The 55,038-nt window shown below is 70.8% G+C and carries 57 protein-coding genes (2 of these 57 running past the window's edge); 39 read left to right on the forward strand and 18 right to left on the reverse strand.

Annotation, left to right across the window (positions count from 1 at the left end; all coding sequences use genetic code 11):
- Positions 1-628 carry the 5' portion of a trypsin-like peptidase domain-containing protein gene (locus ABIA38_RS25480; RefSeq protein WP_424641141.1) on the reverse strand. Its footprint begins 1,394 nt before the window's first position, so 628 of the gene's 2,022 nt are visible here — the first part of the coding sequence; its start codon is at positions 626-628; the stop codon falls past the left edge of the window.
- Positions 629-774: 146 nt separating this feature from the next.
- Between ABIA38_RS25480 and ABIA38_RS25485 the strand changes: the two genes are divergently transcribed.
- The 6 genes from ABIA38_RS25485 (at position 775) to ABIA38_RS25510 (ending at position 5,308) form a co-directional block, all read left to right on the forward strand.
- Positions 775-1,902: an aminopeptidase P family protein gene (locus ABIA38_RS25485; RefSeq protein WP_424641142.1), complete on the forward strand. Its 1,128-nt coding sequence runs from the start codon at positions 775-777 to the stop codon at positions 1,900-1,902.
- A gap of 73 nt (positions 1,903-1,975) precedes the next feature.
- Positions 1,976-2,542, forward strand: coding sequence for an elongation factor P (gene efp, locus ABIA38_RS25490; protein ID WP_424641143.1), 567 nt, complete (start codon positions 1,976-1,978; stop codon positions 2,540-2,542).
- Positions 2,542-2,970, forward strand: a complete 429-nt coding sequence (gene nusB, locus ABIA38_RS25495; RefSeq protein ID WP_424641144.1) for a transcription antitermination factor NusB — start codon at positions 2,542-2,544, stop codon at positions 2,968-2,970. The genes efp and nusB overlap by 1 nt, the downstream gene beginning before the upstream one ends.
- A gap of 812 nt (positions 2,971-3,782) precedes the next feature.
- The gene (locus ABIA38_RS25500) at positions 3,783-4,157 is read left to right on the forward strand and encodes a YidH family protein (protein WP_424641145.1); all 375 of its coding nucleotides are present in this window, start codon (positions 3,783-3,785) and stop codon (positions 4,155-4,157) included.
- Between the two features lie 65 nt (positions 4,158-4,222).
- Positions 4,223-4,501, forward strand: coding sequence for a DUF202 domain-containing protein (locus ABIA38_RS25505; protein ID WP_424641146.1), 279 nt, complete (start codon positions 4,223-4,225; stop codon positions 4,499-4,501).
- A 45-nt stretch (positions 4,502-4,546) separates the two neighbouring features.
- Complete coding sequence (locus ABIA38_RS25510) at positions 4,547-5,308, forward strand: class I SAM-dependent methyltransferase (RefSeq protein WP_424641147.1); 762 nt, start codon at positions 4,547-4,549, stop codon at positions 5,306-5,308.
- 131 nt (positions 5,309-5,439) lie between these two features.
- Here the strand turns inward: ABIA38_RS25510 and ABIA38_RS25515 are convergent, their stop codons facing one another.
- A complete protein-coding gene (locus ABIA38_RS25515; RefSeq protein ID WP_424641148.1) occupies positions 5,440-5,931 on the reverse strand; it encodes a MarR family winged helix-turn-helix transcriptional regulator in 492 nt (163 codons plus the stop codon).
- Positions 5,932-6,065: 134 nt separating this feature from the next.
- Positions 6,066-7,697 (reverse strand): MFS transporter, encoded by a 1,632-nt coding sequence (locus tag ABIA38_RS25520; protein ID WP_424641149.1) that lies wholly within the window; start codon positions 7,695-7,697, stop codon positions 6,066-6,068.
- Positions 7,698-7,839: 142 nt separating this feature from the next.
- Here ABIA38_RS25520 and ABIA38_RS25525 point away from each other — a divergent pair, with 142 nt between their 5' ends.
- A complete protein-coding gene (locus ABIA38_RS25525; RefSeq protein WP_424641150.1) occupies positions 7,840-8,499 on the forward strand; it encodes a TetR family transcriptional regulator in 660 nt (219 codons plus the stop codon).
- 91 nt (positions 8,500-8,590) lie between these two features.
- Here ABIA38_RS25525 and ABIA38_RS25530 read toward each other — a convergent pair whose 3' ends face one another.
- Complete coding sequence (locus tag ABIA38_RS25530) at positions 8,591-9,943, reverse strand: MFS transporter (RefSeq protein WP_424641151.1); 1,353 nt, start codon at positions 9,941-9,943, stop codon at positions 8,591-8,593.
- A 409-nt stretch (positions 9,944-10,352) separates the two neighbouring features.
- On the opposite strand from ABIA38_RS25530, the gene ABIA38_RS25535 reads away from it, so the two are divergent.
- Positions 10,353-11,369 (forward strand): LacI family DNA-binding transcriptional regulator, encoded by a 1,017-nt coding sequence (locus ABIA38_RS25535; RefSeq protein ID WP_424641152.1) that lies wholly within the window; start codon positions 10,353-10,355, stop codon positions 11,367-11,369.
- A gap of 112 nt (positions 11,370-11,481) precedes the next feature.
- On the opposite strand, the gene ABIA38_RS25540 is transcribed toward ABIA38_RS25535, so the two are convergent.
- A complete protein-coding gene (locus tag ABIA38_RS25540) occupies positions 11,482-11,985 on the reverse strand; it encodes a transcriptional regulator (protein WP_355535963.1) in 504 nt (167 codons plus the stop codon).
- 376 nt (positions 11,986-12,361) lie between these two features.
- On the opposite strand from ABIA38_RS25540, the gene pyrR reads away from it, so the two are divergent.
- From pyrR to metK, 15 genes are all read left to right on the forward strand, one after another.
- Positions 12,362-12,997 (forward strand): bifunctional pyr operon transcriptional regulator/uracil phosphoribosyltransferase PyrR, encoded by a 636-nt coding sequence (gene pyrR / locus ABIA38_RS25545; RefSeq protein ID WP_424641153.1) that lies wholly within the window; start codon positions 12,362-12,364, stop codon positions 12,995-12,997.
- A 3-nt stretch (positions 12,998-13,000) separates the two neighbouring features.
- The gene (locus tag ABIA38_RS25550; protein WP_424641154.1) at positions 13,001-13,987 is read left to right on the forward strand and encodes an aspartate carbamoyltransferase catalytic subunit; all 987 of its coding nucleotides are present in this window, start codon (positions 13,001-13,003) and stop codon (positions 13,985-13,987) included.
- Positions 13,984-15,270 (forward strand): dihydroorotase, encoded by a 1,287-nt coding sequence (locus ABIA38_RS25555; RefSeq protein WP_424641155.1) that lies wholly within the window; start codon positions 13,984-13,986, stop codon positions 15,268-15,270. Before ABIA38_RS25550 ends, ABIA38_RS25555 begins: the two co-directional genes overlap by 4 nt.
- Positions 15,267-15,890: a hypothetical protein gene (locus ABIA38_RS25560; RefSeq protein ID WP_424641156.1), complete on the forward strand. Its 624-nt coding sequence runs from the start codon at positions 15,267-15,269 to the stop codon at positions 15,888-15,890. The genes ABIA38_RS25555 and ABIA38_RS25560 overlap by 4 nt, the downstream gene beginning before the upstream one ends.
- Before the next feature lie 5 nt (positions 15,891-15,895).
- Positions 15,896-17,029: a glutamine-hydrolyzing carbamoyl-phosphate synthase small subunit gene (gene carA / locus ABIA38_RS25565; protein ID WP_424641260.1), complete on the forward strand. Its 1,134-nt coding sequence runs from the start codon at positions 15,896-15,898 to the stop codon at positions 17,027-17,029.
- Positions 17,022-20,333 carry a carbamoyl-phosphate synthase large subunit gene (gene carB / locus ABIA38_RS25570; protein WP_424641157.1) on the forward strand — a complete coding sequence of 1,104 codons (3,312 nt, stop codon included), beginning with the start codon at positions 17,022-17,024 and terminating at the stop codon, positions 20,331-20,333. The genes carA and carB overlap by 8 nt, the downstream gene beginning before the upstream one ends.
- Before the next feature lie 8 nt (positions 20,334-20,341).
- The gene (locus tag ABIA38_RS25575; protein ID WP_424641158.1) at positions 20,342-21,193 is read left to right on the forward strand and encodes a dihydroorotate dehydrogenase electron transfer subunit; all 852 of its coding nucleotides are present in this window, start codon (positions 20,342-20,344) and stop codon (positions 21,191-21,193) included.
- Positions 21,193-22,218 carry a dihydroorotate dehydrogenase gene (locus tag ABIA38_RS25580; RefSeq protein WP_424641159.1) on the forward strand — a complete coding sequence of 342 codons (1,026 nt, stop codon included), beginning with the start codon at positions 21,193-21,195 and terminating at the stop codon, positions 22,216-22,218. The genes ABIA38_RS25575 and ABIA38_RS25580 overlap by 1 nt, the downstream gene beginning before the upstream one ends.
- A 117-nt stretch (positions 22,219-22,335) precedes the next feature.
- A complete protein-coding gene (gene pyrF / locus ABIA38_RS25585) occupies positions 22,336-23,031 on the forward strand; it encodes an orotidine-5'-phosphate decarboxylase (RefSeq protein WP_424641160.1) in 696 nt (231 codons plus the stop codon).
- Between the two features lie 858 nt (positions 23,032-23,889).
- Positions 23,890-24,213 (forward strand): integration host factor, actinobacterial type, encoded by a 324-nt coding sequence (gene mihF, locus ABIA38_RS25590; protein WP_026218483.1) that lies wholly within the window; start codon positions 23,890-23,892, stop codon positions 24,211-24,213.
- A gap of 28 nt (positions 24,214-24,241) precedes the next feature.
- The gene (gmk, locus tag ABIA38_RS25595) at positions 24,242-24,799 is read left to right on the forward strand and encodes a guanylate kinase (RefSeq protein WP_424641161.1); all 558 of its coding nucleotides are present in this window, start codon (positions 24,242-24,244) and stop codon (positions 24,797-24,799) included.
- 79 nt (positions 24,800-24,878) lie between these two features.
- Positions 24,879-25,142: a DNA-directed RNA polymerase subunit omega gene (rpoZ, locus tag ABIA38_RS25600; RefSeq protein WP_020551792.1), complete on the forward strand. Its 264-nt coding sequence runs from the start codon at positions 24,879-24,881 to the stop codon at positions 25,140-25,142.
- Positions 25,143-25,275: 133 nt separating this feature from the next.
- The gene (locus ABIA38_RS25605) at positions 25,276-26,331 is read left to right on the forward strand and encodes a TIGR03617 family F420-dependent LLM class oxidoreductase (RefSeq protein WP_424641162.1); all 1,056 of its coding nucleotides are present in this window, start codon (positions 25,276-25,278) and stop codon (positions 26,329-26,331) included.
- Between the two features lie 204 nt (positions 26,332-26,535).
- Positions 26,536-27,744: a bifunctional phosphopantothenoylcysteine decarboxylase/phosphopantothenate--cysteine ligase CoaBC gene (gene coaBC / locus ABIA38_RS25610; RefSeq protein ID WP_424641163.1), complete on the forward strand. Its 1,209-nt coding sequence runs from the start codon at positions 26,536-26,538 to the stop codon at positions 27,742-27,744.
- Positions 27,745-27,960: 216 nt separating this feature from the next.
- Positions 27,961-29,154 carry a methionine adenosyltransferase gene (metK, locus tag ABIA38_RS25615; protein ID WP_424641164.1) on the forward strand — a complete coding sequence of 398 codons (1,194 nt, stop codon included), beginning with the start codon at positions 27,961-27,963 and terminating at the stop codon, positions 29,152-29,154.
- Positions 29,155-29,364: 210 nt separating this feature from the next.
- Here metK and ABIA38_RS25620 read toward each other — a convergent pair whose 3' ends face one another.
- From ABIA38_RS25620 to ABIA38_RS25635, 4 genes are all read right to left on the reverse strand, one after another.
- Entirely contained in the window at positions 29,365-29,595 is a 231-nt protein-coding gene (locus ABIA38_RS25620; RefSeq protein WP_424641165.1) for a hypothetical protein, read from the reverse strand.
- Between the two features lie 75 nt (positions 29,596-29,670).
- Positions 29,671-30,201, reverse strand: a complete 531-nt coding sequence (locus tag ABIA38_RS25625; RefSeq protein WP_424641166.1) for a hypothetical protein — start codon at positions 30,199-30,201, stop codon at positions 29,671-29,673.
- A gap of 193 nt (positions 30,202-30,394) precedes the next feature.
- A complete protein-coding gene (locus tag ABIA38_RS25630) occupies positions 30,395-31,057 on the reverse strand; it encodes a nitroreductase family protein (RefSeq protein WP_424641167.1) in 663 nt (220 codons plus the stop codon).
- Between the two features lie 90 nt (positions 31,058-31,147).
- Positions 31,148-31,483, reverse strand: coding sequence for a hypothetical protein (locus ABIA38_RS25635; RefSeq protein ID WP_424641168.1), 336 nt, complete (start codon positions 31,481-31,483; stop codon positions 31,148-31,150).
- Between the two features lie 325 nt (positions 31,484-31,808).
- On the opposite strand from ABIA38_RS25635, the gene ABIA38_RS25640 reads away from it, so the two are divergent.
- Complete coding sequence (locus ABIA38_RS25640; RefSeq protein WP_424641169.1) at positions 31,809-32,237, forward strand: DUF5709 domain-containing protein; 429 nt, start codon at positions 31,809-31,811, stop codon at positions 32,235-32,237.
- A 336-nt stretch (positions 32,238-32,573) separates the two neighbouring features.
- Here the strand turns inward: ABIA38_RS25640 and ABIA38_RS25645 are convergent, their stop codons facing one another.
- Positions 32,574-35,063 (reverse strand): hypothetical protein, encoded by a 2,490-nt coding sequence (locus tag ABIA38_RS25645; protein WP_424641170.1) that lies wholly within the window; start codon positions 35,061-35,063, stop codon positions 32,574-32,576.
- Between the two features lie 210 nt (positions 35,064-35,273).
- On the opposite strand from ABIA38_RS25645, the gene ABIA38_RS25650 reads away from it, so the two are divergent.
- A complete protein-coding gene (locus ABIA38_RS25650) occupies positions 35,274-37,307 on the forward strand; it encodes a heavy metal translocating P-type ATPase (protein ID WP_424641171.1) in 2,034 nt (677 codons plus the stop codon).
- A 31-nt stretch (positions 37,308-37,338) separates the two neighbouring features.
- Positions 37,339-38,310 carry a phosphotransferase family protein gene (locus ABIA38_RS25655; RefSeq protein WP_424641172.1) on the forward strand — a complete coding sequence of 324 codons (972 nt, stop codon included), beginning with the start codon at positions 37,339-37,341 and terminating at the stop codon, positions 38,308-38,310.
- 19 nt (positions 38,311-38,329) lie between these two features.
- Here ABIA38_RS25655 and ABIA38_RS25660 read toward each other — a convergent pair whose 3' ends face one another.
- Complete coding sequence (locus tag ABIA38_RS25660; protein ID WP_424641173.1) at positions 38,330-39,430, reverse strand: Gfo/Idh/MocA family protein; 1,101 nt, start codon at positions 39,428-39,430, stop codon at positions 38,330-38,332.
- Between the two features lie 303 nt (positions 39,431-39,733).
- Between ABIA38_RS25660 and ABIA38_RS25665 the strand changes: the two genes are divergently transcribed.
- The 3 genes from ABIA38_RS25665 (at position 39,734) to ABIA38_RS25675 (ending at position 41,423) form a co-directional block, all read left to right on the forward strand.
- Complete coding sequence (locus ABIA38_RS25665; RefSeq protein ID WP_424641174.1) at positions 39,734-40,177, forward strand: PaaI family thioesterase; 444 nt, start codon at positions 39,734-39,736, stop codon at positions 40,175-40,177.
- Between the two features lie 72 nt (positions 40,178-40,249).
- A complete protein-coding gene (locus ABIA38_RS25670; RefSeq protein ID WP_424641175.1) occupies positions 40,250-40,549 on the forward strand; it encodes an AMP-binding enzyme in 300 nt (99 codons plus the stop codon).
- A gap of 37 nt (positions 40,550-40,586) precedes the next feature.
- Positions 40,587-41,423 (forward strand): PaaX family transcriptional regulator C-terminal domain-containing protein, encoded by an 837-nt coding sequence (locus ABIA38_RS25675; RefSeq protein ID WP_424641176.1) that lies wholly within the window; start codon positions 40,587-40,589, stop codon positions 41,421-41,423.
- Positions 41,424-41,928: 505 nt separating this feature from the next.
- On the opposite strand, the gene ABIA38_RS25680 is transcribed toward ABIA38_RS25675, so the two are convergent.
- Both ABIA38_RS25680 and ABIA38_RS25685 read right to left on the reverse strand, forming a co-directional pair.
- A complete protein-coding gene (locus tag ABIA38_RS25680) occupies positions 41,929-43,023 on the reverse strand; it encodes an alpha/beta hydrolase (protein WP_424641177.1) in 1,095 nt (364 codons plus the stop codon).
- 40 nt (positions 43,024-43,063) lie between these two features.
- Positions 43,064-44,086 carry an alpha/beta hydrolase gene (locus tag ABIA38_RS25685; protein WP_424641178.1) on the reverse strand — a complete coding sequence of 341 codons (1,023 nt, stop codon included), beginning with the start codon at positions 44,084-44,086 and terminating at the stop codon, positions 43,064-43,066.
- A gap of 300 nt (positions 44,087-44,386) precedes the next feature.
- Between ABIA38_RS25685 and ABIA38_RS25690 the strand changes: the two genes are divergently transcribed.
- Positions 44,387-44,995: a hypothetical protein gene (locus ABIA38_RS25690; RefSeq protein WP_424641179.1), complete on the forward strand. Its 609-nt coding sequence runs from the start codon at positions 44,387-44,389 to the stop codon at positions 44,993-44,995.
- The gene (locus ABIA38_RS25695; protein ID WP_424641180.1) at positions 44,992-46,398 is read left to right on the forward strand and encodes a PrsW family intramembrane metalloprotease; all 1,407 of its coding nucleotides are present in this window, start codon (positions 44,992-44,994) and stop codon (positions 46,396-46,398) included. Before ABIA38_RS25690 ends, ABIA38_RS25695 begins: the two co-directional genes overlap by 4 nt.
- 151 nt (positions 46,399-46,549) lie before the next feature.
- On the opposite strand, the gene ABIA38_RS25700 is transcribed toward ABIA38_RS25695, so the two are convergent.
- Positions 46,550-46,765 carry a hypothetical protein gene (locus ABIA38_RS25700; RefSeq protein ID WP_424641181.1) on the reverse strand — a complete coding sequence of 72 codons (216 nt, stop codon included), beginning with the start codon at positions 46,763-46,765 and terminating at the stop codon, positions 46,550-46,552.
- Positions 46,766-46,932: 167 nt separating this feature from the next.
- Complete coding sequence (locus tag ABIA38_RS25705) at positions 46,933-47,310, reverse strand: hypothetical protein (protein ID WP_424641182.1); 378 nt, start codon at positions 47,308-47,310, stop codon at positions 46,933-46,935.
- Between the two features lie 181 nt (positions 47,311-47,491).
- On the opposite strand from ABIA38_RS25705, the gene ABIA38_RS25710 reads away from it, so the two are divergent.
- Complete coding sequence (locus ABIA38_RS25710) at positions 47,492-48,331, forward strand: GNAT family N-acetyltransferase (RefSeq protein WP_424641261.1); 840 nt, start codon at positions 47,492-47,494, stop codon at positions 48,329-48,331.
- Here the strand turns inward: ABIA38_RS25710 and ABIA38_RS25715 are convergent.
- Positions 48,328-49,242 (reverse strand): NAD-dependent epimerase/dehydratase family protein, encoded by a 915-nt coding sequence (locus ABIA38_RS25715; protein WP_424641183.1) that lies wholly within the window; start codon positions 49,240-49,242, stop codon positions 48,328-48,330. The two genes, ABIA38_RS25710 and ABIA38_RS25715, sit on opposite strands and share 4 nt — an antisense overlap.
- A gap of 535 nt (positions 49,243-49,777) precedes the next feature.
- Between ABIA38_RS25715 and ABIA38_RS25720 the strand changes: the two genes are divergently transcribed.
- From ABIA38_RS25720 to ABIA38_RS25730, 3 genes are all read left to right on the forward strand, one after another.
- Positions 49,778-50,119 (forward strand): hypothetical protein, encoded by a 342-nt coding sequence (locus ABIA38_RS25720; protein ID WP_424641184.1) that lies wholly within the window; start codon positions 49,778-49,780, stop codon positions 50,117-50,119.
- A 59-nt stretch (positions 50,120-50,178) separates the two neighbouring features.
- A complete protein-coding gene (locus tag ABIA38_RS25725) occupies positions 50,179-50,655 on the forward strand; it encodes a hypothetical protein (RefSeq protein ID WP_424641185.1) in 477 nt (158 codons plus the stop codon).
- Positions 50,656-50,790: 135 nt separating this feature from the next.
- On the forward strand, positions 50,791-51,078 hold the full coding sequence (locus tag ABIA38_RS25730; RefSeq protein WP_424641186.1) for a hypothetical protein: 288 nt from the start codon (positions 50,791-50,793) through the stop codon (positions 51,076-51,078).
- 336 nt (positions 51,079-51,414) lie between these two features.
- On the opposite strand, the gene ABIA38_RS25735 is transcribed toward ABIA38_RS25730, so the two are convergent.
- Entirely contained in the window at positions 51,415-51,570 is a 156-nt protein-coding gene (locus ABIA38_RS25735) for a hypothetical protein (RefSeq protein WP_424641187.1), read from the reverse strand.
- A 234-nt stretch (positions 51,571-51,804) separates the two neighbouring features.
- On the opposite strand from ABIA38_RS25735, the gene ABIA38_RS25740 reads away from it, so the two are divergent.
- Positions 51,805-52,092 (forward strand): VOC family protein, encoded by a 288-nt coding sequence (locus tag ABIA38_RS25740; RefSeq protein WP_424641188.1) that lies wholly within the window; start codon positions 51,805-51,807, stop codon positions 52,090-52,092.
- Between the two features lie 4 nt (positions 52,093-52,096).
- On the opposite strand, the gene ABIA38_RS25745 is transcribed toward ABIA38_RS25740, so the two are convergent.
- On the reverse strand, positions 52,097-52,531 hold the full coding sequence (locus ABIA38_RS25745) for an SRPBCC family protein (protein WP_424641189.1): 435 nt from the start codon (positions 52,529-52,531) through the stop codon (positions 52,097-52,099).
- A 394-nt stretch (positions 52,532-52,925) separates the two neighbouring features.
- On the opposite strand from ABIA38_RS25745, the gene ABIA38_RS25750 reads away from it, so the two are divergent.
- The 3 genes from ABIA38_RS25750 to ABIA38_RS25760 all read left to right on the forward strand — a co-directional run.
- Complete coding sequence (locus ABIA38_RS25750) at positions 52,926-53,333, forward strand: hypothetical protein (RefSeq protein WP_424641190.1); 408 nt, start codon at positions 52,926-52,928, stop codon at positions 53,331-53,333.
- Positions 53,334-53,595: 262 nt separating this feature from the next.
- Positions 53,596-54,060 carry an ATP-binding protein gene (locus tag ABIA38_RS25755; protein ID WP_424641191.1) on the forward strand — a complete coding sequence of 155 codons (465 nt, stop codon included), beginning with the start codon at positions 53,596-53,598 and terminating at the stop codon, positions 54,058-54,060.
- A 145-nt stretch (positions 54,061-54,205) separates the two neighbouring features.
- Positions 54,206-55,038, forward strand: the 5' portion of a protein-coding gene (locus ABIA38_RS25760) for an FAD-dependent monooxygenase (protein WP_424641192.1). Its footprint extends 316 nt past the window's final position; the window shows 833 of its 1,149 coding nt (coding positions 1-833); the start codon lies at positions 54,206-54,208; the stop codon falls past the right edge of the window.

Here is a 55,038-nt window from a genome sequence, read left to right on the forward strand (position 1 = left end):
CGAAGATCTGCCCCGCCGGTCGACCGTCGCCGCCCGGCGTCAGGGCGACCAGGGAGAAGTCGAGCCGCTCGTCGGTCAGGAACAAGGTGTCGGGATCCGCCGTATAGCGCGTGGTGTGCGTCGGCAGGTCGTTGTCGATGCCCATCTCCGCGCCGAACTCGGCGAACGCGCCGCGCGCGGTCGCCGCGTCCGGGAACACGTGGTGGTTGGTCAGCAGCAGGCTCGGCGACACCAGGAAGCCGGTGGCCTGCGGTTGGATCGGCCCGCCCGTCGAGAACCAGATCCGCGCCACACACGCGGCGGCCCGCATGCCCCGGGCGAGGAAGTTCAGGCTCTGCAGGTCGTCGGTCGCGCCGATGATGCGCTCGGCCAGTCGGGGACCGGTCTCGTCCGGCGAGGTGGCCAGCAACACCTGGCCGGGCACCTCGTGCTGCTCCACCAACCGGGCCGCGCGCAGTTGCAGCAGGTTGTCGTCGTCGGGGTAGCGGCTGCCCGCGGCGCGCCGCCGTTCGATCTCCGACCGATCCGCCCCGGCCGCCCGGTAGCGCGCCGCCGCCGCCCGGATCTGGGCCAGCAGTCGTGCGCCCACCGGGGTGGTGCGGGCTCCGTCATTTCCGCTGATTTCCACTCAAGAACACCCCCTCGCAGGCAGCGTAGGACCGGCCGTCGGCCGCTGTCCGGCCATCGGGTGATTGCCCTGGTAGGCGAGCCCGAACGATGCAGTCCGCCGAGTCACACCGGGCTCCGCACATCCCACGGGACTACGCTGTTCCCATGCCCGAGGCCCATGCTCACCGCCGTGATCGGCTGCGTTCCCGCCTGGCCGGCGCCGGCGCGGATGTCGCCCTGATCACCAATCTCGTCAATGTGCGCTATCTGACCGGTTTCACCGGTTCGAACGCCGCCTTGCTGGTGTACACCCCGGGCGCCGCCGGCGAAGGCTCCGACGCGGGTGCGGTGTTGTGCACCGACGGTCGGTACGCGGCGCAGGCCACGGAGGAGTCGCCGGGCGTCGAGCTGGTCGTCGATCGGGCCTGCGCGCAGACGTTGACCAGGCGCGCCGCCTCCACCGGTGCGGTGCGGCTGGCCATCGAGGAGCAACACGTCACCGTCGAGCTGCACCGGGCGCTGGGCGGCGTGCTGGCCGAGACCAACGCCGCCGCGCAACTGGTCGCGCTCGGCCGGGTGGTCGAGGACCTGCGGCGGATCAAGGACGTCGAGGAGATCGCCGCGCTGCGGATCGCCTGCGAGATCGGCGATCGGGCGCTCGGCGAGATGATCGAGTCGATCCTGGTCGGGCGAACCGAGCGGCACATCGCGATGGAGCTGGAACGGCGGATGGCCGACCACGGCGCGGACGCGGTGGCCTTTCCCACCGTGGTCGCGACCGGGCCGAACTCGGCGATCCCGCACCACGACCCCGGGGACCGGCGGGTCGAGGACGGCGACTTCCTCAAGATCGACTTCGGTGCGCGCTATCACGGCTACCACGGCGACATGACCCGTACCTTCGTGATCGGCACCGAGCCCGCCGGCTGGCAGCAGGAGATCTACCACGTCGTGTTCGCCGCGCAGAAGGCGGGCCGCGAGGCGCTGGTGCCCGGTGTCGAGGCGGTCGCGGTGGACCGGGCCGCGCGCGAGGTGATCGAGCAGGCCGGCTACCTGGAATTCTTCCCGCACGGCCTCGGCCACGGCGTCGGTCTGGAGATCCACGAGGACCCGCGTCTGGGTCCGACGGCGACCGGTAAGCTGGACGCTTGCATGCCGGTCACCGTCGAGCCGGGGATCTATCTCCCGGGCCGCGGCGGTGTCCGCATCGAGGACACCCTTGTGGTTCGTCCGCTCGAAGACGGCGGGCCCGAGCTACTCACCATCACGACCAAGGAGTTGCTCGTCCTGTAGCGGGCCGGCTTTCGGCGGCCCCTTCCGACGCGCGATCATCCGGTCCCGGAAGCACGCAGGAGACACCACACTCGTGGCCACGACCAACGACCTGAAGAACGGCATGGTGCTCAAGCTCGACAATGGCCAGCTCTGGTCCGTCGTCGAGTTCCAGCACGTCAAGCCCGGCAAGGGTGGCGCGTTCGTTCGTACGAAGCTCAAGCATGTCCTCTCCGGCAAGGTCGTGGACAAGACCTTCAACGCCGGCACCAAGGTCGAGACGGCCACCGTGGACAAGCGCGGCATGCAGTTCTCGTACAAGGACGGCGCCGACTTCGTGTTCATGGACACGGACACCTACGAGCAGCTGCCGATCTCGCCCGAGACCGTCGGCGATGCCGCCAACTACCTCCTCGAGGGCTTCGAGGCGACGGTCGCGATCTACGAGGGCTCCGCGCTCTACGTCGAGCTGCCGGCCTCCGTCGAACTGCTCATCGAGTACACCGAGCCGGGTGTCCAGGGCGACCGGTCCACCGGTGGCACCAAGCCCGCGAAGCTGGAGACCGGCTTCGAGATCGCGGTTCCGCTCTTCATCACGACGGGCGAGAAGGTCAAGGTCGACACCCGTTCCGGTGACTACCTGGGCCGCGTGAACAGCTAGTGGCCGGTGCCCGCAGCAAGACCCGGAAGCGCGCGCTCCAGATCCTGTTCGAGGCCGACCAGCGCGGCGTCGACCCGGTGACCATCCTCGCGGACTGGGTCGGCCGGTTCCAGGCCGACCGGGCGGAGCCGCAGGTCGCCGACTACACGATGCAACTGGTCGAGGGCGTCCAGGAGCACCGCAAGCGGATCGACGACCTGATCGGCACGTATGCCGTGGGCTGGACGCTGGACCGGATGCCGGGCGTGGACCGCAACGTCCTGCGCCTGGGCATCTACGAACTGCTCTGGGAAAACGACGTCCCCGACGTCGTGGCCATCGACGAGGCGGTCGAACTCGCCAAGGAATACTCCACGGACGAGTCACCGGCCTTCGTGAACGGCCTGCTGGCGCGGATAAAGGACCTCAAGCCGACGCTGCTCCGCTAAGCGCGCCCGCTGCCGGCCCCCACGAGCCGCCTGCCCCGAAGGGGCAGGCGGCTCGTCCCGCGCCGGGGCCGGGGCCTCCGCTCCGCCTTCGGGTCGGCGCCCGCTCTCGGCTCGGTGCCCGTTCTTGCTTCGGAGCGCTGCTCTCGTTCCCGAGATTCGCTCCCGGTTCGGAGCATTGCTCTCGTCTCGAGGTGTCGCTCCCGGTTCGGAGCATTGCTCTCGTCTCGAGGTGTCGCTCCCGGTTCGGAGCATTGCTCTCGTCTCGGGGTATCGCTCCTGCTTCGGAGCGGTGCTCTCGCTCGTGAGCACCGCTCTTTCCTCGCTCTCGCTTTCGGAGCGCTGCTCTTGTTTCTGGGTTCCGCTCCCGCTTCGGAGCGTCGCTCGCGTTTGTGAGCACTGCTCTTGCCTCACTCCCGCTTCGGGGCGCTGCTCTCGTTCCGGAATCTCGCTCTTGTTGCAGGACGGCGTTCCCGTTCCGGAGCACTGCTCTCGTTTCGGGGCACCACTCTCCCTCTGGGTCTTGCTCTCGCTTCAGAGCATCATCCCCGAGCCGGAGCACCGCTCTCGTTCCAGGGCACTGCTCGCACCACAGAGCACCGCTCGCGCCCCGACTCCCCGCCCTCGGGCCAGCCGCCGCCCCCCGGCCCGCCCCCGCCCCCGGCTCCGCCGCCCCCGGCCCGGCCCTCGGCCCGCCCCCCGGCCCCGCCCACGGGCCCGCCGCCACCCACCGGCCGGGCCCTGCCCTCGGCCCCACCGCCCCCTGCCCGCCCCCGCCCCCGCCCCGACGGTCGGGCGTGGTTTGTTCGCAGATAATGAAGATCATGAAATCGGACCGGAAGAGTTCCCGGCTGCGTGACATAGGCGACGAGCCCGACTACCGCTTCACGCTCGCCAACGAGCGGACCTTCCTGGCCTGGATCCGTACCGCGCTCTCCCTGCTCGCGGGCGGCGTCGCGGTGGTCCAACTGGTTCCGGACCTGGCCCCGCACGCCCAGCGGCTGGTACTCGGCCTGGCGCTGGTCGGCCTGGCGCTGACCCTGTCGGCCACCGCCTACCTGCGTTGGTATCAGGTCGAACGGGCGATGCGGCTCGGGCGCGCGCTGCCGTTCTCCGCGCTGCCGCTGGTGCTCTCGATCGGACTGGTGATCGTGATCGTGGTGAGCGTCGTGCTCATGCTCGCGGCCTGATGGCGCGCTCCGTGCCGCGGCCGGGTGTACCACTCGACCCGGGACTGCAACCTGAACGCACCAGGATGGCCTGGTCGCGCACCGCGCTGGCGTTCGTCGCCAACGGAGCGCTGCTCGTGCGGGCCGGTCACGTGCCCGATCGCTGGTGGTTCATGCTGCCCGGCTGCGCGGTGATGGCGGCGGGCTTCGCGGTCTACGTGGTGGGCCTGCTGCGCCACCGCCGGGTACACCACGCGGTGCGGGTCGGCGCCTCGACCGTGGGTGAGCGGGCGATCCACGGCACGCTGCTGACCGTGCTCGTGACCTGCGTGCTCGCCGCCGCAGTGCTCCTGGGCCGACCCTGACGAGGGCACTTGTCCCGGCCCGCACGCGCGGCGAGAATGCCCGACATGACGACCGATGATCTCGGCACTCTCGGCTTCTCCCGTGACACCGATCGGTACGAGCGGGCCCGACCGTCCTACGCGCTCGACGCGATGGACCACCTGTGCGCCGGCGCGGGTCTCGGCCCGGGCACCCGGGTGCTCGATCTGGCCGCCGGTACCGGCAAGTTGACCCGCCTGCTGGTCGAGCGCGGGGCGCGCGTGGTCGCGGTCGAGCCGTCGGCGGCGATGCGCGAGACCTTCGCCCGGGTGCTGCCCGACGTACCGGTCCACGACGGCACCGCGGAGCGGATCCCGGCCCCGGACGGCGCGTTCGACGTGGTCACCGTCGCGCAGGCGTTCCATTGGTTCGAACCGCGGCCGGCGCTGCGCGAGATCGCGCGCGTATTGCGCCCGGGCGGCGTGCTGGCGCTGCTGTGGAACGAGCGGGACGAGGCCGACGAGTTCGTCACCGGGCTGCACGCGGTGGCCGAGTGGCCGTTCCCGTTCCTACACGACTACGCGGTGGACGTGGCGGACAGCGGCCGATTCGAGCCCGCCGAGCGTGCGCAGTTCCGTTGGCAGGACACGCTGACCCACGATCAGGTCCTGGAGCGGGTCGCCACGTTCAGCTACATCACCACGATGGCGGACCGTCCCCGCGCGGAACTCCTGGACCGGGTACTGACATTCGTCGCCGGCCACGCGGAACCGGTGGAACTCGCCTACGTCACGGACCTCTACCTGGCCCGGCGTACGGAGAACCCCGTCGCCGAGGAGAGGGACTAGGGCTTGACGACCCGCCCTAGGGCGTGTCTTCAAGCCCCCGCCGAGCACCACGACGCCCGGCACCGCATCCGCCCTTCGGGCTCCTCGCTGCGCTCACGCCGCGGAGCCCGACGGGGGCTTGAAGACACGCCCTAACCCTCCCGCCACCACCACGCCTGGCTCAGGTTGTCGGAGAGTTCGCCGGACGCGCCGAGTTGGCGCATGCCCGCGCGCAGACCCTCCTTGAGCACCTCGACTCCGTCGTCGCCGACCGCCTTCGTCCACGCGCCCTGGATCCAGGACAGCTCGGCCCAGATCACCCGCAGACACTCGCGCCCGCGCTCGGTCAGCGTGATCCGGCGCGCGCGGCGGTCGGCGGGGTCGGGCTTGCGTTCGACGTAGCCGTGTCGGGCCAGGTGCGAGACCACCTCTCCGGCGGACTGCTTGGTCATCCCGAGCCGGCGGCCGAGTTCGGTGGCGGTGGTGCCGCCCTCGCCGACCAGGGTGAGGGCGAAGCCGTGCGTCGGCCGGATCTCGTCGAAGCCCGCGGCCGTCATGCGGTCGGAGAACAGTTGGCTGATCCCGCGCACGGCGCCGACCAGCAACGTCACCAGTTCGGGCCCGGAGGAGGTGTCTTGCTGCACGAGGTAAGAATACCTGTCTAATTTGGTGGGGAAACCCGAGACGCCGCCCCCGACGTCGGTCGGGGGCGGCGTGACGATCCTACGGACGATCAGTGCCTGTCGATCATGGTCTGCCTACTGCCCCGGACCATGCCCTACACGTGGACGGCGACCGCGCCTTCCCGCTTTTCGCCCGGTCGGACGAACAGGGCGAGTACGATCCCGACCGCCATGGTGATCGCCGCGATGGTGAAGGCGAGCTGCATGCCGTCCAGGAACGTGCTGTTCGAGGCGTGCCGGACGGCTTCCATCGCCGGTCCGTCCAGTGTCTTCCCGTTCAGCAACTCCGGCTTCAGCGGCGGGAAGCCCTGCGCGACCGAGCCCTCGATGCCCTCGCGCTGCCCGCGCGGCATCGTGGCGTAGTCGCCCGCCACCGCCGGCCACCGGTCCGGCAGCGCCGAGGAGACCTCGGCCGCCACCACCGCGCCGAGCACGGCGGTCCCCAGCGCGCCGCCGACCTGCATCGCGGCCTGCTGGATGCCGGAGGCGACGCCGGACAACTCGAGCGAGGCGTTGCCGACGATGATGTCCGTCGCGCCGACCATGATCGGGCTGAGCCCGAAGCCGAGCAGGACGAACGGCACCATCGTTGCGCCGAAGCTCGCGTCCTCGCCCAGTCGGGCCAGCAGTGCCATCGCGGTCGCGGACAACGCGAGGCCGGCGATGATCGGAATGCGCGGCCCGAGCTTGGTGATTGCGAAGCCGCCGATCGGCGAGCCGATCATCATCACCACCGACATCGGCAACATCCGTACACCGGTCTCGGTCGGGCTGAGCCCGTTGACGCCCTGGAGGTAGAAGGTGATGAAGAACATCGCGCCGAACATCGCGAACGCCATGAAGATCATCAGCACGATACCGATCGAGAACGACCGGTTGCGGAACATCACCAGCGGCATCAACGGCTCGGGCGCCCGGGTCTGCCACAGCGCGAACAGTGCGAGCAGGATCAGCGTGCCGGCCATGAAGCTCAGCGTGTAGGCGCTGCCCCAGCCCTTCTCGCCGCTCTTGATCACGCCCCACACCAGGCAGAACATGGCCACCGACAACAACCCGACACCGAGGTAGTCGATCCGGTTGCTCGCGCCCGCCACCCGGCTGTTGGCCAGCGCCCAGGCGCCCACCACCAGGGTCAGCACGCCGATCGGCACGTTGATGTAGAACACCGACTGCCAGCTGACGTGTTCGACCAGGAGTCCGCCGACGATCGGACCGGCGGCGGTCGCGGTGGAGATCGCCGCGCCCCAGATGCCGATCGCCATATTGAGCTTGTTGCCGGGGAAACTGTTGCGCAGCAGGCCGAGCGCGGTGGGCTGGAGCAGCGCGCCGAACACGCCCTGGAGCACCCGGAACGCGATCAGCATGGTGACCGACTGGGAGAAGGCGATCAGCAGCGATGTGGTCGCGAAGCCCGCCGCGCCGATCAGGAAGATCGTCTTGTGGCCGTAGCGGTCGCCGAGCTTGCCCGCCGGGATCAGACACACCGCGAGCGCGAGCAGATAGCCGTTGGTCACCCACTGGAGATCGGCCAGCGAGGCGTCCAGGTCCTTGGAGATGGCCGGGTTGGCGATGCCGACCACGGTTCCGTCGAGCGCCACCATCATCACGCCGAACGCGACGGCCAACAGGGTCAGCCAGGGATGCCCCTGCATGCCCTTGCGCACGGTGGTTTCCGAGGGGGTCGGCGAGGGTGCGTCCGGTGTCGCCGCCGTCGAGGTCTGACTCATGCGTCCCCTACATCCGTCCATGTCCAGCGTCGTATCGAAGCATCGAACGATATGGCACCGTGTGCCATATAGCCAAATCACTCAAGTTGCACGCAGTGACAAGTGCCATACTGTGCAGGGACGAATGAGAGGACCACGCAACGTGCGGGACACAGCCGGCGCCGCGACGGGACTGCGGGAGCGCAAGAAGGAGCGCACGCGCGAGGCGCTCGTGGAGGCCGCGCAGGAGCTGTTCCTGCGCAAGGGCTACGACGCCACCACCATCGACGAGATCGTGGCCGCCGTGGAGGTCTCCCGGCGCACCTTCTTCCGCTACTTCGCGGGCAAGGAGGAGGTGGCGCTGGCCCGGGCGATGGAGTTCGAGGGCCTGTTCCTGACCGCGCTGGCCACCCGTCCGGCGGACGAGGCGCCGCTGACCGCGCTGCGCCGCGCGGGCAGCGAGGTGCTGCTCGCGGTCGGCGACGAGCCGGCCGACGGCACCGGTCACGAGTTCCTGCGGATGCGCCGACTGATCGAGGACACCCCGGTACTGCTCGCCGCGTCGCTGCGCAACGCGATGGAACTGGAGCGGCGGATGGCCAAGGAGATCGCCCGCCGCGAGGGCCTGGACCCGGCGCGGGACCGACGCCCGGCGCTGTTGGTGACCCTGTACCACTCGGTGATGCGCGTGTCGATGGACGAGTGGGGCGACGGCGAGGTGCTGGACGCCGCCCGCCTGGGCCGGATCGTCGACGCGGCCTGGGAGGACATGGGCACGCTGCTGGGCGATCGCTGGACGGCGGGCGAACTGCGGCGCGCGTGACCTCGACGTACGGCGGAGGTGCCGCCACGTACCGCTGGGGCGGATCGGTGATCCGGTCCGCCCCAGCGGCGTGTGGGTCGCGCGGTGCGTACTACCTCACGCGCTTGACGAGCAGCGCGAGCAGGGCGCCGAGCAGGGAGATCACCGCGGCGAAGGCGAACAGGCCCTTGTAGCCCAGGTCCAGGTCGTCGACCAGGAACGGTGCCAGGAACGGAGCGGCGATCTGCGGGCCGGCGTTGGCGATGTTGATCAGCCCCATGTCCTTGCCGACGTCCTGCGGCCGGGGGAGCACCTGGGTGATCAGCGCCATGTCGACGGCCATGTACATCCCGAAGAACAGGCCGTTGGTGATCTGGAAGGCGATCATGCCGTCCTCGGTGGCCCAGATCAGCGGAATCATCAGGGAGAGCGCGGCACCGGCGCCCGCGGCGATCACGAACGGCTTGACCCGCCCGACCCGGTCCACGATCGGGCCGATCACCAACGCCGCGACGATGGTCACCACGGCGTTGATCACGGTGAGCGTGCCCAGCTTGGACAGCACCTCGCCCTGCGGGATCTTGATGTACATCAGCAGGATGAAGAAGTTGAACTGCAGGACCACCATGTAGCCGAGCATCACGCCCAGGCGCGAGACCAGGGCGATGAAGAAGTCCGCGTGCACGCGCGGCGAGACCCAGAAGCCCTTGACGAACGAGACGAATTCGAACTTCTCGCGGGGCAGGTCCTTGGTGGACTTGTCCGGGCTGACGATCACGAAGATCAGCGCGGCGGCCACCAGCACGGCCGCGATCAGGTAGAAGCCCTTGGCCCCGCCGTCGGCCGGGTCGGCGAACCTGCCGTCGAAGCCGCCGATCTTGGTGTCGATCCCGATCATGCTCAGGTCGACGCCGGCCAACAGCAGCGAGGCCACGATCGTGCCCACCGGGATGCCGAGGCCGATCAGCGCGGAGAACTTGCCGTACTTGCCGGCGGGCACCCGGTCGGGCATCACCGCGGTCACCGCGGCCTGGTAGCCGTTCATGATGAACTGGATGACACCCCAGGTCAGACCCACCACGGCGACCGAGTTCGCGTTGGCCTGGACGCACAGGGCGGCGGCGCCGACCAGCGCGCAGAACAGGATGAACGGCGAGCGCCGGCCGAACCGCGACCGGGTGATGTCGGACAGCTTGCCGAACAGCGGGTTGCCGATCGTGGCGAACAACGCGCCCCAGAAGATCGGCCACTTGAGCGCCTCCTGGTCGGGCACGCCCTTGATGTGGATGACCTGCGTCGGGAGCAGGTACACGCCCACGCCCAGCCACAGCATGTACAGCGCGATGTTTGCGATCGGCAACGTCGCATAGAGCGGGCCGACCTTGTAACCGGTGTTCGCGGTGCCCGACGCGGGCTCCGGTGCCGACGACGCGGAGCCGGGTGCCTCTGTGGTGGTCGAACTCATGTGGACCGTCCGATGGAGGGGACTCGAAACCCGCCCTGCACGGGAGCTTCGAATCGTTTGACGAGGTGTTGGGTTCGGAGCCTAGGTGACACGAATAAGCAGGGGAATGGGTCCACAACGTGAAATCAGTCCGACAAGATAACGATTTGATCGTTCAAGGCTTGAATGCAGTGCGCTGCGCAGCGAACCGTCACGGCGAGTGATCTTGTAACGACCGACACGTGTCAGTAGCGCATTCGAGCGATTACGGCCAAGGTTGTGCCCGCTGACCAAGCGGTAACGGATCGCACGTCCCTGTGATCCGGTGGACATCGGTTGCGCGCGGGCCGGCCCCGCGTGCGGGTGCGGTAGGGGGTGTCGTCGAGATGACGAGCACGAAGTCGGTCACTTGCCGCCCGGAGGGCCACGGATGAGCGCGCCGGAGGCGGGAGCCAAACCTCCCACCAGTTCCGACGTCGCCCGGCTCGCCGGCGTATCCAGATCCACCGTGAGCTACGTGCTCAACTCGCCGCCCGGGGTCCGGGTCAGCGCGCAGACCCGCGAGCGGGTCATGCTCGCCGTGCGCGAACTGGGCTACGCGCCCAGCGCGCCCGCGCGTTCGTTGCGCTCGGGCAACAGCGACGTGGTGCTCTTCCCGCTGCCGCTGCAGCCGATGGGGCAACTCCTCGAGGCGTTCATCGACGAGCTGACCGAGGCGCTGAACCGGCACGAGCTGAGCCTGCTCATCCACGCCGACCGCACCTCGCGCGGAGCGGACGCGGCCCGGCAGTGGGCCGCGCTGCGGCCGCTGGCGGTGATGGCCGAATCCAACCGGCTCACCGGCGGCGCGGTCGACGTGCTGCGCCGCGCAGGGGTCCGGGCGATCTTCGCGTGGGGACGCGAGGAGCACCCCGACGTGCCCACCGCGATCTTCGACAACCGCGACACCGGCCGGGTCGCGGTCCGCCACCTGATCGACCGCGGCCATCGCCGGCTGGCCTGCCTGGTGCCCTCCGGGCCGCTGGCCTTCCTGGGCGAGGAGCGCTGGGCGGGCGCCCAGGCCGCGGCCGAGGACGCGGGGGTGGCGCTGCGCCGGGTGGACGTGGGCTACGTCCGCGAGGACGTGCTGGCCATCGTGCGGCAGTGGCAGCGCGAGAGCGAGCCGCCGACCGCGGTGTTCGCGGGCAACGACGACTTCGCGTTGATGATCATCTCCGCGCTGCGCGAGTGCGGCTGGTCGGTGCCCGAGGACATGGCCGTGGTCGGCGCCGACGACCTGCCGTTCTGCGACCTGGTCTGGCCGCGGCTGACCAGCGTGTCGATGCACACCCGGACGATGGGCTCGGGCGCCTCGGACGCGATCACCACACTGATCCGCGGCCGGGACTACCGACCCGGCGGGCGCATGGTGGTGCACCCGCGCGTGGTGGTCCGCGAATCCGGCTGAGGCCGGTCGGCGGACAAGTCGGCGTACAAAAGGTGAAGGGTCCCGCAGCCTGCCGGCTGCGGGACCCTTCGACCTATTGCCTGGATACTCGTGACGATCCGCTAGCGGAGAGTCACGCGTTGTTCTGGTTCTCCACGGCCCGGCGGGCCTCCGGGTTGAGCACGCCCCAGCCGATCAGCTGCTCGGTGAGCACGCTCGGGGACTGGTCGTAGATCACGGCCAGGGTGCGCAGGTCGTCCTGACGGATCGACAGCACCTTGCCGTTGTAGTCGCCGCGCTGGCTCTGGATGGTGGCCGCGTAGCGCTGCAGCGGGCCGGCCTGGTCGGACGGCACCGTCTGCAGCCGCTCCAGGTCCAGGACCAGGCGCGGCGGCGGCTCGGCGGCGCCGTTGGGCGTGCCGCCCGGCAGGAGCTCCTGCACGGGGACGCCGTAGAAGTCGGCCAGCTCGGCCAGGCGCTGCACGGTTACCGCACGGTCGCCGCGTTCGTAAGAACCGACGACGACGGCCTTCCAGCGGCCCTGGGACTTCTCCTCGACGCCGTGCAGGGACAGGCCCTGCTGGGTCCGGATCGCGCGGAGCTTCGCCCCGAGCTGCTTGGCGTAGTCGCTGGACATCTCGCTCCCAAAACAGGTGACTGACCGTGAAGGTCCACCGGTGGTTGGCCGAACCGATGGGGTGGCTACCTCCGGGCCGGCTTTCTGTACCTCGAACTCTCCCCGAAGCTGCGAGGTTCGGCACGTCGCGACTGTCGCGTTTGGCCCGGTGGTGACTCATTGTGAGGTTACGCAGAGTAATTTGGGTCCGTCAAGCCGAACGGCCTACAAAGCCGGATTCGCGCAGGTGAGAGGCCCCTTTACGGGGCATTCGCCCCGGCTCGATCCGTCGGTTCGGGCGGCCGAAAGGCCGATGATGGTGGCTGATACTGTGAGGGACGTACCTCGGCGTCCTTTAAAGCCCGTCCTGTGAGACGGGGAAGGAGGTCTGTTTTCCATGACAGCACCTGGCTCCACCCCCGGCGGCACGTCGGCCGCCCGTCCCAAGGATCTCGACCCGGCCACCGCCCGCGCGGTCCTGGACTCCTCCGACATCAACCGGGCCCTGACCCGGATCGCCCACGAGATCGTCGAACGCGCCAAGGGCGCGGACGACGTGGTGCTCCTGGGCATCCCCACCCGAGGCGTGGCCCTGGCCCACCGGCTCGGCGAACGACTCGCCTCGATCGAGGACGGCGCCAAGGTCCCGGTCGGCGCGCTCGACATCACCATGTATCGCGACGACCTGCGCCTGGGCCCGGCCCGCGCGCTCGAGCGCACCGAGATCCCCGCCGAGGGCATCGACGGCAAACTCGTGGTCCTGGTCGACGACGTGCTCTTCTCCGGCCGCACCATCCGCGCCGCGCTCGACGCACTGGGCGACATCGGCCGCCCGCGCGCGGTCCAGCTCGCCGTCCTGGTCGACCGGGGCCATCGCGAACTCCCCATCCGCGCCGACTACGTGGGCAAGAACCTGCCCACCTCGCTGCGCGAGACGGTCAAGGTCCACCTCGTCGAGTACGACGGCCGTGACGCGGTCCTGCTCGGCACCCGCGCGGCCGACCCCGCCGCCCTTACCGACGCGGAGAAGTAGCCAGTGAAGCGCCACCTGATCTCGGCCGCGGACCTCACCCGTGACGACGCCATCCTGATCCTCGACACCGCCGAAGAACTCGCGCACATCGCCGAGCGGCCGATCAAGAAACTCCCGACGCTGCGCGGGCGCACCGTGGTCAACCTCTTCTTCGAGGACTCCACCCGCACCCGGATCTCCTTCGAGGCCGCCGCCAAACGCCTTTCGGCGGACGTGATCAACTTCTCCGCCAAGGGCTCCTCGGTCTCCAAGGGCGAATCGCTCAAGGACACCGCGCTCACCCTGCAGGCGATGGGCGCCGACGCGGTGGTCATCCGCCACCACGCCTCCGGCGCGCCGCACCGCCTGGCCGGCTCCGGCTGGCTGCGCGGCTCGGTGGTCAACGCCGGCGACGGCACCCACGAACACCCCACCCAGGCGCTGCTGGACGCGTTCACCATGCGCCGCCGGCTGGCCGGCGGGCGCGGCGACCTCGAAGGCCGCCGGATCACCCTGGTGGGCGACGTCCTGCACAGCCGGGTGGCCCGCTCCAACGTTCTGCTGCTGGCCACCCTCGGCGCCGAGGTCACCCTGGTCGCGCCGCCCACGCTGCTCCCGATCGGTGTGCAGACCTGGCCGTGCACGGTCTCCTACGACCTGGACGCACCGCTGCCCAAGAGCGACGCGGTGATGATGCTGCGGGTGCAACGCGAGCGGATGAACGCCGCGTTCTTCCCCACCGAACGCGAGTACTCGCGCCGCTACGGCCTGGACCTGCGCCGGATGGCGATGCTCCCGGAGCACGCCATCGTGATGCACCCCGGCCCGATGAACCGCGGCATGGAGATCGCCGCCGACGTCGCCGACTCGCCCCGCTCGACCATCGTCGAACAGGTCACCAACGGGGTCAGCGTGCGGATGGCGGTCCTGTACCTGCTCCTGGGCGGCAACGAGCCCGCCCTGAGCCCCACGAGCACCGCCGGCACCGGCACCGAGGAGAACGCCAAGTGAGCACGTACCTGATCAAGGACGCCGGGATCCTCGGCGGCGACGCGCAGGACGTGCTGATCCGGGACGGCCTGATCGCCGCCATCGGCACCGACCTGAGCGCGGAGCACGCCGTCGTCCTGGAAGCCGCCGGGCAGATCCTCCTCCCCGGCCTGGTCGACCTGCACACCCACCTGCGCGAGCCCGGCCGCGAGGACGCCGAGACGGTGGCCACCGGCGCGAATGCGGCGGCCCTGGGCGGCTTCACCGCGGTGCACGCGATGGCCAACACCGACCCGGTCGCGGACACCGCCGGCACCGTCGAGCAGGTCTGGCGGCTCGGCCAGGAGAGCGGGCGCTGCGACGTGCACCCGGTCGGCGCGGTCACCGTGGGGCTCGAGGGCAAGCGGCTCGCCGAACTGGGCGCGATGGCCGACTCGGCCGCGCGCGTACGGGTGTTCTCCGACGACGGGAAGTGTGTCGACGACGCGGTGATCATGCGCCGCGCGCTGGAATACGTGAAGGCCTTCGACGGCGTGGTCGCCCAGCACGCGCAGGAGCCCCGGCTGACCGAGGGCGCCCAGATGAACGAGGGCACCGTCTCCGGCGAACTGGGCCTGCGCGGCTGGCCCGCGGTCGCCGAGGAGTCGATCATCGCCCGCGACGTGCTGCTCACCGCGCACGTCGGCTCGCGCCTGCACGTGTGCCACGTCTCCACCGCCGGCTCCGTGGAGATCCTGCGCTGGGCCAAGTCCAAGGGCTGGCACGTCACCGCCGAGGTGACCCCCCACCACCTGCTGCTCACCGACGAGTTGGTGCGCAGCTACGACCCGGTCTACAAGGTCAACCCGCCGCTGCGCACCGCCGCCGATGTGGCCGCGCTGCGCGAGGCGCTCGCCGACGGCACGATCGACGCGGTCGCCACCGACCACGCCCCGCACCCCGGCGAGGACAAGGACTGCGAGTGGGCGGTCGCCGCGATGGGCATGCTCGGCCTGGAAACGGCCCTTGCCATCGTGCAGCAGACCATGGTCGACACCGGCCTGATGGACTGGTCCGCGGTCGCCGACCGGATGTCCACCCGCCCCGCCGCGATCGGCCGGCTCGAGCAGCACGGCCGCCCGGTCGCCGTCGGCGAGCCCGCCAACCTGGTGCTGGTCGACCCGAGCGCACGGCGTACGGTCGAACCGTCCGAACTCGCCTCGCGCAGCCGTAACACCCCCTACGCCGGACTGGAACTCCCCGGCCGGGTGGTCGCCACGTTCCTGCGCGGCGTACCCACGGTGATCGACGGGAAGCTCGCGTGACCTCAGGCCCGACCCACCACGAGTTGCTGCTCGCCGCCGAACAGAAGTCGGCGCAGGTGACCAACTGGAGCGGACGCCTGCTCTGGATCGGCATCTGCCTGGTCTTCGTGCTCGGCGTCTACCTGCTGATGTGGCGCGCCTGGCAGAAGCGCGCCGCGCGACAGGCGGCGCTGCCCGCGCTGCCCGCCGTACCCGACCACGACGCCGCGCCGCTGCTGGAGCCGCTGGTCGGCCGCTACTTCGGCAGCACCACCGCCGGCGACTGGCTGGACCGGGTGGTCGCGCACGGTCTGGGCACCCGCAGCCCGGTCGAGCTGACCCTGCGCGCGGACGGTCTGCTGGTCGAGCGACCCGCCGCGACCGACTTCTTCGTACCGGCCGCCGCCCTCACCGGGGTGCGGCACGAGCAGGGCATCGCCGGGAAGGTGCTGCCCGAGGGCGGCCTCCTGGTGATCACCTGGACGCACGGCGACACCTCGCTCGACTCCGGCTTCCGCGGCGACCACCCGGACGACCACGACGCGTGGCTCGAAGCGGTGACCCGGCTGATCGCGGGGGACCTGCCCGCGACCGCGGGCACCGCCGCACCACAGAACCATCAGGAAGGATCGGTCAAGTGACCGCAATGACCGGACGGGCCACGACGCCTGCGGTGCTCGTCCTCGAGGACGGGCGCACGTTCCGCGGCAGCGCCTACGGCGCGGTGGGGGAGACGTTCGGCGAGGCGGTGTTCTCCACCGGCATGTCGGGCTATCAGGAGACCCTGACCGACCCCTCGTACCACCGCCAGGTCGTCGTGATGACGGCCCCGCACGTCGGCAACACCGGCGTCAACGACGAGGACCCCGAGTCGTCCCGGATCTGGGTCTCCGGCTACGTCGTCCGCGACCCCGCCCGAGTGCCCTCCAACCACCGCGCGCGCCGCTCGCTCGACGACGAGCTGGTGCGCTACGGCGTGGTCGGGATCAGCGGCATCGACACCCGCGCGCTGACCCGCCACCTGCGCGAGCGCGGCGCGATGCGGGTCGGCATCTTCTCCGGGGACGCCGCGCACGCGGACGAGGCGACGCTGCTCGAACGGGTGCGGACCAGCCCGGAGATGGCCGGCGCCGACCTCGCCGAGCAGGTCAGCACCGAGGCCGCCTACGTCGTCCCGGCGATCGGCACCAAGCGGTTCACCGTCGCGGCGCTCGACCTGGGCATCAAGGGCATGACCCCGCACCGGATGGCCGAGCGCGGCATCGAGGTGCACGTGCTGCCCGCGACCGCCACGCTCGACGAGATCAACGCGATCGCACCCGATGGTGTCTTCTTCTCCAACGGGCCCGGCGACCCGGCCACCGCGACCCACCAGATCGAGCTGCTGCGCGCCGTGCTCGACCAGGGCACCCCGTTCTTCGGGATCTGCTTCGGCAACCAGCTGCTCGGGCGCGCCCTCGGCTTCGGCACCTACAAGCTCAAGTACGGCCACCGCGGCATCAACCAGCCCGTGCAGGATCGCAGCACCGGCAAGGTCGAGGTCACCGCGCACAACCACGGCTTCGCCGTGGACGCGCCGCTGGACACCGTCTCGGACACCCCCTACGGGCGTGCCGAGGTCAGCCACGTCTGCCTCAACGACAACGTCGTCGAGGGCCTGCGGCTGCTCGACCGACCCGCGTTCAGCGTGCAGTACCACCCGGAAGCGGCGGCCGGACCGCACGACTCCGCCTACCTGTTCGACCGTTTTGTGACGCTGATGGAGACCAAGAGTGCCTAAGCGCAGCGACCTGAAGTCCGTCCTGGTCGTCGGCTCGGGCCCGATCGTCATCGGCCAGGCCGCCGAGTTCGACTACTCCGGCACCCAGGCGTGCCGCATCCTCAAGGCCGAGGGCCTGCGGGTGATCCTGGTCAACTCCAACCCGGCCACGATCATGACCGACCCGGAGATCGCCGACGCCACCTACGTCGAACCGATCACCCCCGAGTTCGTCGAGAAGATCATCGCCAAGGAACGCCCCGACGCGCTGCTGCCCACCCTGGGCGGGCAGACCGCGCTCAACATCGCCGTCTCGCTCAGCGAGAACGGCGTCCTGGAGCGGTACGGCGTCGAACTGATCGGCGCCAACCTCGACTCGATCCAAAAGGGCGAGGACCGCGACCTGTTCAAGGGTGTGGTCGAGCGGGTCCGGGAGAAGATCGGGCACGGCGAGTCGGCCCGCTCGGTGATCTGCCACTCGATGGACGACGTGCTCGCCGGCGTCGACACCCTCGGCGGCTACCCGGTCGTGGTCCGCCCCTCCTTCACCATGGGCGGCGCCGGCTCCGGCTTCGCGCACGACGAGGAGGACCTGCGCCGGATCGCCGGCCAGGGCCTGACCCTGTCGCCGACCACCGAGGTGCTCCTGGAGGAGTCCATCCTCGGCTGGAAGGAATACGAGCTCGAGCTGATGCGCGACAAGCACGACAACGTCGTGGTCGTCTGCTCGATCGAGAACTTCGACCCGATGGGCGTGCACACCGGCGACTCGATCACCGTGGCCCCGGCGATGACGCTGACCGACCGCGAGTACCAGACGCTGCGCGACGTGGGCATCGCGGTGATCCGCGAGGTCGGCGTGGACACCGGCGGCTGCAACATCCAGTTCGCGATCAACCCCGAGGACGGCCGGGTGATCGTGATCGAGATGAACCCGCGCGTCTCCCGCTCCTCGGCGCTGGCCTCCAAGGCGACCGGCTTCCCGATCGCCAAGATCGCCGCCCGCCTGGCGATCGGCTACACGCTGGACGAGATCCCCAACGACATCACCAAGGAGACCCCGGCCAGCTTCGAGCCCTCGCTCGACTACGTCGTGGTCAAGGTCCCGCGCTTCGCCTTCGAGAAGTTCCCGGCCGCCGACGACCGACTCACCACCACGATGAAGTCGGTCGGCGAGGCGATGGCGATCGGCCGCAACTTCACCGAGGCGCTGAACAAGGCGCTGCGGTCGCTGGAGAAGAAGGGCTCGCAGTTCGACTTCGTGTCGGAAGTGGGCGACAAGGACGCGCTGTTGGTCGCCGCCGAGAAGCCCACCGACGGGCGGATCAACGTGGTCATGGACGCCATCCGGGCCGGCGCCACGCCCGAGGAGCTGTTCGCGGCGACCGGGATCGACCCGTGGTTCCTGGACCAGATGTACCTGATCCACGAGATCGCCGGCGAGGTCCGCGACGCGGCCGAGCTGACCCCCGAGGTGTTGCGCCTGGCCAAGCGGCACGGCCTGTCCGACGCGCAGATCGCGGCGATTCGCGGGATGCGCGAGGAAGTCGTGCGCGAGGTGCGCCAGGCGCTCGGGGTGCGGCCGGTGTACAAGACCGTGGACACCTGCGCCGCCGAGTTCGCCGCGCGCACCCCGTACCACTACTCGTCCTACGACGAGGAGACCGAGGTCGCGCCGCGCACGAAGCCCGCGGTGATCATCCTGGGCTCGGGGCCGAACCGGATCGGGCAGGGCATCGAGTTCGACTACTCGTGCGTGCATGCCGCCTTCGCACTGCACGACGCGGGCTACGAGACCGTGATGGTCAACTGCAACCCGGAGACCGTCTCCACCGACTACGACACCTCCGACCGGCTCTACTTCGAGCCGCTCACGCTGGAGGACGTGCTGGAGATCGTGTACGCCGAGACCCAGGCCGGACCGGTCGCCGGCGTACTGGTCCAGCTCGGCGGGCAGACCCCGCTCGGGCTCGCGCAACAACTCAAGGACGCCGGTGTGCCGATCGCGGGCACCTCGCCCGAGGCGATCCACCTCGCCGAGGAGCGCGGCGCGTTCGGCCGGGTGCTGGCCGAGGCCGGGCTGCTCGCGCCCAAGCACGGCACCGCGTTCTCCTTCGGCGAGGCCAGCGCGATCGCCGCCGAGATCGGTTACCCGGTCCTGGTGCGGCCCTCCTACGTGCTGGGCGGGCGCGGCATGGAGATCGTCTACGACGAGCCCTCCCTGGCCACCTACCTCGAGCAGAACGCCGGCCTGGTCAGCGACCACCCGGTGCTCGTCGACCGCTTCCTCGACGACGCGATCGAGATCGACGTGGACGCCCTCTACGACGGCGAGGACCTCTACCTCGGCGGCGTGATGGAGCACATCGAGGAGGCCGGCATCCACTCCGGCGACTCGGCCTGCGCATTGCCCCCGATCACGCTGGGCGCGTACGACATCAAGCGGCTGCGCGCGGCCACCCTCGGCATCGCGCACGGGGTGGGGGTGCGCGGCCTGATCAACATCCAGTTCGCGCTCTCCGGGGACATCCTCTACGTCCTGGAGGCCAACCCGCGCGCGTCGCGGACCGTGCCGTTCGTGTCCAAGGCCACCGCCGTACCGCTGGCCAAGGCCGCCGCACGCGTCTCGCTCGGCGCCACCATCGCCGAACTGCGCGCCGAGGGCCTGCTCCCGGCCGAGGGCGACGGCGGCACGCTGCCGATGGACGCGCCGATCGCGGTCAAGGAGGCGGTCCTGCCCTGGAACCGCTTCCGCGACACCAAGGGCCGCGGCGTGGACACCGTGCTCAGCCCGGAGATGCGCTCCACCGGCGAAGTGATGGGGATCGACGCGGTGTTCGGCACCGCGTACGCCAAGTCCCAGGCCGGCGCCTACGGTTCGCTGCCGGTCAAGGGCCGCGCGTTCGTCTCCTTCGCCAACCGGGACAAACGTTCGATGGTCTTCCCGGTCAAGGCCATGCACGACATGGGCTTCGAGATCCTGGCCACCGAGGGCACCGCCGAGGTGCTGCGCCGCAACGGCGTGCCGGCCACCGTGGTGCGCAAGCACAGCGAGGGCCCGGGCCCGAACGGCGAGCCGACCATCGTGCGGCTGATCCACGACGGTGAGGTCGAACTGATCGTCAACACCCCGTTCGGCACCGGCGGCCGACTCGACGGCTACGAGATCCGCACCGCGGCGGTCACCCGGGGCATCCCGAGCATCACCACCGTGCAGGGCTTCGCCGCGGCCGTCCAGGGCATCCAGTCGCTGATCGCGGGCGACATCGGGGTCCGCTCGCTCCAGGAACACGCCGACCACATCACGTCCCACCGAAAGGGCTGACGACACCGATGGCACTTCCCCTGCAGGTGCAGGCGGAGATCGTCGGCCGCGAACCCGCGGGCGCGTACCACCGCATGGTGCTGCGCGCCCCCGGGATCGCCGCCCGCGTCGAACCCGGGCACTTCGTCGCCGTGGCGATCGGCGGCGCGGACTCGGCGATGTTGTTGCGCCGGGCGTTCTCCATCCACCGCGCCGACCCGGACGCGGAGACGATCGACGTGGTCTTCGCCGAGGCCGGGCGCGGCACGCGCGAGCTGGCCCGACTGCGGGTGGGCGACACGGTCAACGTGGTCGCGCCGCTGGGCACGCCGTTCCCGCTGCCGGCCGAGCCGGTCAGCGCGGTGATGGTGGCCGGCGGCTACGGCAGCGCGCCGATGTTCGCGCTGGCCGAGAAGATCGTGGCGGACGGCGGCTCGGTGGCCTTCGTGCTCGGCGCCGCGACCGGCGAGCGGCTGTACGGCGTGGACCAGGCGCAGGCGATCACCGAGGACGTCGTGGTCACCACCGACGACGGCTCGCAGGGGGTGCGCGGCTTCGTCACCGGGCCGCTGCCCGAGGTGCTCACCGCCGTGCAGGCCGACGTGGTCTACGCGTGCGGGCCGATGGGCATGCTGCGCGCGGTCACCGAGGTGGCCACCGCGCATGACGCGCGCGTGTTCACCGCGGTCGAGGAGGCGATGGCGTGCGGCGTCGGGGTATGCATGACGTGCGTGCTCCCGGTGGTCGGCGACGACGGGGTCAGCCGGTTCGTCCGCTCGTGTGTGGACGGCCCGTGCTTCGACGGCACGAAGGTGCGCTGGGACGACGCCGGCACGATTCCGGCGGACATCGAGGGCGCGGCAGCGATGGGAGCGCACTGATGACCGACGCGTACGGCGGCTTCGCCGAACACGAGGACGCCGACGACTTCGCCGAGGGGCCGCCGTCCACGATCATGCTGCCGGGCGGCGGGATCGACCTGGCCACCCGGCTCGGCTCGACACTGCTGCCCAATCCGGTGACCACGGCCTCGGGCTGCGCCGGCTATGGCAAGGAATTGGCCAAATTCTTCGAGCCGGCCGCGATCGGCGCGGTGGTGACCAAGACGATCATGCCGTACCCGCGCTCGGGTCGGGCCACCCCGCGGATGGCCGAGACGCCGTCCGGGATGCTCAACTCGATCGGCCTCCAGGGCCCGGGCATCGATGCGTTCGTCGAGCGCGACCTGCCGTGGCTGGCGGCGCGCGGCGGGCGCACCATCGTGTCCATCGCGGGCGGCCACGTGGACGACTTCGTGGCGCTGGCCGAGCGGCTCAAGGGCGCGCCCGGCGTGGTCGGCATCGAGGCCAACATCTCGTGCCCGAACGTGGCCAACCGGGGCCAGGTGTTCGCGTGCAACCCGGCCACCTCCTACGACGTGATCCGCGCGGTCCGGGACGCGGCGGACCCGCTGGTCCCGGTGCTTGCCAAGCTGTCCCCGGACGTGACCTCGATCGTGGACATCGCCCGGGCGTGTGTGGAGGCGGGCGCGGACGGCCTGTCGATGATCAACACGCTGCTCGGCATGGTGATCGACACGGACACGATGAAGCCGGTGCTGGCCGGTGTCACGGGCGGGTTGTCCGGTCCGGCGGTCCGGCCGGTCGCGGTGCGCTGTGTCTACCAGGTGCACGCGGCGATGCTGGACGGGCAGATGGCGCAGGTGCCGATCGTCGGCATGGGCGGTATCCGGACCGGCCAGGACGCGCTGGAGTTCATTCTCGCGGGGGCCGCGGCGGTGTCGGTGGGTACGGTCATCTTCAACGACCCGTCGGCGCCGGTGCGGATCCTGGACGAGCTGCGGGCCGCGCTGATCGCGCGCGGCTTCGGGTCGCTGGAGGCGGCGATCGGGTACGCGCATCGCTGACGCGATTTTGGCGGTTCTTGTGGTGACGGTGGATGCCGGTACGGACGGGGTTCGTGCCGGCATCGCCGTGTCCGGTGGTGATTCGATGTGTTGGAAGTCGACGAGAGTGGGATTTCGATGAGCAACCTGGCACCTGTCGCGGTCGCCCTCGACGCGCCCGACCTGGACCGCGCGTTCGCGTGGGCGAAGGCGGTGGGCCCGCATGTGAGCACGGTCAAGGTCGGTCTGGAGGTCTACCTGCGCGATGGCGCGGACGCGGTCGTGGGGGCGCGGGAGGCCAGCGGCGGGCGGGACGTGTTCCTCGACCTGAAGCTGCACGACATCCCGAACACGGTTGCGGGCGCGGTGCGTTCGGTGGCCCGGTTGGCGCCGACCTACCTGACGGTGCACGCGAGCGGCGGGACGGCGATGATCCGGGCGGCGGCGGACGCGGCGCCCGAGGTGAAGATCGTCGCGGTGACGGTGCTGACCTCGATGGCCGAGGCGGACCTGGCGGCGATCGGGCTGGCCGGTCCCTCGATCGAGGCGGCCCGGCGGCTCGCCGGACTCGCGGTGGCGGCCGGGGCGCGGGCGATCGTGTGCTCGCCGAGGGAGGTGGCGGCGGTCCGGGCCGAGGTGGGTCCCGGCATCGTGCTGATCACCCCGGGGGTACGGCCGGCGGGCGCGGCCCTCGGCGACCAGACGCGGGTGGCCACACCCGAGCAGGCGCTGGCCGACGGCGCGGATCTGCTGGTCATCGGACGACCCATCACCGGCGCACCGGACGTCGCCGAGGCGGCCCGCACGATCGCGGCGGGGTTGGCGACGCGGTAGGGGTGGCGAACGCGCGGGACGGGTCCGGTCCGGACGGCACGGGGTGGTCACCGCCCAGGGGCGGGTCCGACTCGGGCCGCGGGCGAGGTCCTGCTCGGGATCGGCCGGGTCCGGTCCGGGTCGCCTGTGGGGGCTGCGCGGAGCCGGGTCCGGCCCGGTGCGGTGCACGTGGTGGGACCCGCGCGGGACGCGGTCCGGCGACGGTGCCGGACCCGATGGGTGCTGCCTGGGCCGGGGGCGTGCCGATGCCGCCGTGGAGTCCGTGTGGAGCCGGGTCGGGCTTCCGGGGCCCTGCGGGGCCGGGTGCGGCCGACACGTGCGTCGAGGGCCGTCCCGGCCGCCACCAGGCCCCGACGCGCCGACACGCGTACGTACCGACCCGATCGACCCCACTGCGGCCCGGCCCGCCCGGCCCGATCGACCCGGGCCTCCGGGGCCTCCCGGGCCGCGTGTTGCGGGCGGAGCCGAGTGCGTCGACGCCCGCGCCGCACCCATGCGCGAGCGTGGCCGGGTTTCGCGCCGGGCTCGGTTGGCCGCCGCCTCGGGGTGGTGGTGGGGTCGGCGGGGACAGCCCTTTCGCAGGGATGGTGGGGCGCGCGGAGGCGCTTGTGCGCGCCCCCGCTACCTCGAGAATCGTCCGACGCTCCGTCAGGTTGGCGTTCTGTTGCAGGTAGCCGGGCTTTTCCCATCGATTCGGGCGACGCGGACCGATTCGCCGACTAGGCTCCCTCGTGAGCCGGCCCGGTGGAGTGTCGCGCGTTGCCGCGGACGCTCTGACCAGCTAGGTTCCACTGTTTGTTGGTGGCCGTCCGAGCCGGGCGGCCTTGAGGATCGCAACGAAGTCCGAGGTGACACGGCGTGGCTCTCCCACCCCTGACCCCCGAAGAACGCGCGGATGCGCTCGCTAAAGCCGCTGCGGCTCGGCGGGAGCGCGCCGAGGTGAAGAACCGGCTCAAGAACTCCGGTGCTTCGCTCAGCGACGTCATCAAGGAGGGCAAGGACAATCCGGTCGTGGGCAAGATGAAGGTATCGGCCCTCCTGGAGTCCCTCCCCGGCGTCGGCAAGGTGCGCGCCAAGCAGCTCATGGAGAAGCTGAACATCTCCGAGACCCGGCGCGTCCGCGGTCTCGGCACGAACCAGATCGCAGCACTCGAACGGGAATTCGGTGGCTCCGCGTCCTGAACCGGGCGCCGGCTCCGATCCCCGTACCGTGCACGGCACCCGTCGACTCATCGTGCTCTCCGGCCCCTCCGGGGTCGGCAAGAGCACGGTGGTCGCTGACCTGCGCCGCCGTCACCCCGAGGTTTGGCTGTCTGTGTCCGCGACCACACGCAAGCCCCGTCCAGGGGAGACCGACGGTGTGGAGTACCACTTCACCGAGGGCGATCAGTTCGACAAACTGATCGCCTCGGATGAATTGCTCGAATGGGCCGAATTCGCCGGGAATCGATATGGGACCCCGCGACAGCCCGTGCTCGAACGGCTTGACGCCGACGTTCCGACCCTGCTCGAAATCGACCTGCAGGGCGCCCGGCAGGTGCGGCAGGCGATGCCCGAGGCACGCCTGGTGTTCCTCGCCCCGCCCTCGTGGGACGAACTGGTCCGCCGTCTGGTGGGCCGGGGGACCGAATCCCCCGAAGTCATCGAGCGGCGCCTGGCCGCCGCGAAGGTCGAGTTGGCCGCGGAATCCGAATTCGACGTGACGCTGGTCAACACGTCCGTCGAAGACGTCGTACGCGAACTGCTAGCCTTGATGAACGTATCTTGATCGTTCGGGCTGCCCGAGTGTCAGCACGGCAGCCCGACTTTCACCCACAGCTTTCACAGCTTTTCGAAGGGCCCCCGCCTTGTCAGCTTCTTCCACCGCACCCGAGGGCATCATCAACCCGCCCATCGACGAGCTCCTGGAGGCGACCGACTCCAAGTACAGCCTCGTCATCTACGCGGCGAAGCGTGCTCGGCAGATCAACGCCTACTACTCGCAGCTCGGCGAGGGCCTGCTGGAATACGTGGGTCCGCTCGTGGACACGCACGTGCACGAGAAGCCGCTGTCGATCGCGCTTCGCGAGATCAACTCGGGCATGCTGACCGCCGAGCCGATCGAGGGCTGAGCGAGTCACGCGACGCAGTACCGAGGGCTCGACGGGAATCCGTCGGGCCCTCGGTGCATCCGGCGGTGTTTTCGAGCCGGGAACGGGCGTACGTTTGGGCGGCATCGGCTGATCCGGAGGGTGGGCGACGCGGGTGGACCGGAGCGAGGACGGCACGCAGGCGCCGAGGCAGCGGCGCCGGTTGCCGGTGGACACGCTGCTCGACGCGCCGCTGAGCCGGGCCGGTGACCGGGCCCGGGAGCTGGGCGAGGCGGGCTTCGACGGGGTGTTCACCTTCGAGGGCCCCACCGATGTGTTCCTGCCGCTGGTCCCCGCCGCCGCGGCGGGCGTGGACATCATGACCAACATCGCGGTGGCCTTCCCGCGCAGCCCCACCCACCTCGCGCACACCGCCTACGACCTGCACCTGGCCTCGCACGGCCGGTTCCGGCTCGGCCTGGGCACCCAGATCCAGGCGCACATCGAACGCCGCTACGGCGCCAAGTGGTCGCGCCCGGTGGCCCGGATGGCCGAGACGCTGCGCGCGGTCCGCGCGGTGTTGACCTGCTGGCAGCAGGAGACGCCGCTGGACTTTCGCGGCGAGTTCTTCGACCTGACGCTGATGCCGCCGACGTTGCGGCCCGGGCCGAACCCGTACGGACTGCCGCCGCTGCTCGCCGGCGGGGTGGGGCGGCGGATGGTCACCATGGTCGCCGAACACGCCGACGGGCTGCTCGTACACCCGCTCAACACCGACCTGTTCGTCCGCGGCCCGATCACCGACGCGGTGACCGACGGCCTGGTGTTGTCCCAGCGCTCCCGCGAGCGGTTCCCGGTGATCCTCGACGTGATCGTGGCCGCCGGGCGGACCGAGGAGGAGCTGCGCGCCGCGATCAAGGGCGCGCGGGCGATGGTCGCCTTCTACGCCGCCACGCCCGCGTATCGGCCGGTGCTCGACGTCGAGGGCTATGGGCCGTTGCAGGTCGAACTGCACGCGCTGATCCGGGCCGGCCGCTGGTCGGACATCCCGCACACGATCGACGACACGCTGCTCGCCCGCGTGGTGGCGATCGGCGAACCCAAGGACGTCGCGGCCGAACTGGCCTCGCGCGCCCACGGGGTGGCCGACCGGCTGGGCTTCTACCTGCCGTATCGGGCCGACCCGGCGTGCGTGTCCGAGGTGCTGGACGAACTGCGCGCGCTCACCTGACGTCGAGTCGGTGAGTTTGGTGTGATTCACGGCTTTCGCCCGGTCGCGTGCCGGTCGCGAACCGTACCGGTGGGCGCGTCCCGGTGACAGGACGGCGGGCAACGGCCGCCCGCCCGACACGAGATCCCTCCGTCGGGGGCCGTGTCGTAGGCTCGCGGTGCCGGTCGGGACTGGACCGGTCGCGCCGAACGAGCAGGAGCAGCGATGAATACCGGACCCCGACCCCGTGTCGTCCTCGGTGTCGCCGGCGGCGTCGCCGCGTACAAGGCGTGCGAACTGCTGCGCCGATTGACCGAGTCCGGGCACGAGGTCCGGGTGGTGCCGACCGCGTCCGCGCTCAACTTCGTCGGCGCGGCCACCTGGTCGGCGCTGTCCGGACAGCCGGTGGCCACCGGCGTGTGGGACGCGGTGCACGAGGTCCCGCACGTGCGGATCGGACAGAGCGCGGACGTGGTCGTGGTCGCCCCGGCGACCGCCGACCTGCTCGCCAAGGCCGCCCACGGGCTTGCCGACGACCTGCTCACCAACACGCTGCTCACCGCGCGCTGTCCGGTGATCTTCGTGCCCGCGATGCACACCGAGATGTGGGAGCACCCGGCCACCGCGGACAACGTCGCGACCCTGCGCCGGCGCGGCGCGATCGTGCTCGAACCCGCGGTGGGCAGGCTGACCGGCAAGGACACCGGCAAGGGCCGACTGCCCGAACCGGAGGAGATCTTCCAGGTCGTCCGGCGTACGCTCGCCCGCGGTACGACCGCCCCCGACCTGGTCGGGCGGCACGTGGTGGTCACCGCCGGCGGCACCCGCGAGCCGCTGGACCCGGTTCGTTTCCTGGGCAACCGCTCGTCGGGCAAGCAGGGCTACGCGCTCGCCCGCACCGCGCTCGCCCGCGGTGCCCGGGTCACCCTGATCGAGGCCAACACCGGCCTGCCGGACCCGGCCGGGGCCGACGTGGTGCATGTGGGCACCGCGCTCGACCTGCACGAGGCCGTGGTCGAGGCGGCGGCGAAGGCGGACTGCGTGGTGATGGCCGCGGCCGTCGCCGACTTCCGGCCCGCGAACCGGGTCGGCGGCAAGATCAAGAAGACCGACGCGGAGCCGGACGCGATCGCACTGGTCAAGAACCCGGACATCCTCGCCCAGCTCTCCCGGGACCGGGCCCGGGCCGGCCAGGTCGTGGTCGGCTTCGCCGCGGAGACCGACGACGTGCTCGCCAACGGGCGCGCGAAGCTCGCGCGCAAGGGCTGCGATCTGCTCGTGGTCAACCGGGTCGGCGAGGAGTTGACGTTCGGGACGGACGTCAACGAGGCGGTCGTACTGGCCGCGGACGGGACCGAGACGCCGGTTCCGCACGGTCCGAAGGAGGATCTGGCGGACGTCGTGTGGGATCTGGTGGTGCCCCGTTTCGGCTAGTTCATCCGTCGTTTCGAGCGCCCGAACACCCCAAGTTCACACAAAGTGAGCAACGCCACGCCGTCCATGTCGTGGGATACCCCGTCCCGCCTCGGGGGTCGTGGGGATAAACTCGACCCCAGTATTCGGTGGACCCGCCCGTCCCGACCTGCCCAGGCCGTCGACGGGGCCGGGTCCACCTGCCAGCCAGCAGCCGCTGCAACCCCAGGGAGCGATGTGTCCCGCCGTCTGTTCACCTCTGAGTCCGTGACCGAAGGTCACCCGGACAAGATCGCCGACCAGATCAGCGATTCCATCCTGGACGCGCTCCTCAAGGAAGACCCGAAGAGTCGGGTCGCCGTCGAGACGCTGATCACCACCGGCCAGGTGCACGTGGCCGGCGAGGTCACGACGCAGGGCTACGCCGACATCCCCACGATCGTGCGCGAGCGGGTCCTGGAGATCGGCTACGACAGCTCGAAGAAGGGCTTCGACGGCGCCTCGTGCGGCGTGTCGGTGTCCATCGGCGCGCAGTCGGCCGACATCGCGCAGGGCGTCGACACGGCGTACGAGAACCGGGTCGACGGCGACGAGGACGAGCTGGACCGCCAGGGCGCGGGCGACCAGGGCCTGATGTTCGGCTACGCGTGCGACGACACCCCCGAGCTGATGCCGCTGCCGATCACGCTCGCCCACCGGCTGGCCAACCGCCTGGCCGAGGTGCGCAAGAACGGGACCATCCCCTATCTGCGCCCGGACGGGAAGACCCAGGTCACCATCGAGTACGACGGCGACCGCCCGGTCCGCCTCGACACCGTCGTGGTCTCCTCGCAGCACGCGGCCGACATCGACCTGGACTCGCTGCTCGCGCCGGACATCCGCGAATACGTGGTCGAGCCGGAACTGGTCGGCCTCGGCATCGAGACCGAGGGCTACCGGCTCCTGGTCAACCCGACCGGCCGGTTCGAGATCGGCGGCCCGATGGGCGACGCCGGGCTGACCGGTCGCAAGATCATCATCGACACCTACGGCGGTATGGCCCGGCACGGTGGTGGCGCATTCTCCGGCAAGGACCCGTCGAAGGTGGACCGCTCCGCGGCGTACGCGATGCGCTGGGTGGCCAAGAACGTGGTGGCCGCCGGGCTGGCCCGTCGTTGTGAGGTACAGGTCGCGTACGCGATCGGCAAGGCCGCGCCGGTCGGCCTGTTCGTCGAGACGTTCGGCACCGAGGCGGTGCCGGTGGAGACCATCCAGGCGGCCGTGGGCACCGTGTTCGACCTGCGCCCGGCCGCGATCATCCGGGACCTGGATCTGCTCCGGCCGATCTACGCGCAGACCGCGGCGTACGGCCACTTCGGCCGCGACCTCCCGGACTTCACGTGGGAGCGGACCGACCGGGTGGACGCACTCAAGGCCGCCGCCGGGCTCTGAGCCCGGGGACCTTCGCCCGCTTCGGTACCCGTCCCGGTACTTGTCGTGCCGTTACGCCGCCGGCCGCGGCGCGCGCCCCTCGGGGTTGCGCGTCGCGGCCGGCGGCGTTTGTGCGGGCGGTGTTTGTGCCGATGGGGTGGGGCGGGCCGGGGTGGCGGCGTGGCCGGGCGGCGCGGGGGCCGGCCCGGGGCGGGAGCCGGGGGGTGCGGCTCAGGCGGCCTGGGCGGCCAGGCGCAGGCGGGTCATCAGGTCGATGCGGTCGCCGCCGGCGGTCATCGCCGGATGGGCGTGCAGCGCCTCGACGGCGTCGCGGGCCTGGGCCCACAGCCGGGCCTGCTCCGCCTCGGTGAGTTGCCCCGCGTACCGGGCGATGGCCTCGTAGGCGGCGTCTCGAGCGCGTTGCAGTTCGATCAGGTCCGCCGGAATCGGCTGTTCGGACATGACGTAGAGCTTACGAGAGTCCGCGTAAACACAGGGTTAGCTCCGGATTGCCGCGGACCCCACGGAAGATCGGTTTCAGATGGCCTGGTGCTCGCCGCGACCGGGCTGTGGTGCGGGATGGCGCGGTATGCGGAATTCGGTCACCGGCGGCATACAGAAGATGGTCAGATCGCAGGCCACGCCGACCGCCTGGCTGGGCGTGTGGCCCAGGTGCAGCGCGGCTCGGGCGTACTCCCAGCCGGAGCCGATCGCGCCGTAGTCGTAGTAGAAGACGTCGAAGTCGCTGCCGGTCTCGAACAGTTTGCCGTCGAACGCGAACATGAACTCCGACTTGGGCTCGAAGCCGCCCATCTTGCGCTTGCCCCATTCGACGAACTCGGCGTAGAACTCCAGGACATCGCGTTCCTCGGCGGACCCGGGCGTGTGCGTGTCCAGGAACAGCCGCATCAGATTGATGTCGCGCAGCAGTCCGGCGCCGCCGAAGATCAGGTTCTCGCCGATCTTGTACAGCTTGGTGCCCTCGGTCTTCGCCTGCCCCCAGGTCACCTGGGAATCGGCGGCCATGACGATCGACTCGTCGATCATTCTTCCGGCGACGACACTCATCAACGCCCCCTGTACGTACGGCTGTTCCTGATCCGGACGGGCCTGTTCAGGATCGCAGAGGGGTGGGGATCGGCGCAGGTGTTCGAGGTGGTGCGGTGGTGCGGTGGTGTGCCGGGGCCGGGGCCGGGCCGGTGCGGGCGCCGAGGGCCGGATGGGTTCGGCCGGTCCTCGGCGCCCGAGGGAGATGTTCGGGTCAGAGGCGGACGACGACCTGGTCCAGGGGCTTGCGCCGGATGTCCGGTACGCGGGCGTCCTCGGCCGGGTAGCCGACCGGGATGACGTAGGCGGCGCGCTCCTCCGGCGGGCGCCCGCACACCTCGTTGAGGAAGCGCATCGGGCTCGGCGTGTGGGTCAGCGTGGCCAGCCCGGCCTGGTGCAGCGAGGCGAGCAGCAGACCGACGGCGATGCCGACCGATTCCTTCGTGTAGTAGGGGCGCGGCGAGTCCGGGCCCTTGTGCACCTCGAACACCACGATCACCACCGGCGCCTCCTCCAGGAAGGGCTTGTGCCAGTCGGTGCCGATCGGCGCGAGGGCGGTCAACCATTCGTCGGACGCGCGGTGTTCGTAGAACTCGCGCTCCTCCTGCTCGGCTGCCTCGCGCAGGTGTCGCTTGCGCTCGGGATCGGTGAGCACGACGAAACGCCAGGGTTGTACGTTCGCGCCGCTGGGCGCGGTGCCGGCGGTACGGATCGCCCAGTCGACCACGTTGTCCGGGATCGGGCGGGACGAGAAATCGCGGACGGTGCGGCGTTGGGCCATCACGTCGTGGAAGGCGCGGCTGCGGGCTTCCGCCTCGTGGGCGGGGACGCCTCGGTGCCGGTGCGGAACCGTGGGGTAAGTGGGTTCATCGACCATGGCCGACAGCACAGCACGACGCGGGGGGTCGGTGGAAGGTCCCGCCGGGGTCGACCTCGACCTGCTTTTCGGGGTGGAACCGCGGGCGGGTCAGCCGGCTGGTCGAGTCGCCCCGGTTCGGGTGGAGACGGCCGATGCGGGGGTGGCGACGGGAGCGTTGGCGGGCGTGTTCCCGGGCGTGTTCCCGGGGGTGTTGGTGGGGGTGGGAGCGGGGGTGGTGCGGGTGACCCGGAACTGCCGGCCGGTGCCCGGGACGGTGACCACGGAACCGGCCCAGGCCTCGGTTACCCGGCGGGCCAACTCGGACTCGGAGTACCCGGCGTGGGCCAGATCCGCGCGCAACGCGCGGGCGGCGGACTCCCGGGTCCCGGTGTGCAACGTCTGCCAGTCGTGCCCACTCGTCTCGCGTGTCTGCGCCTCGTGCATGGGTCCGCTCCCTCCCCGGTCGATCAGGACCGGGTCTTCCGTCCCTGCCCCCCGGACCACCCTGCGCCGGCGATCAAAGATCGTCCAAATCCATCAGGAAATATCAGCCTCAGGCATGAGACGAACGATCGGGTCTACTTCGCCGGAACGAGCGGTTGGGTGGCTCTCGGGCCAGGTGGGGAGCGGGTCTCTCCGACCGGTCGGGAACCGCGTCGGGCGGCGCCGAATGAACCGGCGGGCGCCGGGGCACCGTCACTCGGGTCCTCGGGCACAGGGTTGTGCCTCGGACACGCGGGCACGAGCAGATCAGGGAAGGTGGCAGGCGATGAGTGACGACACGCGGGACCCGGTGGACGACTCCCCGGACACGCCCGGCGACGACGGTGTACTCGGCCCCGAGGACACGCTGTCCACCGACGACCTGTCCTACGACCCGCTGGACACCGGGATCCTGCCGCCGGATCGCTGGTCGGCGGCGGAACGATACGGCAACACCCCCGAGGAGGGGCGGCGCGGCGAGTCGCTCGACCAGCTGTTGGCCGAGGAGGAGCCGGACCTCGCGTTGGACGACGTGGTCTCCGACGAGTGGGAGAACGGCCCGGACCCCAGGGCGGGCCGGCTGGTCGCCGAGGACGAGGGCGCACACGAGGACACCGAGTCCGAGGCGGTCGCCCGGGACGTCGGCATCGACGGCGGCGCGGCGGGGGCGGAGGAGGCGGCGATGCACATCATCCCGGAGGAAGAGGTGCCTTGAGGCGCGTGGCGCGCGGGGTTGCTTTGCTGCGGTGGTGAGGTGGACGTGGGTCGGGTCGGGTCGGCGTACCGCCTGTTGTCCTCAAGCGCCGGACGGGCTGGATTTGGTTGGCCTGAGTGCCCGGGGTTGCGGGTGGTGTGGGGTTGGTTGGCCTGGGTGGCGGCGTTGGTGTGTGTCGGTTTGGTGGCGTGCCGCCTGTTGTCCTCAAGCGCCGGACGGGCTGGATTTGGTTGGCCGGGGTGCCCGGGGTTGCGGGTGGCGTGGGGTTGCGCCTGTTGTCCTTGAGCGCCGGACGGGCTGGGTTTGGTGGGCTGAGGGGGAGCGTGGGGCCTGGGGTTAGGTGAGGTTGGGGGGTGTGAGGCCGAGGATTGATTCCGGGGTGGGTTCCGGGCCGGTCAGTGGGCGGCCGTCGAGTAGGTCAAGGGTTGCTGCCAGGGATGCGGCGGTGGCGCGGGCGGCGCCGGCGGTGAGTGGGTCGCCGGTGTGTTCGGCGAGTCGGGCGAGTTCCTGTTCGGCCGCCGGGCGGTCCGCGATCAGGGTGTGGCGCAGGTCGGTGAGTGGGCCGGCGATCCAGGACTCGGCCTCCGCCTCGGTTTCGGCGACCGTGCGCATGGCGTCCACCCAGCGACCGACCGTGCCCAGCGACTCGCGGGCGTACTCGAGTAGGCGCCGCCGGGCCGGGCCTTCGAGGCGGTGGCCCTTGCCGTTGCGGAATTCCTCGTCGATGGCGGATAGCCGGTTCTCGAGTTCGTGATGCTTGGTCAGTCGGCGCAGGGCCTCGGCGACTTCTTCCAGATCGCGCCGATCGTTGCCGGCTGCCTGGCGCAGCAGCCGGCCGAGCAGGCCGTCCTCGGGCCGCCACCATAATTGCGCGATCGACGTCGCGCGCGGGAAGCGTAGGTGGCGCGGGTGCTGCAGGGCCTCGGCGGCCTCGGCCGCGCACGCCGCGGCATTGGCCTCGGCCTCGGCCGGCGCCTCCAGGGCGCCGAGGTTGCGGGTGCCGCCGAGCAGTCCCTGCGCGGAGCCGGTGGCGATGTGTCGGGCCAGGCCGGCCACGGCGGGCAGGTCGCCCAGGCCGCAGGCGGCCTCCTGGAGCAGGCCGTAGGTGCTGTGGCCGCACAGTACGGCGGCGCGGGCGGCGGCGGCCACGGTGAGCAGTTGGGTGGCCCGGTCGTGGCTGGGCTCGCGCATCGCCATTTCGTCGAGTTCGTCGCGTAGGGACATCGCGAGGGCGCCGGTGTCCGAGCGGGCGCCGTTGGCGAAGGCCAGGGCGCGCAGCGCGGATATTCGTTCGGGATGGTCGGTGGAGAGCGCGTATGCCGAGACGTAGTCGCCGCGGCCGATCAGGTCGCCGATCAGGGCCGCGGTGTCGGGCGTGGTGGGCGTGGTGGGCGGGGGCGAGGGTGATGGCGGCGGCGACGGGGTGGTGGGCTTGGGGTTCTTCGGGCTGGGTTCGGCGGGCTCCGGGTCTGCTTCGGGCTCGTCGGGCTCGTCGGTCTCCGGGGCAGTGGCGGTCGTCGGCTGTGTGGTTTCGGGCGTCGGGGTCGGGTCGGTTGCCGGTTCGGGTGGGGTGTCGGGGGCCTCGGGCGCCGGTGGGGGGTCGTCCTGGGCGTCGGAGGGTGGGGTTTCGGCCCAGGAAAGGCGGCCCCGGAGCGCGGCGTTGACGATGGTCGGGTCGGGGAGGTGCGGGCGGATCGTCTCGGCCAGCGTGTCCACGCCGTCGTCCTGATCGGCGGCGATCGTGTCGATCAGCGTGCCGAGGTCGCCCAGCGCCGGTACCCGACGTCGGTCGGCGGTGTCCCAGCTTTCGTGACGTTCGCTCAGATCGGCGGCCAGTTCCCGGAGTTCATGGATGGCCGCGGCATGGATCGGCGGGCCGGCCAGGTGTCGGAAGCGGTCCACCCCGGCGAGTTCGCGGGCGTGTACGGCGGCCTCGTGCGCGGTGATCGCGGCGGCCAGGCCGGGCCGGTCCTCGGGCAGCGTGTCCGCCTCGGCGCCGACCAGTACGCCGACCGCCTCGCGGGCCTCGGTGACCGCCGGGCCGACGTGCGCGAGCATGGTCAGGTCGGCGTCCTCCGGGGCCCGGCCGGCCGCTACGGCGGCGGTCACCGAGTCGGCGGCGGCCCGGGCCCGGCCGAGTGCGTCGTCGAGTGAGCGCAGCGGCGACGGGGGCTCGCTCGCACCGCACATCCGGTCCCGGCAGAACGCTTCGAACCGGCGGCACGCGGCCACCACGTCGGTGATCACGTCCGCGGGCCAACCGGGCAGTGCGAGGTCGGCCTCGGTGAGCGCGAGGCGCAACAGCGCGGCGGCCTGGCAGCTGAAGCCCCAGTCGGCGATCGCGGTGAGCCGGACCAGGTCCGGGGGGAACGTGGTGGTCTTCAGGCTCTCCAGGATCTCGCCGTCGAGCGCGCCGGAATCGGTGTCCAGGGTCGCGGGCAGCAGTACGCGCAGCACAGGCAGGGTGACCACCTGGGCGGTGTAGCCGCGGACGCTCGGGGTCTGTTTGCGCAGCCGCTTGAGCGCGTGTTCGGCGATCGCGGGGGTGGGGCGGCGCGCGGGCGGTACCCGCAGCGCGCGCAGGGTGTCGGTGCGCGTGGGGTTCGGCAACCGCCACAGGGCGTCCGCGAGGACGTCCGGGGCGATTGCCGCGAGACAGTCCACGAGTGGGTCGCCCAGGCGGGCGAGTTGCACGGCGACCGCCGACTTCTCCCGGGCTATCTCCTGTTGATCGTGATCGGGATGATCCAGGAAGGGTTGCAGTTCGCCGGACGAGGTGGCCCACCACAACCAGTCGACGCTGCGGGACCGTGGCTGACGCACCATTTTGGCCTCCCGGGGAGCGGGGCTGGTCTCTGGTTATACCGCCGTGGGCCCGAGATGCGGACGGTTCTGGCGGAATCGCAAGGAATGAGGGTGGGTCGATGTGGGGCTATTCATACCCCTGGGTGGTATAGGTGGGGGTGGTCGGCGACCGGCGACCGGCTGCGGGTTGTGGGCTGTGGGCTGGGCGCGTGGAAGGGAGAGGGGAATCGGATGGAGCACGTAGGGGATGCCGAGGGGCATGGTCGGCACGCCGGGCACGCCGCGCATGCCGGGCATGCCGAGATGTTCCGGCGTAAGTTCCTGTTGAGCCTGGTGCTTTCGGTGCCGGTGCTGGTGCTGAGTCCGATGCTTGCGGACGTACTCGGTTACCACGAACCGTCGTTCGCGGGGTCGTCGTGGATTCCGCCGTTGCTCGGCACGGTCGTGTTCGGCTACGGGGGATGGCCGTTCCTGACCGGTGCGCGGGCCGAACTCGCAGCGCGGCAGCCGGGGATGATGACGTTGATTGCGATGGCGATCACGGTCGCCTTCGGCGCGTCGTGGACCTCGACGCTGCACATCGCGACGCACGAGCTCGACTTCTGGTGGGAATTGGTCCTGCTGGTCGACATCATGTTGCTTGGTCACTGGCTGGAGATGCGCGCGTTGGGGGCTGCCTCCGGGGCCCTGGACGCGCTTGCCGCGCTGCTCCCGGACGAGGCCGAACGGGTGGGCCCGGACGGGGAGTTCGAACGGATCCCGGTGGCCGGACTGCGGGTCGGCGACACCGTGCTGGTGCGTTCCGGCACGCGGGTGCCGGCGGACGGGACGATCGCGGACGGCGCGGCGGAGTTCGACGAGTCGATGATCACCGGCGAATCGCGACCGGTGCCACGTGGCGTGCGGGACACCGTGGTCGCGGGGACGGTGGCGATGGACAGCGCGGTGCGGGTGATGGTGACCGCGACCGGGGAGGGTACACAACTGGCGGGCATCCGGCGGCTGGTCGCCCAGGCGCAACAATCCCGGTCCCGGGCCCAGGCGTTGGCGGATCGGGCGGCGGCGCTGCTGTTCTACTACGCGGCGGGCGCCGCGATCATGACCGTGGTGGTGTGGTCGCTGCTCGGCGACGGCGGATCGGCGATCGGGCGGACGGTGACGGTGCTGGTGATCGCCTGCCCGCATGCGCTCGGGCTGGCGATCCCGTTGGTGATCGCGATCTCGACGGAACTGTCCGCGCGGCAGGGCATCCTGATCAAGGATCGGATCGCGTTGGAGCGGATGCGCGACGTCGATGTGGTGCTGTTCGACAAGACCGGGACACTCACACGCGGCGCGCCCGCGGTGACCGGGATCGTGGCGGCGCCGGGGTGGGACGAGACGAAGGCGCTGCTGCTCGCGGGCGCCGCCGAGCGGGAGAGCGAACATCCGCTGGCCCGGGCGATCGTGCGGGCGGCCGAGGAACGTGGACGGCCGGTCGCGGCGAGCGGGTTCCGGTCGATGACGGGCCGGGGTGTCGAGGCGGAGGTGGCCGGCACCCGGGTGCGGGTCGGCGGGCCGGCACTGCTGCGGGAGGCGGGCGTACGGGTACCCGACGCGCTTACGGCGGCCACCGGCGCGTGGGTCGGGCGCGGTGCGGCGGTGTTGTACGTGCTCGCCGACGACGAGGTGGCCGGGGGGCTTGCCCTGGAGGACGAGATCCGGCCCGAATCTCGGGCGGCGGTACGGGAGTTGCACGCGGCGGGGGTGCGCGTCGGGATGCTCACCGGGGATGCCCGGCAGGTGGCCGAATGGGTGGGTCGCGACCTCGGCGTGGACGAGATCTTCGCCGAGGTGCTTCCCGGCGACAAGGCCGCGAAGGTGGCCGAACTCCAGGCCGGGGGCCTGCGGGTGGCCATGGTCGGCGACGGCGTCAACGACGCGCCGGCCCTGGCCCGGGCCGACGTGGGCATCGCCATCGGCGCGGGTACGGACGTGGCGGTCCAGTCGGCGGGCGTGGTGTTGGCCACCGACGACCCGCGCGCGGTGTTGGGCGTGCGCCGATTGTCCAAGGCCGTCTACCGCAAGATGCGGCAGAACCTGGCCTGGGCGGCCGGCTACAACATCGTCACGGTCCCACTCGCCGCCGGCGTCCTGGCCTGGGCGGGCGTGGTCCTGCCGATGGAGGTCGGCGCCATCCTGATGAGCCTGTCCACGGTGGTCGTCGCCCTCAACGCCCAACTGCTGCGCCGGTTGGACCTCCGCCCGACCGGGACTGCCGGCTGATCACGCCCCAGGCGATGGGTAGCCTGCCGGCGTGATCGAGATTGACGACGCGGTGGAGTGGCGGGCTACGCGGGCTTGGGTCGAGGGGGCCCTGGGCTCGGGGGAGCGGGTGGTGGGGGCTGCGCGGTTGGTCGGTGGGTGGAGTTCGGTGATGCGGCGGTTGCGGGTGGTCGGGGCTGACGGGGAACGGGAGTTGGTGCTGCGGTCGTTTGTGAAGCCGTTCTATCTGCGGCACGCCGAGGGGTTGTTGGGGCGGGAGGCGGCGATCCTCGGGCTGCTCGCGGGGAGCGGGATTCCGGTGGCGGAGTGTCTGGCGGTGGATGCGCTCGGTGAGTACTGCGATCATCCGTCGTTGTTGATGTCCCTGCTTCCCGGGGAGATTCGGCTGGGGGACGAGGGGGTCGGCGAGCGGATCGGGTTGTTGGCTCGGCAACTCGTGGCTGTGCATGGGGTGGTGGTCGGGGAGAGGGACGAGCCTGGGTCTCGGGCTCGGCCTCGGGAGTATCAGGCGTGGACGGCCGCCGAGCGGGTGCGGGTACCCGAGGGGACCGGGCGACCCGAGCTCTGGCGGCGGGCGATCGAGCTGATTCGGCGCGAACCGCCTTCGTATCGCGGGTGTTTCCTGCATCGGGACTTTCATCCGGGCAATGTGCTCTTTGCCGGGAAGGGTGCCGATACGCGCGTTGCCGGCGTGGTCGACTGGGTCGAGACCTCGTGGGGGCCGGCGGATCTGGATGTCGCGCACTGCTCGACCGCGTTGGCGCTGTTGCACGGTCCGGAGGTCGGGGTGAGCTTTGCCGCGGCGTACGTCGCGGCCGGTGGGCGGTTGGCCGAGGACCCGGCGGAGCGGCGGTACTGGCGCCTGCTCGACGCGCTCGCGTTCGCCCCGGACGCGGAGAAGGTCGCGGTGCCGTGGCGGACGGCCGGGCGCACGGATCTGCCGGCCGAGGTGACGGGCGGGCGGTTGGAGGCGTATCTGGACGCGGTGCTTCGGATGGGGTGAGTGCGTGGTCGGCGCCGGTTCAGGCGCAGGGTACCCAACTGCCGTTGGTGGCGGCCGAGGTGCGGATTGCGTCGAGGACCTGTTGGGCGGCCACGCCGTCGGTGAAGGTGGCGTGGCGGGGAGATTCGGCGGGGATCGGGGTGTTGTTGATCAGGGCGGCGAAGGTGCCGGCCAGGCGGGTGTACGGGGCTCGGTCGATGCCCATCGAGTGGAGTAGGTCGTAGGCCGTGTGCATCAGGTCGGCGGGTGGCGCGATGGGGTCGGGTGTGCTCAGATCGGCGGGGGTTTCGATGCGGCGGTCGCCGTTCGCGTCGGCGAGCCAGACGTCGTCGAATTCGGTCCAGGCCGTGCCGTGGGTGCCCGCCACGCGGGTGGTCAGCAGGGGCGGGCCGTAGATTCCGGCGGAGCTTTGCATCGTGCCCTCGACGCCGGTGACGGTGCGGAAACGGATGTTGAAGGTGTCCTCGGCGGTTTGCCCGGGGCGGTCCGCGACCAGGGGCAATCCGGCGCTGACCCCTGCGAACTCGCCGAGGGTGTGCCGGATCTGGTCGATCCAGTGCGAGGCGTGCGCGCCGAGCCAGCCGCCGCCCTGTTCGGCGCGGCCCCACCAGGCGGGTACCTCGGCGGCCGGGCCGGTCAGTACCGGGATGTGCAACAGCCAAGTGGCGAGCCGGGGTTCGCCGATCGCGCCGGCCGCGATCAGGCGCGCGAGCAGGGCTTGGGAGGCCTGCCAGCGGAACTCGGTGCCGAGCAGGTGTACCACGCCGGCCTGTTCGGCGGCGGCCAGCATCCGGCGGGCCTGGGCCGTGTCGCTCGCGAACGGCTTCTCGCATACGACGTGTTTGCCGGCGGCGACGGCGGCGAGCACGATCTCGGCGTGGGTGTGCGGCGGCGTGGCCACGGTCACCGCGTCCACACCGTCGAGGGCGAGCGCGGCGTCGAGGTCGGTGAACGCGGATGGGACGCCGAAACGTTCGGCGCGCTCGGCGGTGCGGACGGGGTCCCGGCCGACCAGCGCGCGTACCTCGAAGCCCGCGTCCCGGAAGGCGGGCAGGTGGGTGATGCACCCGAAGCCGGTCCCGACGATCGCCACACCCAGTGGTTTGTTCTTCGGCGCCATGAGGTGGCTCTCCTTCACCGGGTGCTGCGGGGCTGCGGGGCCGGATGGCGCGCTTACGGTAAGGGAAGCTGTCCGAAGTTGCCATTGTGCGGTGGTGTGACGAAGGGCATTCGGTGGCCGGGTGGCCGGGTGGCCGGGTGGCCGGGTGGCCGGGTGGCCGGGTGGTCGGTCCGGTGTTGGCGCGGCGGATGTGGGCGGTGCGGGTCGTGTCGATGCGGAGTGGGGCCCGGGCCCGGTGGGGTGCGGTCGGGATTCTGGTATCGATGATCGTGTGTCTCTTCTCGATTGGATGGTGGGGCCGTCATGACCGACATCTCCGGCGACTCGACGCCCGGGCTCGAGTTCGCACAGGCCGTGCTCGCCGCGCAGCCGTTCAGTCGGCTCGTGGGTGCGCGGGTTGCCGCGTTCGGGGGCGGGCGGGCCGTGCTGGCGATCGACGTGCGGGACGAACTCCGGCAGCAGAACGGCTTCTTGCACGGGGGCGTGCTGGCGTACGCGGCCGACAACGCGATCACGTTCGCCGCCGGGAGCACGTTGGGCTCGGGGGTGTTGACGGGCAGCGTTTCCGTTCAGTATCTGCGGCCGGCGGTGGGGGTCACGCTGCGGGCGGAGGCGCGTGTGGTGCATGCGGGGCGGCGGCAGGCGGTGTGCGATTGCGAGTTGATCATGGTTGCCGAGGACGGGGGCGAGCTGGTGTGCGCGATCGGTCGCGGCACGGTGCTGGTGGTGGACGGGGGCGCCGGGTGAGGGGGTGACGGGTAAGGGCGTGATCGGATCGTTTCGTCGGGGTACAACATCGCCGGGCCGGAGGTGGAGGGGGTGTTGGGTACCCATCCGGATGTCGCCGAGTGTGGCGTGGTCGGGGTGGCCGACGAACGGCGCGGGATGGTCGTCAAGGCGTATGTCGTACTGCATCCGGGGGGTGGCGCGGGCGAGGCGACCGCGCGGGCGTCGCAGGAGTTCGTGAAGCGGACGATGGCGCCGTACAAGTACCCGCGGGTGGTCGAGTTCGTGGGTGAGTTGCCGCGGACCAGTACCGGCAGGTTGCGGCGCGGGGAGCTGCGGCGGTGGGCGGCGCAGGGTACGCCGGTCGCGGGTGCGCGGCCGGTGCCCGGATAGGATCGCCGGCGTACCAGACTCCGCGAGGAAGGCGACCATGGCGGAGAGTGCGACGGCTCGGCCCAGCTCCTTGATCAACACCGTGTACGGGGCATTCGTCCGGGGGCTTGGCGGGTGGATCTCGATTGCCGACCTGATCGTGCTGATGGGCGAACTCGGCGTGGACGCGCCTGCGGTGCGGTCGGCCATCTCGCGGCTGAAGAAGCGGGGCACACTCACCCAGGAGCGGCGGGACGGGACCGGGTATCGGCTCAGTCCGGCGATGGAGTCGATCTTCGACGAGGGTGATCGGCGGATCTTCGGCAACCTGGAGCCGGCTCGGCTGGCGGACGGGTGGGTGCTCGCGATCTTCTCGGTGCCCGAGTCGGAGCGGGCGCATCGGCATCAGCTGCGGTCGCGATTGACGTGGCTGGGCTTCGGGAACGTGTCGCCGGGGGTCTGGATCGCGCCGGCCCGGTTGTTGGAGGACGCCCGGCGGACCTTGGTTCGGGTCGAACTCGCGGACTACGTGCACCTGTTCACCGGGGCTGCGGCGAGTGGGCGGCGGCTCGGCGAGGCGGTCGGGGAGTGGTGGGACTTCGAGGCGATCGAGGAGCAGTACGCGCTGTTCACGGATGAGTATGGGGCTGCGGCGGCCTCGTTGGTGGGGCGGGCCGGGGTGGATCCGGGTGAGGCGTTTCGGACCTATGTGCCGATGCTCACCCAGTGGCGGCGGTTGCCGTATTTGGATCCGGGGTTGCCTGCGGAGTTGTTGCCGGCCGATTGGAATGCGGTCGAGGCGCGGAAGGTGTTTTTGGAGTTGCACTCGGTGCTTGTGGGGTTGGCCCGGGAGCATGTTTGTGCGGTTGCGGGGTTGGTGGCGGGACGCACGTGAGCTTTGGGGTTTTGGCCTCACTTGCCGGCCGGGCTTCTTGGCCTCAAGCGCGGGCCGGGCTGGGGTGGCCTCACTTGTCGGCCGGGCTATTTGGCCTCAAGCGCCGGCCGGGCTGATTTGGTTTCCGGCGGGGCTTGGGCGTTGGCTGAGTTTGGTTGGCCTCAAGCGCCGGCCGGGCTGAGTGGCCTCAAGCGCCGGCCGGGCTGAGTGGCCTCAAGCGCCGGCTGGGCTGAATGGCCTCAAGCGTCGGCCGGGCTCAATGGCCTCGAGCACTGGCCCGGCTGAGTGGCCTCGAGTGCCGGCCCGGCTGAGTGGCCTCGAGTGCCGGCCCGGCTGAGTGGCCTCGAGTGCCGGCTGGGCCGTTTGTTGGGTCTTCGGCTTGGCCCCGGTGTTGCTTGGGTCCGTGTGCCGGGTGGCTTGAGTGGTCTCGAAGGTTGGCTGGGACGGGGGGTGTTGGGTGCCGGCCGGGCTGTGGGGGTGGCTCGGCCGGCACCTTGGGGGTGGGTCAGACCATTGTTTTGGTCAGCCAGCGGAAGACGTTGGGGACCATTCCGCGCCAGACGTCGGTGCCGTGGCCGCCGCCGGCGATTTCGGCGACTGTGACGGCCGTGGGGGGCTTGGCGGCGGTCTTGAGCGCCTGGGCGTCGCCGTAGCCGTCGCCCTTTTCGCCCGCCATGTACAGCGAGACCTTGGGGGGCTGCTGGGCGTTCTTGAGGATGGTGAGCGGGTTGGAGGCCACGCGGAGAGCGGGGTCCTTGGCAGTGACCGAGTCGGACTCGCCCTTGGGGTCGTTGTAGCCGGAGAGGCTCACCCCGGCGCTGTAGCGGTCGGGGTGGAGCAGGGCCATCCGCGTCGCGCAGTGGGCGCCGGCCGAGTAGCCCGCGATCGCCCAGTGCTTGGGGTCGGACTCGGCCCGGAAGTTGTCGATCACCATGCGGCGTACGTCGCCGGAGATCCAGGTGTCCGCGTTGGCCTTGCCCGGCACGTCCGCGCAGCCGGTGTCCTCGTTGCCCGCGAGCAGCTTGGTGCGCGGCGAGACCAGGATGAACGGCTGCACCTCGCCCTTGGTCATCATGCCCTTGAGCTGGCCGTTGACGTCCAGCGTGCCGAACCAGGCCTTGGCCGAGCCGGGGTAGCCGGGCAGCAGTTCGACGACCGGGAACTTCTTGTCCGCGAACGCCGGGTCCTTGTACTGCGGCGGCAGCCACACGTAGACCTCGGCCTCGATGCCCGACTGCGCGCCCTTGAGGCTGGTCTCCTGGACGCCTTCGCCCATCTTGCTGTCGGAGGCCGGCTCGAACTTGCTGAGTATCTTCTGCTCGGGCGCGGGCGGCGGGGCCGGCTCGCGGGCCTCGACCACGTGGCTGCCGCCGGTGCCCAGGAAGTCGTCCCAGGTGTCGTAGAGGCTGTTCGCGTTGTTGACCATCACGAAGACCATCATGATGGCCGTCGCCTGGCAGGTGACCAGCAAGAACAGCCGGGCGATGATCTTGACCGGGTTGGGACCGGGGATCCGATTCCAGACCGCCAGGGCCAGCACCAGGGCTGCTATCGCGAGCACGATGGTCGTTATGTAGAAGGGAGTACCGGTCAGGCTCACTGTGGTCTTCCAGGGTGATTCAGCGACGGTCCGGACACGGTCAGTCGGCGGTGGGTGGGGACATGTGCCGGCCGAGCCAGCCGAGCAGGTCTGGCGTCATCTTCTTGAAATGCGAAGTGAGATGCTTCCCGCCGGGCTGCTCGTAGTACTCGATCTTCACGGGTGGCGCCGCCTTCGCGACGAAGGCCTTGACCAGCTTGACCTCGGCCGCATCGCCGCCGCCCGCGGTCGCGTAGATGTCGATGTCGGCCTTGCCCGCCCCGATCAACTGGTCCGGGCTGTTGGCCAGTCGATCGGCCTCGTGACCCTTCCACAGCGGGCTGTCGGGGTTGAAGTAGCCGTCGATCGGCACCGCGACCTTGAACTGGTCGGGGTGTTGCAGGGCCAGCTTGACGCTGCAGAACGCGCCGGTCGACGCGCCCATCAGACCCCAGCCGGCGGGATCACGCAGGGTGCGGAAGTTGGCCTTGACCAGATCGGGGATGTCCTGTGACATCCAAGTGCCCATCTTCGGCTGGCCCGGGATGTCACTGCACTCGAGGCTGCGCTTCTCGTCCTTCTCCAGGTTCTGTACGGGCATCACCATGATGAAGGGGTGGCTCTTGCCCGCCTTGACCTCTTGGGTGTTCATCGCCTGGATCGGCAACTGGTTGTCGGTCCAGGTGTTGTAGCCGTTGCTCTGGCCGCCCGCGTACAGCGTGAGTACCGGGAAGCCGTGCTTCGCGTACTTCGGGTCGTTGTACTCGGGCGGCAGCCACACCCACACCTTGCCGGTGACCCCGGACTTGGGGCCGGTGTACGTGGTCATCATGATCGGCCCGACCGGGGTGGTCGTGGCGGTCGTGAAGTTCGTCGCGGGGCCGGTCGGCATGGCGACCTTGGTCGGCGCGGCGGACTTGCCCGGCGGGGTCGTCGATTGCCCGCCGGGTTGGTTCGGCCCGGTCGTGCTCTTGGCGTGATCGGTCGACGAGTCGCCGGACGAGCCGCACGCGACCGCGGTTACCGCGAGCAGTACGGCACCGAGCATCGCCGTCGCACGACGACGTGCGGAAAGGGGGTTCAAGGGAAGGGCTCCGGCAGGCGTCAGAGGGTGCTGTTGACAAAAACGACCTTAACCGGGCGGTGAAGCGGTCACTCGACGGCTCTGTAACAGCCGTCCATCGATCGGTGGGACGTAAACAGCGTTTTCGTGATTTTACCGTGATGGCTTCACTCGTGTGGGCGAACGTGGAGTGACATTCCGGAGTGCGGAGGGTACCGGCCGAGACGCCTTCCTGCGCGGGTTTCGCCAGGTTCCGCAGGCTTCCGTAGCTTTCCGCCGGCTTGCAGGCTTTGCAGGCTTCCCCGCAGACAGGAGTCGCGCTTGTCGCTCACCGCCCCCGTTCCGCCACCGTCCGCCGCCCGGCCGGGACGGGGCGCGCGTCCGCGTGCGCTCCCGCGACCGCACGGGCTGCGCGCGACCGTCGTGGTGGCTGCCGTGATGCTGGTGCTGATCGTCGTCCCGTACCTGCTCAACCACTCCGTCGTCGGCGCCGCGCCGGTGACCGCCGGCCAGGTGGTCACGCTGGGCGCCTTCCGGTACCACCCGGCCCCCGGCTGGCAGATCGACCGGGGCGCGTCCTCGGCGGACATGGTCAGCGTGCTGGTCAAGGGCGCGACGAAGTATCGGCTGACCCCGCTGGGCCGGCAGTCCTCGGCGGCGGGGGCGCTCAAGGCGGCGGCGCGGCGCTACGAGGCGACCGGACGCGGCCGGATCGGCAGCGACCCGGCCCCGGTGACCACCGCGCGCGGCCTGACCGGGCTGGTCACGTCGATCACCGGGAGCACCGTTTCCGGCACGCTCACCGTGCTGGTCGCCGGCGGTCAAGGTCTGGGCGTCTCGCTCACTGCCCGGCACAGCGCGCCGCTGACCGCGGCGGTGGCCGACGACGTGGCGCGGATGCTGGACTCGGTGGAGGTGGTCCCCTCGTGAGCGTGGCGCCGTTGACCGACCGCCGGGGGCGCCGGGACGCGGGCGGCATCGTGCAGCCGGCGCGTGCGGCATTTTGGTTCTACCCGATGGCGCTGGTGCTCGGGGCCGCGAGCGTGGTGCCGAACTTCGTTCGGCTGTCGTCGGCCGCCCCGTCGGGCGCGCTGGTGCTGAGTGTGGTGATCCATACGCTGTGGTTGATCCCGGCGCTCGCGGTGATCACCCACCTCGAACTGTTCGAGCGCGAGCCGCTGTCGTTCTGCATCGCGGCGGTGGTCTGGGGCGGCGTGGTGGCCACCGGGTTCGCCGTCGTGGCCAACGACAACCTGCTCAGCTACCTGGCCAAGGTGGACCCGGAGTTCTCCACCGACTGGGGCGCCTCGGTCTCGGCACCGGTGGTCGAGGAGACGCTCAAGCTGCTCGGCGTCGTGGTACTGATCCTGATCAACCGGCGGGTCTTCGAGAACGTGCTCGACGGCTTCGTCATCGGTGCACTGGTCGGCCTGGGCTTCCAGGTGGTCGAGAACGTGATGTACGGGCTGAACGCGGCGATCCAGTCCGGCGAGACCTGGACCTCCGGGATCGTGGCCAGCTTCTTCGTCCGGGCGATCGTCAACGGGCTGTGGAGCCACGCCGCGTTCACCGCGATGACGGGAGCGGGTGCGGTGTACCTGTTGGTCGGGGTACGCCGGCCGATGGTGGTGCGGGTCGCGGTGGCGGTGGCGCTGTACGTGGTGGCCTGGGGCTTGCACTTCGTGAACAACTCGCCGCTGTTGGAGATCGTTCTGGGGCGTACCGACTGGTACCTGACCATCGTGCAGATCGTGCTCAACGGGTTGGTGGTGCTGGCGATCGCGAGCTACGTCTACCGGCTCGCGGCGCGGGAGGAGTACCGCTGGTTCGCGCGCGCGGTGGGCGACGAGCCGGAGCTGTTGCCGCTGCGGGAGTTGGCGGCGCTGGCCTCGAACAAGACCCGGAAGGAGGCGGTCGAGGCGGCTCGGCGGGCACACGGGCGCAAGGCGGCTCGGGCGCAGAGCCGGTTGCAGCGGGCCCAGTTGGGCTATGGGGTCGCGCTGGCGCGATCGGCGGATCCGGAGACGGATCCCGGGGTGGCTCGGTGGCATCGGCGGATCGACCGGGCTCGGGCGATGGTGGTGGCGGCGGATGTGGAGGCGCGGGGGGCGCCGGAGGCGCACGGGATGCGGGGGATGCGAGCCATGGGGGATGTGGGGGATGTGGGGGATGTGGGGGATGTGGGGGATGTGGGTGGGGTGGCTGAAGTGGCCGAGGTGGTGAAGGCCGTGGAAGTGGCCGATGGCGTGGATGCGGAGGATGCGGAGGATGTGGTGGAGGGGTCGATGGGGCCTGGGGTGGGGCGGGGGGAGGGGTTGCCGGAGGTTCCGTAGTGGGTCTGTGGGTCTGTGGGGCTGTGGGTGTTGGGCCGGCCGGCGTGGGGTGGCCGCGGGTGTGGCTTGCGCGGGTTGTGATGGTGCGTATCCGGATGCCGGATGGGTGCTTGATGTTGTCCGGGTGGGTACGTCGTCGGCGCGGTGCCGGTCAGCGGCGGCGCGGATTCGGGGTGGTGTCGTCGGGCTGCCGGGGCGGTTCGGGCTGCGGGGGCCATTCGGCTTCCTCGAGGTCGGCGAGCCGATCCTCGCGCAGCAGATCCCGGGGCGCGGTGCTGAGGTCGCGTCGGCCGAGTGCGCGCACCACCAGGAGCACGGTCAGGCCGAGCAGACACGCGGACACGGCGAGTACGACGAGTCCGTCCATGGTGCTCCTCCCTACCTACCTATCCATCCATATAGGGCAGTTGCCCTCCATGGTCCCGGGTGAAGCCGACCTTGTGAACCCGAGCGGGCGAGGGTGAACACCGGGCGTGGCCGCGCGGCCACGTGCTGCGCCGGATGTGGCGGGTGGTGCGGGGTGCGGCGGGGCGCTCAGCGGGTGGCGTTCGGCGGGTCGGGGTCGGCCATGATCCGGCGCTGTCGTTCGGTGCCCGTGTCGAAGAACGCGTCGAGGTATTCGGTCGGTTCGAGCGGGCTGTCGCGGGCCAACGAGAAGACCTCCATGCCGTGTTCTATGTGGGCGTCGAACAGCCGGAACGCCTGGGCGAGGCCGAGGTATTCGGCGTCGTCGACATCGCGTGCGTATTCGAGCGCGTCCGCCTCGGCGAGGGCGATGGCCTCGGCGAAGTCGGCCGCCCGCCAGAGGGTGATGCGTTCCTCGTAGACGTCCGGCTGATGGTGGAACAGGCAGCGGACGGAGTGCCAGGCGGGATCCTCGGTACGCGACGGGGTGTCAGGCGATTCGGTCACCCGGCCGAGTGTGCCGGCGCCCGGTCACGGGTTCGGCACGTTTGCCCTTCGGGACCGGAACGCCTGTGCCTTCGGCGGCACATGGGCCGCGTGGGTCGGGTGGATTGGGTGGGCTGGGGGGGTGAGTGGGGTGAGTGGGCGGGGTGGTCACAATGGACGGATGCTTGAGTTGACCGACGCCATGGACCGGAACCTCGCCGAACACGCGTGCCACCTGCATCGGGTCACGCCGGGGATGCGGGTGGACGAGGACGATGCGGTGACCGTCGCGGACAGCGGGTTGGCGCACGACTCGTACAACATCGTCGCGGGCGCGCGGTTGACCGCCGAGACGGCGGGGCCGGTCGTCGAGCGGACGATTCGGCGGATCGCGGCCACCGGGCGGCCGTTCTCGTGGTGGGTCACCCAGGGGTCGCGGCCGGCGGATCTGGCCGAGCGGTTGGTGGCGCGGGGGCTGCCGGTCAACGAGTCCGAGGTCGCGATGTGGACGCGGTGGGATCGGACCGGGTCGGCGGCGGGTGCGGTGCCGGGTGGGATGCCGGGTGCGGTGCCGGGTGGGATGCCGAGTGGGTTGCGGATCGAACCGGTGTGTACGCGGGGCGGGTTGCTCGATTTCGCGGGGGTGTTGGCGACGTTGTGGACGCCGTCCGCGCGCGACGTGGTGCGGTTCGCCGAGCTGACGGCCGAGGCCGCGCTCGGGTCTGCGGCGCGGTACCTGGTGGGGTACGAGGGGGATCGGCCGGTGGCCACGGCCGAGGTGTTCCTGCACGCGGGGGTGGCGGGGGTGTACAACATCGCGACGCTCGCCACGGATCGGCGGCGTGGGTATGGCGCGGCGCTGACTCGGGCGGCGTTGGATACGGCGGTGGACGCGGGGCATCCCGTGGCGGTGTTGCAGGCTTCGGCGGTGGGGGAGCCCGTGTACCGGAAGTTGGGGTTCGCGGTACTCGGGCCGGTCACCGAGCATGCGTTCGCCGGTGGTGGGGTGGATGCGGATGGTGGCCGTGTGGTGTCGGGTTAGGCGAGTAGTTCCGGGTGCAGGGCTTCGACCATTCGGCGCATGCCGTCCTGCCAGTGGACGGTGGTGCGACCGGTGATCTCGTGCATCCGGGTCAGGTCCAGCGCGACCGACTCGATGGTGGCCTCGGTGGGGTTGAACTCGGCGGTGGCGCCGGTGAGTTCGGCCAGGTAGGCGCACCACTCCTCGATGCTCACCGGGTCGCTGCCGCCCCAGTTGACGGTGGTCACCTCGGGGGTGGCGGCGGCGAACAGCGCGGGGAGGGTGTGCACGATGTCGTCGACGTGGATCGGGTGGTAGACGCTCGGTGTGTTGGTGTGTACGTCGATCGGTGCGCCGCCGAGCATCATCTCCAGGTGGATGGCCGGCCAGCCGCCGTTGTCGCCATAGGGCACGGACAGGCGCGCGATCGTGGTGGGCAGGGCGAATCGGCGGGCGCCCCAGCGGGCGGCGGCCTCGGCGGCGATCTTGCAGATGCTGTACGTCTCCAGGAACGACCAGACGCCGTGGTTGTCGCCGAGAGCGGCGGATTCCGCCAGCTCCTGGTGCCCCGCGGGCCGGTAGACGGCCGTGGAGGAGCAGTGCAGGAAGGCGCGGGCGGATTGGTGATGCTCCATCAGGGACAGTACGCCGCCCGCGTTTGCGTCGAGGTCGAGGGGCCAGTCGCCGTTTTTGGCGACGGCGAAGTTGAGTACGTAGTCGGCGTCGGCGGGTAGCGCGGCCACGTCTCCGGCGGCGAGGTCGATCTTGACGCAGGTCACGCCGGCGGCTTCCAGGCGCTCTCGGGCCTCGTCGTCCTGGAAGCGGGCTGCGGCGTATACGTCGTTGTGCCGGGCGAGGATCTTGGCGACGGGTTCGGCGACTTGGCCGGTTGCGCCGGTGACGACGATCTTGGCGTCGGTGAGCGGTGCCATTTGGGTCTCCGTGCGAATGGTTGTGCGGGTTCGGGGGTCCTGCGGACGGCTCGTTTGTCCTCAACCGGCGGACGGGCTGGGGAGTGGTTCGCGGGTCGGTCGTTCGGGGTTCGGTTGGTGCGGTTGGTGCGTCCTGCGGACGGCTGTCCTCAAGCGCCGGACGGGCTGAACTGTGGTCCGAGGGTTGGGGTTTCGGGCTGCGGTTGGTGTGGGTTACGGACGGCTGTCGGCAAGCGTCGGACGGGGGCGGTGAGCTTTGGGGGTTGGTTGTGGTGTCGGCTGGTGAGGGGCGTGGCGGCACGTTAGTGGAGGTTGGGGTTGGGGGGAAGGGAAGGTTTGGGGTGTGGGCGCAACGGGGGCTGTCGGTTGGGCGTCCTTGGGGATGGGGAAGTTGCCTTCGGGGGTTGGTATGGGTGTGTTGGGGTGTTGCCGGCTTTGTGGAGCGCCGGTTTCGGATGAGCGGTACGGGTATTGCGAAGGGCCGCGTTGTGGGGCCGATTTGGGTGGGCAGGCGGTGGGGGCGCCGGGGCTTGCCGTGCAGGTCGGGTTCGAGCGGGCTCGGGTGGTGGTCGAGCCGGGGGAGGTGGTCGAGGCTCGCTTGGTGGTGCGCAACTGTGGGGGTGTGGCGGAGCGGTTTCGGGTTCGGGTGTTCGACGCGGAGCGGGTCGCGGTGATCGAGCCGGAACCCGGGGCGCCGATTTCGCCGGGGGCCGAGGTGGTGTGGACGGTTCGGTATCGGGTTCCGCGCGAGTTCGGGCCGGTGGCGGGGCTGTATCACGCGGCGGTGCGCGCCGAGGCGGTTCGGGACGGGCGGGTGGGGGCGGCGGCCGTGTTGGACGTGCGGATTCGGGGCGGGCCGGGGGTCGGGGATACGTGAAACGGGCCCTTCGGGCGGGATATGGTCCGGATCCCCGAGGGGCCGGCAGCATGACCGGAATGAAGGCATCCCTGTGGTTCACATGGACTCCATCCGGCGCCGGTTGGGCCGACTGCACCATTGCCGACACGGTTTCGGAGGCGCAGTTGATCGTCTCCCATCTCACGCCCGCGCCCGAGGAATTGATCAGTGCGGTGACCGCGCTTGCGCTGGGCGAGCCGGGTGACCACAAGGTGCTGTTCGAGGCCGAACCCAACGGCTATCTATGGCACTTGAGTCCGGACGGCGACGCGGTCGACATCCGGATCGTCGCGTATGCCGACACGAGCGCGCGCAATCGGCCCGGCGATGTGTTGTGGGAGGCGCGCCATCCGATCGAGGTGCTCGCGCGGAGTGTGCTGCGCGGGTTCGACCGGGTGGCCGCCGATCTCGGCGAGGACGGGTGGTACGCGGACTGGCGACGGCCGTTCCCTCGGCGGGAGTTGGCGGCGTTGCGGACGGCGTGGCGTAGGCGGAGCGGTGAGTGGACCGGGTGATCGGGAGGGCGACCCGGAGGGAACGGGAGGGGGAGCGGGAGAGCGAGCGGGAGGGCGAGTGGGCTCGGGTGCGGGCCTGGGGAATTTCGGTGTCCGCAGCCGGCGTACGGGGTGGGTGGTGCGAGGCTTGAGCGTATGACCGCACCTCGTGATCCATCCGTTCCGGGCGCAGCGGTGAACTACGGCGTCGAGTACCACGTCGAGGCGGAGGCGATCCGGCGTACTCTGCCGGCCGCCGCGCGTCGGGCCTGGGGGGAGTTGGAGCGGCGGCTGCGGCACGATCCGTGGGCCGTTGGCGCGCGGATGAGCGGCGGACTGCGGGACACCCTGGAGGCGGCGTTCGCGGCGCATGGGTTCGCGACGTACATCGTGCAGGAGAAACGGGTGATGGTGAGCGTGATCAACCTGGTGTGGATCGCCTGAGGGGGCGCGGGGGCCGGTGGTGGGATGCCCCTGGACGCCGGGACCCGGGACCGAGCTCACGGTTCGGTTGACGGTGTGTACGCCGACGTCGACGCGGGTCGGTGGCGTGGGCGGCACGGTCGACTATCGCGAGCGGCGTACGCGGGTCGACATCGTGCCGCCGGCGGCGGGCGCGGCGGTGGACCTTCGGGAGCTGAGCCGAGCCGATGGAGAAGGAGAACGGGGCGGGTGCGGCCCGACCCGGGCGGTAGCGCGACGGCGTGGCCGTCGAGTCGGGGGAGACCCGGCGGCCGTTGCGGTCGGTAGGTATGTGGCCGGCGTGGTCCGAAGTGTGGGTCAGGACGAGTGTGCCTGGGCTTCGGCGTCCTTCTTCGCGTAGTGCTCGCGCTCGCGCCGGTCCGCGCGCAGGATGCCTCGGATCACGAATGTGAAGCCGACCGCGACCGCGAGGAAAGGGGTGAGTTCGGCGAAGGTGCCGAGGGCGTTCAACACGATGACTCCCAAAGGTGATGCAGCCGCGGGGTGCCGCCGCCCGTTCGCACCCCCGGCCGCGCCGGTGACCCGAACCGGGAACGACCCGCTCCGCCGTTCGTCCTCCGAGCGGCGCGGACCACACTACCGCCCACGCTTTCGTCAACCACCGGTGGCCACAGTTGGTGGGGACGGGCGGAGGTTACGGCGGCGCGCCCGGCGTGGTTGACTCGCGTTGTGTCGCCTGGGCTGGGCTTGATCGTTCTTTATACGCTGCGGCTCGACGCGTGCCGTGAGTTCTACGCGTCGCTGGGCTTGGAGGTGGTGTTCGAGCGGCACGGGGGTGGCCCCGAGCACTACGCGGCGACGCTCGACAACGGCACGGTGCTCGAGCTGTATCCGGCTCGCTCGGATCGGACCACCACCGGATATCTGCGCCTTGGCCTCGTGTTGACGAGCTCGCCGTTGGCGGTCGGTCGGCATCGATTGACGGACCCTGATGGGCGGGCCGTGATGGTGGAAGTCGTGGTGGCGCCGGGGTAGGGGTTCAGCGGGGGCCGCCGGTGGCTTCGGTGAAGCGGCGGAGGTCTTCGACATGGGCGCCCCAGCCGTCGCGGTGGGCGGCGGCCAGGTTGGCGCCGTCGGGGAGGCGGTTCCAGCCGGTTTCGCGGACTCGGAGTTGGGTGCCGGGGCGGGCTCTGGACAGTTCGATGGTCACCGTCGTGGATACGGCCCAGTCGTCGTCGGCCCAGTTGAAGCGCAGCAGGCGGCACGGGTCGATCGCCTCGACCCGACCGGTGGTCAGCCGGGCCTCGCCGTTGGCGCCGCTCCAGGGTTCGGAGAGCCGGCCGTTCACGCGTGCGTCCAGGTCCAGGTAGCTCCACCACAGGGCGCGGGTGTCCGGATCGACGAGGGCGTGCCAGACGGCCTCGGCGGGCGCGGCGATCACGACACTGACCTCGACGAGCGGTTCACGGACCATGAACCAACCGTAGATCTCGCGAACGCCCACGTCAGCCCACTAAGGGTTCGCGAACGGTTCGCTGAAGGTCAAGACTGCGCCGCATGCGCGCCGCGTGCACCGAGTCGAGCGCGGGGAGTCACCGGAGTGCGAGTGGAGTGGGGGTGGAGTGGAGGGTGGAGTGGGGGTGAGCCGAGGTGGGAGCCCTGCTCGGGAGTGGGGCCGGGTGGTGGAGCCGACGTCGAACGTGCGGTCGAGGCGGGGTGCTCCGGCCGGGCGTGGGGCGTGGTCGGCGGGGTCCGGTGTGGTGTGGTCGCGGGTGGAGGTGAATTCGCCGATTGGGGGGCTTCCCGGATGGGGAACGCACAGCCACAGGTGCGTAGTCCGCATCACCGGCCATCGGGAGGATCCGCCCATGCCCCACCCGCCGATCGCAACTCTGCGAAGTGCGTTCACCGCCTCCGCCAAACCGGGTAGCCAGGACTGGCCCAGCTTCGCCGACTTCGCCGCGTTCGCCGCCGCCGGGCGGGCGTGTGGTCGGGCCCCGCTGCTCGGGTTGCCGGGCTGGACCTGTGATGACGCCGCGCGCGTCCTGGCCCTGGCCGAATTGGCCGTGCGTACGCCCGAGTGTGATCTGTCCGCGCATCTGCGCACCCTGTACTGGCGTGGCGACGCGCACGAACGCCGGGCCGTGCTGCGCTCGTTGCCGTACCTCGCGGTGCGGCAACGGGATCCGGCGCTGGCCGCTGCCCTGGTCGAGGACGCGCTGCGCAGCGGTGATCCGCAGTTGGTCGCGGCGGCGCGGTTCGCCGAGGTGGCGTAGGGCGCTCGGGTGGGCGGGATTGACCCGGCCTCCGGCCTGGGTGGCCTCAAGTGCCGGCCCGGCTACTTGGCCTCAAACGCCGGCCGGGCTGGATTTGGCTTGCCAGGGCTGGATTTGGCTGACTCGGCCCGGACCGGCGACTGGTCCTGCGCGCCGCGGGACCGGCCCTGCGCCGGGTGGTCGACCTGCTCGGCTGGACCGGCGCGGGTGGCCTGATCGTGGCCGAGGACCGACCGTTCGGGGAGCGTAGTGGGGGAGCGCGGTGATCGGCCCGAACCATGACCACGCCCGCCCGCGTACCGGCGGTGGTCCGGTGGAGGTACTGCCGTTCGGCGCCTCGGACCTGTGCCTGGTCCGCGCCGTGGTGCGGCGCCATGCCGACGCGGTCGGCCTCGGCGGCGACCGCCCCGACTGCCTGGTCCTGGCGGTACACGAGATCGCCGCATGCGCGGTCGGCGCCGGCTCCCGACCCGCGCTGCTGCGCTGCGTCCCCCGGGCGGGGCGGGTGGTCTGCGAGATCCACGTGGCCGGCGACAATCCCACCGGCTGCCGCCGCCGTGCCTTCCCCCGCCTGACCGACAAACACGAGACCCCGGGCCGCGGCCTGTGGCTCGCCCGAGCCCTGTGTGACGAGGTCGAGGTGGCCGAATGCCCGGAGGGCGTGGTGGTCCGGATGACCATGCACCTGCCCGGAGGGGCTTCGCAGGCGGCGGACAGGCTGCCCTGAAGGCGCGAACGTGGGCGAACCACGTGGCCACGCCGGGGTGTTGTGGGTGTGGGTCGGGTGGCGCGAGGCATCCCGTAGGGTCCTCTCGGATGGTTGGTGGTCCGGGTGGCTGTGCGAAGTCGGATGCGAGTCAAGGGAGATGGGCATGCCGGTAGGGCGGGTCGCGGTGGTCGGCGGGAGTATCACGGGCTGTGCGTTCGCGGTGGCGGCGGCGCGGGGTGGGGCCGAGGTCACCGTGTACGAGCGGACCACGGGCGAACTCGCCGATCGGGGTGTGGGGATCGCGCTGCACGTGGATCGCTACGCCGAGTTGGTGGCCGCCGGATACCTGGACGACACCACGCCGTGGCGGAACGTGGTGGGGCGCAAGTGGCTTCTGGACGACGGCGATTCGGCGCGGGGACGGTTGGTCTGGGACCAGCCGGCCGCGTTTCGTATGTACAACTGGGGCCAGTTGTGGCAGGGCCTGCGCCGTCGGGTCCCGGCCGAGGTGGACTATCGCGGTGGTACGCCGGTCACGGTCGGTCCGGACGGGGAGATCGGGCTCCCGGACGGCACGCGTGAGCATTACGACGTGGTGGTGGGTGCGGACGGCTACGGGTCCGCGGTGCGGGCCGCGGTGTTTCCCACGATTCGGCCGCAGTACTCGGGCTACGCGATGTGGCGCGGGAGTTGCCGGTGGGAGCACGAGCCGATGGACGATCTGATCTCGATCTGCGTCCCGAACGGGCAGGGCGTGATGTATCGAATACCCGGCGCCGACGGTGATGAGGACCGGCTGTCGTGGGGGTTCTACAGCTCGGTGGGTGGCCTGGCCGATGCGCGACCGGCGTTGTTGGCGCTGGCTCGCAAGTACTTTCCGCCGTTCTGGGCCGACTTGGTGACCGGCACACCGGAGAGCGAGACGTTGATCCAGCCGATCAACGACCTGGTCGTGGACGCGTATACGAGTGGACGCACCCTGGTGGCCGGGGACGC

This window comes from Embleya sp. AB8 (genome assembly GCF_049739465.1).
Taxonomy (GTDB): Bacteria; Actinomycetota; Actinomycetes; order Streptomycetales; family Streptomycetaceae; genus Embleya.

What these genes read in the sequence shown, in the direction of transcription:
- ABIA38_RS25660 (WP_424641173.1), bottom strand. Translation starts at nt 39,430, where the DNA reads ATGGCGCCGAAGAACAAACCACTGGGTGTGGCGATCGTCGGGACCGGC.
- ABIA38_RS25510 (WP_424641147.1), top strand. Translation starts at nt 4,547, where the DNA reads ATGACGACCGATGATCTCGGCACTCTCGGCTTCTCCCGTGACACCGAT.
- ABIA38_RS25630 (WP_424641167.1), bottom strand. Translation starts at nt 31,057, where the DNA reads ATGGTCGATGAACCCACTTACCCCACGGTTCCGCACCGGCACCGAGGC.
- ABIA38_RS25575 (WP_424641158.1), top strand. Translation starts at nt 20,342, where the DNA reads ATGGCACTTCCCCTGCAGGTGCAGGCGGAGATCGTCGGCCGCGAACCC.
- ABIA38_RS25625 (WP_424641166.1), bottom strand. Translation starts at nt 30,201, where the DNA reads ATGAGTGTCGTCGCCGGAAGAATGATCGACGAGTCGATCGTCATGGCC.
- pyrR (WP_424641153.1), top strand. Translation starts at nt 12,362, where the DNA reads ATGACAGCACCTGGCTCCACCCCCGGCGGCACGTCGGCCGCCCGTCCC.
- ABIA38_RS25700 (WP_424641181.1), bottom strand. Translation starts at nt 46,765, where the DNA reads ATGGACGGACTCGTCGTACTCGCCGTGTCCGCGTGTCTGCTCGGCCTG.
- ABIA38_RS25665 (WP_424641174.1), top strand. Translation starts at nt 39,734, where the DNA reads ATGACCGACATCTCCGGCGACTCGACGCCCGGGCTCGAGTTCGCACAG.
- ABIA38_RS25540 (WP_355535963.1), bottom strand. Translation starts at nt 11,985, where the DNA reads ATGTCCAGCGACTACGCCAAGCAGCTCGGGGCGAAGCTCCGCGCGATC.
- ABIA38_RS25535 (WP_424641152.1), top strand. Translation starts at nt 10,353, where the DNA reads ATGAGCGCGCCGGAGGCGGGAGCCAAACCTCCCACCAGTTCCGACGTC.
- ABIA38_RS25725 (WP_424641185.1), top strand. Translation starts at nt 50,179, where the DNA reads ATGAAGGCATCCCTGTGGTTCACATGGACTCCATCCGGCGCCGGTTGG.
- coaBC (WP_424641163.1), top strand. Translation starts at nt 26,536, where the DNA reads ATGAATACCGGACCCCGACCCCGTGTCGTCCTCGGTGTCGCCGGCGGC.
- ABIA38_RS25650 (WP_424641171.1), top strand. Translation starts at nt 35,274, where the DNA reads ATGGAGCACGTAGGGGATGCCGAGGGGCATGGTCGGCACGCCGGGCAC.
- ABIA38_RS25730 (WP_424641186.1), top strand. Translation starts at nt 50,791, where the DNA reads ATGACCGCACCTCGTGATCCATCCGTTCCGGGCGCAGCGGTGAACTAC.
- ABIA38_RS25485 (WP_424641142.1), top strand. Translation starts at nt 775, where the DNA reads ATGCCCGAGGCCCATGCTCACCGCCGTGATCGGCTGCGTTCCCGCCTG.
- ABIA38_RS25745 (WP_424641189.1), bottom strand. Translation starts at nt 52,531, where the DNA reads ATGGTCCGTGAACCGCTCGTCGAGGTCAGTGTCGTGATCGCCGCGCCC.
- ABIA38_RS25505 (WP_424641146.1), top strand. Translation starts at nt 4,223, where the DNA reads ATGGCCTGGTCGCGCACCGCGCTGGCGTTCGTCGCCAACGGAGCGCTG.
- ABIA38_RS25715 (WP_424641183.1), bottom strand. Translation starts at nt 49,242, where the DNA reads ATGGCACCGCTCACCGACGCCAAGATCGTCGTCACCGGCGCAACCGGC.
- ABIA38_RS25645 (WP_424641170.1), bottom strand. Translation starts at nt 35,063, where the DNA reads ATGGTGCGTCAGCCACGGTCCCGCAGCGTCGACTGGTTGTGGTGGGCC.
- ABIA38_RS25675 (WP_424641176.1), top strand. Translation starts at nt 40,587, where the DNA reads ATGGCGGAGAGTGCGACGGCTCGGCCCAGCTCCTTGATCAACACCGTG.
- ABIA38_RS25750 (WP_424641190.1), top strand. Translation starts at nt 52,926, where the DNA reads ATGCCCCACCCGCCGATCGCAACTCTGCGAAGTGCGTTCACCGCCTCC.
- ABIA38_RS25710 (WP_424641261.1), top strand. Translation starts at nt 47,492, where the DNA reads ATGGACCGGAACCTCGCCGAACACGCGTGCCACCTGCATCGGGTCACG.
- ABIA38_RS25500 (WP_424641145.1), top strand. Translation starts at nt 3,783, where the DNA reads ATGAAGATCATGAAATCGGACCGGAAGAGTTCCCGGCTGCGTGACATA.
- pyrF (WP_424641160.1), top strand. Translation starts at nt 22,336, where the DNA reads ATGAGCAACCTGGCACCTGTCGCGGTCGCCCTCGACGCGCCCGACCTG.
- ABIA38_RS25640 (WP_424641169.1), top strand. Translation starts at nt 31,809, where the DNA reads ATGAGTGACGACACGCGGGACCCGGTGGACGACTCCCCGGACACGCCC.
- ABIA38_RS25635 (WP_424641168.1), bottom strand. Translation starts at nt 31,483, where the DNA reads ATGCACGAGGCGCAGACACGCGAGACGAGTGGGCACGACTGGCAGACG.
- carA (WP_424641260.1), top strand. Translation starts at nt 15,896, where the DNA reads ATGACCGGACGGGCCACGACGCCTGCGGTGCTCGTCCTCGAGGACGGG.
- ABIA38_RS25620 (WP_424641165.1), bottom strand. Translation starts at nt 29,595, where the DNA reads ATGTCCGAACAGCCGATTCCGGCGGACCTGATCGAACTGCAACGCGCT.
- ABIA38_RS25580 (WP_424641159.1), top strand. Translation starts at nt 21,193, where the DNA reads ATGACCGACGCGTACGGCGGCTTCGCCGAACACGAGGACGCCGACGAC.
- ABIA38_RS25520 (WP_424641149.1), bottom strand. Translation starts at nt 7,697, where the DNA reads ATGAGTCAGACCTCGACGGCGGCGACACCGGACGCACCCTCGCCGACC.
- ABIA38_RS25530 (WP_424641151.1), bottom strand. Translation starts at nt 9,943, where the DNA reads ATGAGTTCGACCACCACAGAGGCACCCGGCTCCGCGTCGTCGGCACCG.